General features: G+C 72.4%; 52 protein-coding genes and 1 riboswitch (2 of these 53 cut by a window edge). Of the genes, 14 read left to right on the top strand and 38 right to left on the bottom strand.

The genetic code is table 11. The features are described 5' to 3' along the window. Both ACFYM2_RS14325 and ACFYM2_RS14320 read right to left on the bottom strand, forming a co-directional pair. Positions 1-292: the beginning of an amidohydrolase gene (locus ACFYM2_RS14325; protein ID WP_388460187.1), read on the bottom strand. It extends 1355 nt beyond the left edge of the window; the window shows 292 of its 1647 coding nt (coding positions 1-292); it begins with the start codon at positions 290-292; its stop codon lies beyond the left edge, outside the window. 10 nt (positions 293-302) lie between these two features. After that, positions 303-743: an Lrp/AsnC family transcriptional regulator gene (locus ACFYM2_RS14320; protein WP_350229264.1), complete on the bottom strand. Its 441-nt coding sequence runs from the start codon at positions 741-743 to the stop codon at positions 303-305. 203 nt (positions 744-946) lie between these two features. Here ACFYM2_RS14320 and ACFYM2_RS14315 point away from each other — a divergent pair, with 203 nt between their 5' ends. After that, the gene (locus tag ACFYM2_RS14315) at positions 947-1369 is read left to right on the top strand and encodes a hypothetical protein (RefSeq protein WP_358996702.1); all 423 of its coding nucleotides are present in this window, start codon (positions 947-949) and stop codon (positions 1367-1369) included. A gap of 79 nt (positions 1370-1448) precedes the next feature. On the opposite strand, the gene ACFYM2_RS14310 is transcribed toward ACFYM2_RS14315, so the two are convergent. From ACFYM2_RS14310 to ACFYM2_RS14295, 4 genes are all read right to left on the bottom strand, one after another. Continuing rightward, positions 1449-2543 carry a phosphotransferase family protein gene (locus tag ACFYM2_RS14310; RefSeq protein WP_388836167.1) on the bottom strand — a complete coding sequence of 365 codons (1095 nt, stop codon included), beginning with the start codon at positions 2541-2543 and terminating at the stop codon, positions 1449-1451. A 56-nt stretch (positions 2544-2599) separates the two neighbouring features. Then, positions 2600-3721, bottom strand: a complete 1122-nt coding sequence (locus ACFYM2_RS14305) for a hypothetical protein (RefSeq protein ID WP_388836164.1) — start codon at positions 3719-3721, stop codon at positions 2600-2602. 421 nt (positions 3722-4142) lie between these two features. Next, positions 4143-5315, bottom strand: a complete 1173-nt coding sequence (locus tag ACFYM2_RS14300; RefSeq protein WP_388460195.1) for an acyl-CoA dehydrogenase family protein — start codon at positions 5313-5315, stop codon at positions 4143-4145. Between the two features lie 248 nt (positions 5316-5563). Beyond that, on the bottom strand, positions 5564-6190 hold the full coding sequence (locus tag ACFYM2_RS14295; RefSeq protein ID WP_388460196.1) for a TetR/AcrR family transcriptional regulator: 627 nt from the start codon (positions 6188-6190) through the stop codon (positions 5564-5566). 120 nt (positions 6191-6310) lie between these two features. Here ACFYM2_RS14295 and ACFYM2_RS14290 point away from each other — a divergent pair, with 120 nt between their 5' ends. Together ACFYM2_RS14290 and ACFYM2_RS14285 are read left to right on the top strand one after the other, a co-directional pair. After that, complete coding sequence (locus ACFYM2_RS14290) at positions 6311-6925, top strand: DUF6230 family protein (protein ID WP_358996691.1); 615 nt, start codon at positions 6311-6313, stop codon at positions 6923-6925. Between the two features lie 128 nt (positions 6926-7053). Next, positions 7054-8145 carry a DUF6114 domain-containing protein gene (locus tag ACFYM2_RS14285; RefSeq protein ID WP_388836256.1) on the top strand — a complete coding sequence of 364 codons (1092 nt, stop codon included), beginning with the start codon at positions 7054-7056 and terminating at the stop codon, positions 8143-8145. Between the two features lie 16 nt (positions 8146-8161). Here the strand turns inward: ACFYM2_RS14285 and ACFYM2_RS14280 are convergent, their stop codons facing one another. Both ACFYM2_RS14280 and ACFYM2_RS14275 read right to left on the bottom strand, forming a co-directional pair. After that, positions 8162-8326, bottom strand: coding sequence for an SCO1431 family membrane protein (locus ACFYM2_RS14280; protein ID WP_267054282.1), 165 nt, complete (start codon positions 8324-8326; stop codon positions 8162-8164). Between the two features lie 118 nt (positions 8327-8444). Then, positions 8445-9830 (bottom strand): C39 family peptidase, encoded by a 1386-nt coding sequence (locus tag ACFYM2_RS14275; RefSeq protein WP_388836162.1) that lies wholly within the window; start codon positions 9828-9830, stop codon positions 8445-8447. A gap of 291 nt (positions 9831-10121) precedes the next feature. Between ACFYM2_RS14275 and ACFYM2_RS14270 the strand changes: the two genes are divergently transcribed. Together ACFYM2_RS14270 and ACFYM2_RS14265 are read left to right on the top strand one after the other, a co-directional pair. Further along, positions 10122-10772, top strand: coding sequence for a uridine kinase (locus tag ACFYM2_RS14270; protein WP_388836159.1), 651 nt, complete (start codon positions 10122-10124; stop codon positions 10770-10772). Positions 10773-11104: 332 nt separating this feature from the next. Beyond that, entirely contained in the window at positions 11105-12988 is a 1884-nt protein-coding gene (locus ACFYM2_RS14265) for an AAA family ATPase (RefSeq protein WP_358996682.1), read from the top strand. A gap of 29 nt (positions 12989-13017) precedes the next feature. Here the strand turns inward: ACFYM2_RS14265 and ACFYM2_RS14260 are convergent, their stop codons facing one another. The 10 genes from ACFYM2_RS14260 to ribD all read right to left on the bottom strand — a co-directional run bounded on the left by ACFYM2_RS14260 (position 13018) and on the right by ribD (position 21571). Beyond that, a complete protein-coding gene (locus tag ACFYM2_RS14260) occupies positions 13018-14112 on the bottom strand; it encodes a hemolysin family protein (protein WP_388836156.1) in 1095 nt (364 codons plus the stop codon). Then, a complete protein-coding gene (locus tag ACFYM2_RS14255; protein ID WP_358996677.1) occupies positions 14109-15446 on the bottom strand; it encodes a hemolysin family protein in 1338 nt (445 codons plus the stop codon). The genes ACFYM2_RS14260 and ACFYM2_RS14255 overlap by 4 nt, the downstream gene beginning before the upstream one ends. Positions 15447-15629: 183 nt before the next feature. Next, positions 15630-16109 carry a PH domain-containing protein gene (locus tag ACFYM2_RS14250; RefSeq protein ID WP_388836153.1) on the bottom strand — a complete coding sequence of 160 codons (480 nt, stop codon included), beginning with the start codon at positions 16107-16109 and terminating at the stop codon, positions 15630-15632. Between the two features lie 46 nt (positions 16110-16155). Next, on the bottom strand, positions 16156-17013 hold the full coding sequence (gene hisG, locus ACFYM2_RS14245) for an ATP phosphoribosyltransferase (RefSeq protein ID WP_350229278.1): 858 nt from the start codon (positions 17011-17013) through the stop codon (positions 16156-16158). A gap of 61 nt (positions 17014-17074) precedes the next feature. After that, positions 17075-17356, bottom strand: coding sequence for a phosphoribosyl-ATP diphosphatase (locus ACFYM2_RS14240; RefSeq protein WP_358996671.1), 282 nt, complete (start codon positions 17354-17356; stop codon positions 17075-17077). A 35-nt stretch (positions 17357-17391) separates the two neighbouring features. Further along, positions 17392-17877, bottom strand: coding sequence for a 6,7-dimethyl-8-ribityllumazine synthase (gene ribH, locus ACFYM2_RS14235; protein WP_350229280.1), 486 nt, complete (start codon positions 17875-17877; stop codon positions 17392-17394). Between the two features lie 49 nt (positions 17878-17926). Next, positions 17927-19225, bottom strand: a complete 1299-nt coding sequence (locus ACFYM2_RS14230; RefSeq protein ID WP_358996668.1) for a bifunctional 3,4-dihydroxy-2-butanone-4-phosphate synthase/GTP cyclohydrolase II — start codon at positions 19223-19225, stop codon at positions 17927-17929. Then, positions 19222-19866, bottom strand: a complete 645-nt coding sequence (locus ACFYM2_RS14225; RefSeq protein WP_358996791.1) for a nicotinamide mononucleotide transporter family protein — start codon at positions 19864-19866, stop codon at positions 19222-19224. Before ACFYM2_RS14225 ends, ACFYM2_RS14230 begins: the two co-directional genes overlap by 4 nt. A gap of 5 nt (positions 19867-19871) precedes the next feature. Further along, positions 19872-20480, bottom strand: coding sequence for a riboflavin synthase (locus ACFYM2_RS14220; RefSeq protein ID WP_358996665.1), 609 nt, complete (start codon positions 20478-20480; stop codon positions 19872-19874). 2 nt (positions 20481-20482) lie between these two features. Beyond that, a complete protein-coding gene (ribD, locus tag ACFYM2_RS14215; protein WP_388836149.1) occupies positions 20483-21571 on the bottom strand; it encodes a bifunctional diaminohydroxyphosphoribosylaminopyrimidine deaminase/5-amino-6-(5-phosphoribosylamino)uracil reductase RibD in 1089 nt (362 codons plus the stop codon). Positions 21572-21735: 164 nt separating this feature from the next. Beyond that, positions 21736-21866: riboswitch (FMN riboswitch) on the bottom strand. Between the two features lie 267 nt (positions 21867-22133). Here ribD and ACFYM2_RS14210 point away from each other — a divergent pair. Continuing rightward, positions 22134-24521 (top strand): chitinase C-terminal domain-containing protein, encoded by a 2388-nt coding sequence (locus ACFYM2_RS14210; RefSeq protein WP_388836253.1) that lies wholly within the window; start codon positions 22134-22136, stop codon positions 24519-24521. A gap of 94 nt (positions 24522-24615) precedes the next feature. Here ACFYM2_RS14210 and ACFYM2_RS14205 read toward each other — a convergent pair whose 3' ends face one another. After that, complete coding sequence (locus ACFYM2_RS14205) at positions 24616-25755, bottom strand: ROK family transcriptional regulator (protein ID WP_388460213.1); 1140 nt, start codon at positions 25753-25755, stop codon at positions 24616-24618. 124 nt (positions 25756-25879) lie between these two features. Here ACFYM2_RS14205 and ACFYM2_RS14200 point away from each other — a divergent pair, with 124 nt between their 5' ends. From ACFYM2_RS14200 to ACFYM2_RS14190, 3 genes are all read left to right on the top strand, one after another. Then, positions 25880-27082 carry an MFS transporter gene (locus tag ACFYM2_RS14200; protein WP_388836146.1) on the top strand — a complete coding sequence of 401 codons (1203 nt, stop codon included), beginning with the start codon at positions 25880-25882 and terminating at the stop codon, positions 27080-27082. A gap of 188 nt (positions 27083-27270) precedes the next feature. Beyond that, positions 27271-28659 carry a uracil-xanthine permease family protein gene (locus ACFYM2_RS14195; RefSeq protein WP_388836143.1) on the top strand — a complete coding sequence of 463 codons (1389 nt, stop codon included), beginning with the start codon at positions 27271-27273 and terminating at the stop codon, positions 28657-28659. A 249-nt stretch (positions 28660-28908) separates the two neighbouring features. Next, positions 28909-29550, top strand: coding sequence for a DUF5995 family protein (locus ACFYM2_RS14190; RefSeq protein ID WP_388836250.1), 642 nt, complete (start codon positions 28909-28911; stop codon positions 29548-29550). 6 nt (positions 29551-29556) lie between these two features. On the opposite strand, the gene ACFYM2_RS14185 is transcribed toward ACFYM2_RS14190, so the two are convergent. From ACFYM2_RS14185 to ACFYM2_RS14170, 4 genes are all read right to left on the bottom strand, one after another. Continuing rightward, entirely contained in the window at positions 29557-31248 is a 1692-nt protein-coding gene (locus ACFYM2_RS14185) for an NAD(P)/FAD-dependent oxidoreductase (RefSeq protein WP_350229287.1), read from the bottom strand. 69 nt (positions 31249-31317) lie between these two features. Further along, on the bottom strand, positions 31318-32115 hold the full coding sequence (locus ACFYM2_RS14180; RefSeq protein ID WP_388836140.1) for a carbon-nitrogen hydrolase family protein: 798 nt from the start codon (positions 32113-32115) through the stop codon (positions 31318-31320). 596 nt (positions 32116-32711) lie between these two features. Next, positions 32712-33167 carry an Lrp/AsnC family transcriptional regulator gene (locus ACFYM2_RS14175; RefSeq protein WP_261714895.1) on the bottom strand — a complete coding sequence of 152 codons (456 nt, stop codon included), beginning with the start codon at positions 33165-33167 and terminating at the stop codon, positions 32712-32714. Further along, a complete protein-coding gene (locus tag ACFYM2_RS14170; protein WP_358996648.1) occupies positions 33154-34647 on the bottom strand; it encodes an amino acid permease in 1494 nt (497 codons plus the stop codon). Before ACFYM2_RS14170 ends, ACFYM2_RS14175 begins: the two co-directional genes overlap by 14 nt. A 362-nt stretch (positions 34648-35009) precedes the next feature. Between ACFYM2_RS14170 and ACFYM2_RS14165 the strand changes: the two genes are divergently transcribed. After that, positions 35010-36050 (top strand): GDSL-type esterase/lipase family protein, encoded by a 1041-nt coding sequence (locus tag ACFYM2_RS14165; RefSeq protein WP_388460225.1) that lies wholly within the window; start codon positions 35010-35012, stop codon positions 36048-36050. A 59-nt stretch (positions 36051-36109) separates the two neighbouring features. On the opposite strand, the gene ACFYM2_RS14160 is transcribed toward ACFYM2_RS14165, so the two are convergent. The 3 genes from ACFYM2_RS14160 to ACFYM2_RS14150 all read right to left on the bottom strand — a co-directional run bounded on the left by ACFYM2_RS14160 (position 36110) and on the right by ACFYM2_RS14150 (position 38465). Then, a complete protein-coding gene (locus ACFYM2_RS14160) occupies positions 36110-37591 on the bottom strand; it encodes a GuaB1 family IMP dehydrogenase-related protein (RefSeq protein ID WP_358996642.1) in 1482 nt (493 codons plus the stop codon). A gap of 65 nt (positions 37592-37656) precedes the next feature. After that, entirely contained in the window at positions 37657-38034 is a 378-nt protein-coding gene (locus ACFYM2_RS14155) for a barstar family protein (RefSeq protein WP_358996639.1), read from the bottom strand. Next, positions 38031-38465, bottom strand: a complete 435-nt coding sequence (locus ACFYM2_RS14150; RefSeq protein WP_388836136.1) for a ribonuclease domain-containing protein — start codon at positions 38463-38465, stop codon at positions 38031-38033. The genes ACFYM2_RS14155 and ACFYM2_RS14150 overlap by 4 nt, the downstream gene beginning before the upstream one ends. Positions 38466-38536: 71 nt before the next feature. On the opposite strand from ACFYM2_RS14150, the gene ACFYM2_RS14145 reads away from it, so the two are divergent. Genes ACFYM2_RS14145 through ACFYM2_RS14135 form a run of 3 tightly spaced genes read left to right on the top strand, consistent with a single transcriptional unit; the run spans position 38537 to position 42563 of the window. Further along, the gene (locus ACFYM2_RS14145) at positions 38537-40120 is read left to right on the top strand and encodes an ATP-dependent DNA ligase (RefSeq protein WP_388836133.1); all 1584 of its coding nucleotides are present in this window, start codon (positions 38537-38539) and stop codon (positions 40118-40120) included. A gap of 4 nt (positions 40121-40124) precedes the next feature. Beyond that, the gene (locus ACFYM2_RS14140; protein WP_388836130.1) at positions 40125-41474 is read left to right on the top strand and encodes a glutamine synthetase; all 1350 of its coding nucleotides are present in this window, start codon (positions 40125-40127) and stop codon (positions 41472-41474) included. After that, positions 41475-42563: an amidohydrolase family protein gene (locus tag ACFYM2_RS14135; RefSeq protein ID WP_388836127.1), complete on the top strand. Its 1089-nt coding sequence runs from the start codon at positions 41475-41477 to the stop codon at positions 42561-42563. A 67-nt stretch (positions 42564-42630) separates the two neighbouring features. On the opposite strand, the gene ACFYM2_RS14130 is transcribed toward ACFYM2_RS14135, so the two are convergent. From ACFYM2_RS14130 to fmt, 4 genes are all read right to left on the bottom strand, one after another. Further along, positions 42631-43680 carry a sugar-binding transcriptional regulator gene (locus tag ACFYM2_RS14130; RefSeq protein WP_261714903.1) on the bottom strand — a complete coding sequence of 350 codons (1050 nt, stop codon included), beginning with the start codon at positions 43678-43680 and terminating at the stop codon, positions 42631-42633. A gap of 92 nt (positions 43681-43772) precedes the next feature. Further along, positions 43773-44456, bottom strand: a complete 684-nt coding sequence (gene rpe, locus ACFYM2_RS14125; RefSeq protein ID WP_358996624.1) for a ribulose-phosphate 3-epimerase — start codon at positions 44454-44456, stop codon at positions 43773-43775. Between the two features lie 135 nt (positions 44457-44591). After that, positions 44592-46058, bottom strand: a complete 1467-nt coding sequence (locus ACFYM2_RS14120; RefSeq protein ID WP_388460233.1) for an RsmB/NOP family class I SAM-dependent RNA methyltransferase — start codon at positions 46056-46058, stop codon at positions 44592-44594. Positions 46059-46096: 38 nt separating this feature from the next. Beyond that, positions 46097-47041, bottom strand: a complete 945-nt coding sequence (gene fmt, locus ACFYM2_RS14115; RefSeq protein ID WP_358996618.1) for a methionyl-tRNA formyltransferase — start codon at positions 47039-47041, stop codon at positions 46097-46099. A 402-nt stretch (positions 47042-47443) separates the two neighbouring features. Here fmt and ACFYM2_RS14110 point away from each other — a divergent pair, with 402 nt between their 5' ends. After that, positions 47444-47992: a hypothetical protein gene (locus tag ACFYM2_RS14110; protein ID WP_358996615.1), complete on the top strand. Its 549-nt coding sequence runs from the start codon at positions 47444-47446 to the stop codon at positions 47990-47992. A 190-nt stretch (positions 47993-48182) separates the two neighbouring features. Here the strand turns inward: ACFYM2_RS14110 and ACFYM2_RS14105 are convergent, their stop codons facing one another. The 8 genes from ACFYM2_RS14105 to ACFYM2_RS14070 form a co-directional block, all read right to left on the bottom strand. Then, complete coding sequence (locus ACFYM2_RS14105; protein WP_388836124.1) at positions 48183-50330, bottom strand: primosomal protein N'; 2148 nt, start codon at positions 50328-50330, stop codon at positions 48183-48185. Between the two features lie 174 nt (positions 50331-50504). Beyond that, positions 50505-51713, bottom strand: a complete 1209-nt coding sequence (gene metK / locus ACFYM2_RS14100) for a methionine adenosyltransferase (RefSeq protein ID WP_350229303.1) — start codon at positions 51711-51713, stop codon at positions 50505-50507. A gap of 232 nt (positions 51714-51945) precedes the next feature. Next, a complete protein-coding gene (coaBC, locus tag ACFYM2_RS14095) occupies positions 51946-53178 on the bottom strand; it encodes a bifunctional phosphopantothenoylcysteine decarboxylase/phosphopantothenate--cysteine ligase CoaBC (RefSeq protein ID WP_388836121.1) in 1233 nt (410 codons plus the stop codon). A 123-nt stretch (positions 53179-53301) separates the two neighbouring features. Beyond that, positions 53302-53574: a DNA-directed RNA polymerase subunit omega gene (gene rpoZ, locus ACFYM2_RS14090; RefSeq protein WP_005319902.1), complete on the bottom strand. Its 273-nt coding sequence runs from the start codon at positions 53572-53574 to the stop codon at positions 53302-53304. An 82-nt stretch (positions 53575-53656) separates the two neighbouring features. After that, a complete protein-coding gene (gene gmk, locus ACFYM2_RS14085; protein WP_350229304.1) occupies positions 53657-54250 on the bottom strand; it encodes a guanylate kinase in 594 nt (197 codons plus the stop codon). A 38-nt stretch (positions 54251-54288) separates the two neighbouring features. After that, positions 54289-54612, bottom strand: coding sequence for an integration host factor (locus ACFYM2_RS14080; RefSeq protein WP_053724505.1), 324 nt, complete (start codon positions 54610-54612; stop codon positions 54289-54291). A gap of 367 nt (positions 54613-54979) precedes the next feature. Next, positions 54980-55813 carry an orotidine-5'-phosphate decarboxylase gene (gene pyrF / locus ACFYM2_RS14075; protein ID WP_388460241.1) on the bottom strand — a complete coding sequence of 278 codons (834 nt, stop codon included), beginning with the start codon at positions 55811-55813 and terminating at the stop codon, positions 54980-54982. Further along, positions 55810-56672, bottom strand: partial view of a quinone-dependent dihydroorotate dehydrogenase gene (locus ACFYM2_RS14070; RefSeq protein WP_388460243.1) — the 3' portion only. The gene runs 250 nt beyond the window's last position; the window shows 863 of its 1113 coding nt (coding positions 251-1113); its start codon lies beyond the right edge, outside the window; the stop codon is at positions 55810-55812. The genes pyrF and ACFYM2_RS14070 overlap by 4 nt, the downstream gene beginning before the upstream one ends.

The following is a 56672-nucleotide window of genomic DNA, read 5'->3' as shown; positions in this document are numbered from 1 at the left end:
CGAGCGTACGGGCCGAGGAGAGGTCGAGCCCGGTCAGGGCGAGACCGGTGGCGGTGGTGTGCACATGCGCGTCGGTGAACGCGGGGGTGACGAGAGCGCCTTCGAGGTCCACGACCTCGTCCACCCCGCCGGCGAACGCGTCGGCGGCGCCTTCCGAACCGACCCAGGCGACGTGCCCGCGTTCGACGACCATCGCGGTGGCGAAGGGGTCGGCGGGACTGTGCACGTCGCCACCGCGCAGCAGGACGGTGCGGTGGGCGGTTGCTTCGGGGGCGGAACTCGCGGAACTCATGGAGGACAGCCTAGATATGCGGCGGCCGTGCCTCGTACGGGGTGGACAGGACGACGGTCGTACGCGTCGAGACGCCCGCCTGGGTGCGGATGCGGGTCAGCAGGTGCTCAAGGGCCAGCGGGGTGGCCACCCGGACCTTGAGGATGTAGTTCTCGTCCCCGGCCACGCTGTGGCAGGCCTCCAGCTCCGGCACGTCCGCGAGGCGCTCCGCGATGTCGTCGGGGGCGCTGGGGTCGAAGGGCTTGACCGAGATGAACGCGGTCAGCGGCAGGCCTACCGCCTCGGGGTCCACGACGGCGGCGTATCCACGGATGACCCCGCGCTGTTCGAGACGGCGTACCCGCTGGTGCACCGCCGATGTGGACAGGCCGGTGGCCTTGCCCAGGTCGGTGTAGCTCATCCGCCCGTCCTTGACGAGCAGATCCACGATCTGACGGTCCAGCTCCTCCATGCCGCTCAACCTATGGCCCCGGGCCGGGTCCGGCACAGCCGGGCGGGGTCCGAAAGGGCATCTGCGGGCGGCATGTGACCAATACCACAGGTTTGCCGGCGGCTCGTCGGGGGGTGCGCGGTTATCGCCGCGGCACGGCGGGAAGTGCTTGTTTTGGTCGCGGCCGCGGCGCAATGCCGGCCCACCCGAGGGGGAGTGTCCCAATGCAGAATCCCAAGCGCACCGGACGTGCGGAACGTGAACGTGGCGAACCGGAGCCCGTCGATATCGCCGAATTCCTCGACGAGGACGACTCGCTCGACGCCTACGACACCTTCGAGATGTACCGGGTGCTCTGCCCGGACTGCGCGCAGCCGATCGCGCTGCTCGCCGACGAGGACGTCCTGCCCGAGCACGCGCTGTGCCCGAGCCCGTGGAACCCGTTCGTGCTGACCGTGTGCGCGGGGACCGGGCGCCCGGCCGGGCAGGCGCAGGCGGCCGACGCCTCGCTCGACGTCCAGGAACAGGACACCGCGCTGCTGCTCACCCTGCCGAGCGAGCTGGACTGGCGCACCCAGCCGTTCTCGCACGTCGGCGGCCCGGGCTCGCGTCCGGTGCGGGTGCCGCAGATGCGCCGCGCCGCCTGAGCGCACGCGGGATCCGCGCGGACACACCGCGCCGCGCCGAGGGCCGGACGCCACTGGGGGGCGCCCGGCCGACGGCCGCTCACGTCCAGTACGCCCCCGCCACCATGGCCGCGAGGCTGTCCCGGTGCAGGATCAGCGCGTCCGGGTCGTCGGGCGGCTCGGCCTCGCCGAAGCGCAGCTGCCGGTGCGCGATGCGCAGCATGACCACCGCGTGCCGCAGGGCGGCGTAGAGGGTGTGGAACTCCATGGCACGCGGGATGTGGCCGGTCAGTTCGGCGTACCGCCGCTCGATGTCGTCGCGCCGCAGGAAGTCCGGCAGGCCCGGTTGGCCGAAACTCACCGTGAGGTCCTGGAAGAAGCGGTGGAGGTAGACGAGCCAGCCGAGGTCGAGTTCGCGCGGTCCGCAGGCGGCCATCTCCCAGTCGAGGACGGCCGCCGGCGTGAACCCGTCGTAGATGATGTTGCCGATGCGGGCGTCGCCCCAGGTGAGGACCGAGGGTCCCTCGTCCTTCGGCCAGTGCACGTCGAGCCAGTCGAACGCCGCCTCGATGAGCGGTGAGCGCGGCAGACCGTCAACCACCCAGGCGTAGTACTTCCGTTGGGCTTCCACATGGCGGCGCAGCGGCGAGCCCTCGCCCTCCGCCCGCAGGAACTCGGCTTCGCGAGCCGGGAATTGACCGTGCAGGCGCGCGAGCACGGACAGGGTGCCCTCCTGGAGGCGGGCCCGTTCGCCGTCGGTGGCCGCGTGCAGCCAATTGCCCTCGTACGTATAGGGCATGACGTCCGGCGGCACCCTTCCCGCCACGCGGTCCATCACGAAGAACGGCGCGCCGAGCGGCGCCGGGTCCTCCTCCAGCCAGCGCGCACGGGGCACCGGTATGTCGGTGTGCTCGGCAACCAGACGCATGACGCGGTACTGGCGGGCCATGTCGTACACGGGGAAGACGGTGTACGCGTCCGGGTCAGCGGCGAGCCGCAGGGCGCAGGCGCGCACGGGGGTGTCGGGGTGCTCGATGTCGAAGAGCAGGGTCTCGCTCGACATGCCGTTGGAGGACGGCACCCGGATGCCGGTGACCCGGGCGCCGGGCAGCCAGGCACCGAGCCAGGCGGCGAGGCGGCGTCCCACGTCCTCGGGGTCGCGCGTGGAGGTGCGGGGGCGGGGCGTGGTGGCCATGGCGGTGCTCCCTTCACGGGTGGGCGCGTCACGGGCGCTCGGGGGGCGCCGGGGGCTCAGGGGGCGACTGAGGTGTGGTCGGCGAAGCCGCTGGGGTCGTGGCGGCCGAAGCTGCCGTGCTCGAAGATGCCGTGTCCGGTCCGGCCTTCGAGGGTGAAGCGGGCGGCGTGGTCGCTCACGCCGTACGTGGCCATCGGGTGGGCGGCCGGGTCGCTGAGGTCGTAGACCTGGCGGTCCTCCCAGCCGCGCCCCTGCCAGGTGCCGTGCTGCCAGCCGTCGGCGGGCGGGTAGCCGGCGCCGACGGCGAGGGGCGATGAGGCAAGGATCTCCACGCCGAGTTCGAGGGGCTTGCCGGACGGGTCGGTGAGGTGGACGACCGCGCGCTCGGGGTGGCGGGTGCCGGGCCGGTAGGTGATGTCGGCCCGGGGCCAGCCGAGTTGGGTGTCGGGGTGACCCTCGCGCACGAGCACGGCGTCGTTGAGGGTGCGGTAGCCCTCGGCGTCCTCCTGGACGACGACCATGACGAACCGGTCGTCGAAGCGGACCGGCGCCCAGAGCCAGTGGAACCCCTCGGGCCGGTACTCGTCGCCCCGTCCGGCCTCCTCGCCGGGGATCGGCCGCACCCCCCAGCTGCGGTCGCGGGTCCCGGTCCACCCCCGCGCCGTGACGGGTATCTCCTGGCCGCCGACGCGGATCACGCCGGCGCAGTGGCCCGCCTGCACGAACCGCCGCCCTTCGAGGGTGAGGCGGCCGCCCTTGCGCTGCACGTGGTGGGGCTCCCACAGCGCGGGGAAGTCCGCGGTCCAGGCGATGTCGTAGGCGAGTGAGTCCGGGTCGCCGGGATCGGGTGCGCAGTGCAGGGCGAGACGGCGCAACGGGGTGTCCACGGTGATCCGCAGCGGGCCGACGCTCAGGTTCATGCGGTCGTCGGTCAGGGCGTCGGACGCCCTGACCGCGTGCAGCCGGTCCCCCACGCGCAAGGTGGCGTAGGCGTCGATGACCCCGGTGTTGGGGTAGACCCCGAGCCCCACGATGAGCAAGGCGCGGCCCTGGTGGTCGAAGACGTGGAAGATGCAACGGTCATAGGCGTTGCGATCACCGGTGACGACGTGCGCCATCGAGAGCGGGGCCTGATGAACGGGGTACTCGTCAAGAGGGATGGGCCGATCCTGAACCATCAGCAACCTCCGTACAGCAGAAGGATTCTGACGGTACGTCAGCCCACTGCCACCCCGCCATACCCCCACCCCTCAAGGGGCGCGAGGAACTGCGCACCCAGCCACCCACAGCCGGCACATCCCCACGCACGCAACCACCCCACCCCCCAAGGGGCGCGAGGAACTGCGCGCCCAACCACCCACAGCCGGCACATCCCCACGCACGCAACCACCCCACCCCCGGAGGGTTTAGGGAAGGGGCGGGGAGGGGCCAAAAAAAGGGACCTGGCCCCCGGACGACCCCGGCGGCGACCGAACCACGCCGCCCCGAAGACGGACCGGGACGACCGGGACGGGCCGAGCGGGGCAGGCCGAGCGGGGCAGGCCGACCGGGACGGGCCGAGCGGGGCAGGCCGGACCGGGGCCGCTTCGCGGGGACGGGTCAGCGGGTCTCCGGACCCGCGAGGTGGCGCGCGACAACCATGCGCTGAATCTGATTCGTGCCCTCCACGATCTGCAACACCTTCGCCTCCCGCATGAACCGCTCGACCGGAAAGTCGGCCGTGTACCCATACCCGCCCAGGACCTGAACCGCGTCCGTCGTGACCTTCATCGCCGCATCCGTACAGAACAGCTTGGCCATCGCGGCCTGCCGCGAGAAGGGCCGCCCGGCATCCCGCAACCGCGCCGCCGCGAGGTAGAGCGCGCGGCCCGCCTCGATCTGGGTCGCCATGTCCGCGAGCATGAACCGCAGACCCTGGAAGTCGGCGATGGGCCGCCCGAACTGCCGGCGCCCGGTGGCATAGGCGAGCGCTTCGTCGAGCGCGGCCTGGGCGATACCGATCGCGCAGGCCGCGATGCCGAGCCGCCCGGAGTCCAGCGCGGAGAGTGCGATCGCGAAACCCTGGCCCTCCTCGCCGATGCGGCGCGCGTCGGTGACCCGTACGCCGTCGAAGTGGAGCTGGGCGGTGGGCGAGCCCTTCATGCCCATCTTCTTCTCGGGGGCGGCGGGCGAGAGCCCCTGTGCGTCGCCGGGGACCAGGAACGCCGTGATGCCACGGGCGCCGTCGCCGCCGGTGCGGGCGAGGACGGTGTAGAAGTCGGCGATCCCGCCGTGGGTGATCCAGGCCTTGGTGCCGGTGATGACCCAGTCGGAGCCCTCCCGTACCGCCTTGGTGCGCAGCGAGGCGGCGTCCGAGCCCGAGGCCGGCTCGGAGAGGCAGTACGCGCCGAGCAGGCCGCCGCCGAGCATCGCGGGCAGGTGCTCGGACTGCTGCTCCTTCGTGCCGTAGTTGGCCAGCGCGTGGCAGGCGAGCGAGTGGACGCTCACGCCGAGGCCGACGGTGAGCCGGGCCGAGGCGAGCTCTTCCAGCACCTGGAGGTAGACCTCGTAGGGCTGGTCTCCGCCGCCGAACTCGGAGTCGTACGGAAGGCCGAGCAGTCCTGACTCGGAGAGCAGGGTGAAGATCTCGCGCGGGAAGCGGCCGGCGTCCTCCTGCTCGGCGGCCCCCGGCGCGATCTCCCGCTGGACGATGTCGCGCACGAGCGTGACGAGGTCCCGGGCCTCTTCGGTGGGCAGCTGTCGTTCCACCGGCTGCGGGGCACGGTCGGGCATGGCGCGCTCTCCTCCCTGTCGGGCGCTGCGGCGGACGCGCGCGCAGGGTGAGGCGGCGCCGCCGGTGACTCTGCTCTACGGCCCCTACCTTCCCTTCCGGGTCTCGGAAGTAGCGGGCGGGCGGCCGTGGCGCTGTGAGTATGCCCGATCGGACGCGTCCCGTCACTGGCTCCAAGATCACGATTTCCACCGGTCCGCACGCGCCGTCGGCCCCCCGAAACCGTGCGCTCCCACCCCCGGCTCCGTCCTCAGGACGGATCGGGCGCAGGACAGGACGGTTCGAACTCCTCGATGGTGTCCAGGGTGCGCCGCAGCAGGCGTACCAGGAGCTCGCGCACGGTGTCGCGGGGCGGGTCGAGGGCGGTGAGCCAGTCCAGGGTGACGCTCTCCACGCTGCCGAGCCAGCCGAGCAGCGCGAGCCGGGCGAGCGCCGGTGTCTGCCGGGTGCCGTAGGCGCCCTCGGCGATGGTGGCGATCAGCTCCTCGCGCACCGCGTCGCGGATCGCCTGCACCTGGGTGTCGAAGCCGACGCCACCGGTGACGATGGTCCGGTACGCCGCCTGGTGGTGCTCGGCGTAGCGCAGATAGCCGTCGACGGTGCGGTGCGCGCGTTCGGCGGGGGCCAGGTCGGTGTCGCTGCCCGCGCGCGCCACCAGGTCGGCGACGGAGTCCTCGACGATGGCCAGGTAGTAGCCCCGTTTGGACTTGAAGTAGTAGTAGATCAAGCCTTTGGCGACGCCCGCATGTTTGGCGATGTCGTCCATCGACAGCGCGTCGTAGGAGGTGTCGGCGAACAACTTCCGCCCCGTCGCGATGAGTTCGGAGCGGCGCGCCTGGGATCGCTCGGTCGTTCCGCCCTGTTGACTATTATTCAAATTCGGCCCTAGTCTCCAACTGCCGCAGGATGCCCGCAGTATGGCAGACCTGCGCGCGCACTCCCCCTGCACCGCCTTTTCGGGCTTTCGAGCGTCAGCCGGATCGTACGGGAGGACCAAGTGAGCGCAGCCACAAGGCCGTTGGCCGAGGGCAGGACCGCGTGGAAGAAGACCGCCGTCGTCGCCCTGCCCGCGGTCCTCGCGGTCGGGATCATGGCGGGGGCGATGGCCGAGGGCGCGCTGGCCGCGTCGTTCGCGGTCTCCGGGACCAGCTTCCAGGTCACGTCGGGGAAGCTGACCAGTTCGGGGCTCTCCTCGTTCGTGGGGACCGACAAGTCCGTCGACGGCAAGGGCCACCCGGTGGCGCTGCTCGGCATCGGCGACGCGAAGCTCAGCGACATCTGCCAGTCCGCCGAGGTGGGCACTCCGCTCGGCACGGTGGTCTTCAAACTGACGGCGGGCGGCGACGCGGGCGAGGTGACGGCCAGCAATCTCGTCATCGACGGCGAGGACCTGGTGGGGGACGCCCGGTTCGGCACCGCCGAGATCGGACGCGACGCCTCAACTCTGGACGCGGTCAAGGGAGTTCAGGGCGAGGCAGGCAAGTTCGGCCTTCAGGCCGGCGACATCGAGGTGGACGGCGTGAGGTCGCATGCCTGGTCGGCGACCGGCGGCAACTTCCGCCTGAAGGGGATGAAGGTCGATGTGAGCCTCGGCGGCAAGAAGTGCTTCTGAGGCGCCGGGGCCTGGCTCGGGGCCTGACTTGGTGCCTGCCCCGGGGCCGGCCCCGGTTTCGCCGCTCCGGCGGGCAGCCGGGCCGGACCCCGCACGACGAGCAGGCGTACGCGCCGGTGGGCGGCCGGGTGCGCCGGCGGTGGCTCGACGAGCGGCTGCCCCTCGTCGAGGCGCGCGCGGCACTGCGGGCCTGGCGGCGGACGCGGCCGTTCTGGGCGGGGCTCCTGCTCGTACTCGGCGGCCTCGAACTGCTGCTGGTGCCGCTGGCACCGCTGACCATCCTGGTCAGCCTCGGACTCGGCGGCATCGCCGCCATCGGCATCGGGATCGCGCTCGTCGTCGCCGGTCTCTTCCTGTGGCTGCTGCCGCACACCCGCCACTACGTGTCGATCAACGCCCTGATCCTGTCGGTGCTCTCCTTCGCGGCCACCAACCTCGGCGGATTCCTGGCCGGGATGGCGCTCGGCGTCGCGGGCAGCGCGATGGGGTTCGGCTGGACGCTGAACAAGGAGACGGACCCGACGCGGCGCGGGACGCATCCGCGCGCCCGGCACACCCCCCAGCGCACCCAGCGCACGCTCGCCGCCGCCCTGCCGGTGGCCCTGCTCCTGACGCTCGGCGGCCACCCCGTCGAGCAGCCCCGGCGGGGCGGCGCCATGGGGCAGCCCGGGCAGGGCAGCTCCGCACGGGACGCCGTCGCGCAGGAGGGCGCCGTACGGAAAACCGCCGCGCAGGACAGCGCCGCACAGGACACCGCCGTACGGCAACTCCGGCGGGAGCGGTCCCTACGGCAACCCGGGCAGGACGGGTCCGTCACCGCGCCCGCCGTGCCGCCCACGGTCACCACGGCGCGGTTCTCACCGCACGGGTTCCTGCTCGCCGGGGTGACGACCGTGCCCACCGCGCGCGGCCCGCTGAAGGTCATGGTCCTCAAGATGACATCGGCCTCGCTCACCGACTACCGCCTCACCACCCACGACGGGCACGGCGAACTCGCCCTGGGAGCAAGCTCGTTGGACCTCAGCGGCCGGGTGACGCTCTACCTCAGCAAGTTCAGCGGCTGTCTGGAGGGCCTGCTCTGCCTCACGTTCGACCCCAGCACCCTTCCGGTGCCGCCGGTCGTCCCGCCGTTCGTCTTCATGACCCGGGTGAGCGCCGAGCAGGCGCTGGTCACCTCGGACTCGATCGTCGCGGACGGCCTGACCCTGGGGGCGTCGTAAGAGGGCGGGCCCGTGACTACAGCAGCCCCGCCTGCGTGACGAGCATCGCGATGACGACCACGAGGGTCCAGCCGAGGACGTGCTCAAGGATCTTGGGCCCGGTGTCCTTGGGGCCGCCGGTGCGGGCCCGGAGCTCGGCCAGGGCGCGGGGGTCGTCGAGCGTGGTGGCAGGCAGGGTCATGAGAACTCACTCGGTCCTGTGGTGGTGCGCGGTCCCCCCGGTGACCGTTCCACAGTGCCAGCGGACCGGGCCCCGGGGGTAGAGACGTTCATCACGGCCCCGGGGCGCCGGGCCCGGCTCAGCGGATGCCGGCGGACGCAAGAGCCGTGCGCTGTCCGGGCGTGGGGTCCGTCGGCCAGTACAGGTAGCAGACGCCGCCTGTGCCGGACGCCACGTTCCCACTGGCGTTGTGGCGCTTGGTGCGCAGCCATACGTTCTCGAATTCGCGCCGCCGGTAGACGCGGCGCACGGCGGCGTCGTCGGGCGCGGCCGGATCGTGCGCGATCACGTCGCCGTCCTCGGTGAAGCCGGTCACCGCCATCAGGTGCCCCGAGGTGCCGTAGCCCGCTCCGGTCAGCTCGCCGGCCAGGAAGGACTGGGACGTTATGGCGGGGATGCCCGCGCGGACCAGCCGCTCCACGTCGTTCAGGGAGCCCAGCCGGGTCACCACCGCGTTCAGGTCGCGGTAGGTGGCGGCGTAGGCGGCGTTGAAGGGCCAGTTGCCGCAGCCCTGGTACTGGTAGTCGTACGTGCCCCGGGCGGCCTGGGGGACCTGGGGGTCGGCGTAGGAGGGATCGACCCAGGCGAGGTCGGCCGGGCTCGGCCGGCGACCCCAGTACTCGATGATCATCTGCGACGAGGTGGGGCTGCACCAGGCCTCGCCGCCGTTGTCGTACTGCGGGTACTGGCCCTTGTGGATCTCCTGCGAGTAGCCGGGCACCTCCAGCTCGCCCGCGTAGGTGGGCGTCGAGGCGTCCACCGTGAACCGGTCGGGGACATCGGATGCCATCGCGCCGAGCCGCCACACGGTCGGCGTGAGCCGGCTGCCGGGCGGGCGGTAGAGGGTGACCCGCAGCCGGTAGGCGGCCAGGCGCAGGCCGGTGGCCGGGGTGTCGATCGCGAAGGTGTCCGTGGAGATGGAGCTCCTGCCGTCGCCCTGGCCGTCGAGGGAGGTGCGCCGGATGTCCGCCTCGCCGTCGCCCGCCGTCCAGCGGCCCATGACGTACGCGGGGGTCGCGCTCCCGTCGTTGTAGGTGCCGAGCAGTTCGACCTGGAGCCAGGTGCCGGCGGGGGTGTGCGCGTTCCAGTGCGCGACGGCTTCGGTGGCTGGGACGGTGGAGCGGTGCAGCGGGGAGGTCCAGACGGCGTACTCCCAGGTGGCGCTCCTGTGGGTGTGCGGGTCGGTGTAGTCGGCGGTTCCGGCGGGGCGGCCGATGACGATGCCGGGGCGGCGGCCCTCCTCGACGCGCACGCCGTGCGCGGCGCCCGAGCGCCACTGGGCGGGCGAGGTCCAGGCCTGGTTGTCCACGAGGTGCGGGCCCTGTCTCGGTCGGGGTGCCGCGCCGGGGGCGGCTTCGGGGCCGCCGGAAGCGGCAGCGGGGCCGCCGGACGCGGTGACGACCGCCCCGGCCGCGAGGGCGACGGCGGCGGCGAGGACGGTTCTGCGCGGGGTTGAGCCGGTCATGATGAGGACCCCCGGTCGGTTACGGAAGGGGTGGCGAACGCACGACAGCGGGGCCACTATCCCGGGTCGAGGCGGTTTTCTGCCAGCGATTCGGCACGCGTCCCGCGTCCAATATGGGTCTCGACCACTGGCACGACCTGGACGGGCCCCGCCACCCCCGCGCGGACCCCGCCACCCCCGCGCGGCCCCGGGCGACACCGCCCGCCCGCGCTCCCCCGCGTGACGCACCCGGTACGGTCGACAACGCCGCCGGGACCCTCCCCGTGCCCCGACCCCCCGCAGGCAGGACACATGAACAGCGCATCGCACTCCCCCACCCCACTGCCCGAACTGGCCGCCCGCGTCAGCCGGTTGGCGCCCTCCTGCGGGCCCGTGCGGCTGGTCGCGGTGGACGGGCACGCGGGCTCGGGCAAGTCCACCTTCGCGGGACTGCTCGCCCAGGAGCTGGGCGGGGCGCCGGTGCTGCGCCTGGACGACCTGGCCACCCATGAGGAGTTCTTCGGCTGGACCGGACGGCTGCAGGAACAGGTCCTGGCCCCCTTCGCGCGGGGCGAGAGCGCCCGGTACGAGCCGTACGACTGGCATCTGCGGCGCTTCACGCACGCGCGCACCCTGGAGGCCGCGCCCGTGGTCCTGATCGAGGGCGTGGGAGTCGGCCGGCGCGCGCTGCGGCCCTCGCTCGCCCTGCTGGTGTGGATGGACCTCGACCCGGAGGCCTCCTGGGCGCGGGGCCGGCGCCGCGACGGGGCGGCGCTCTCCACCTTCTGGGACGCCTGGACGCGGGCGGAGACCCGCCACTTCGCGGACGACCCTTCGCGCCCCTTCGCGGACGCGTTGGTACGTCAGGTGCCCGAGGGGTACGAGTGGCTCACGGGGCCCGATGCGACACGACACACACCTCATTCGCTCACCCAGCGTGACGGCCTCACCCCACCTTGCTGAACAGGCGCAAAACAGCCCACTCAGTACCTCAACTCTGCTTGACCCAGGGGCCATACAGGTCTTACGTTCTCATTGTGCGGCTTTTCGAAGTCGCCGCGGACACGAAGCCCCCGGTTGTTCCCCCGTGATCGGGGGCTTCGTTCTGTCCCTTTGGCCCCTTCCGCGCCGTGCGACAGCACGTTTCGCTCACCCTGGGTCACCGTCAATGCCCCCTCCGCGCCCTCTACGGCAGCGGGCCTCCTCGCGGGTACGATGCCATCGGTGCGGTCAACTCCCGCCAATTCCCTTGGGCGAATTGGCGGTTCAGCACGGGGCACGGTGTGGGGGACGTGATGGACTTCGGCACTACGGGCGCGCACGCCCCGGCCGATCTCGCCTGGCTGCGCGGTGTGGACGCGTACACCATGGGCGCGTATCCGCAGGCCGAGGAGGAGTTCCGCACGGCGGTGCGGCTCGACCCCTCGATGGCGGACGGCTGGCTCGGGCTGCACGCGCTGCGCGTGGACACGACCACCGCGCTGCTGCGGATGTATCGCCACCGCGAACGTTTCGGCGAACAGCGCACGGGACACCGCAGGACCCTCAACTCCTGGTACTGGCTGGGCTGGTGGGTCCAGCCGGTCCTGGAGAGCCCGCGCGATCTGCTGCTCGCGCACGCCTCGCACTGGCTCGACGGACGCCATGTCCCCGAGCTCGACCGGGCGCTGGCCGGCCTGCCGCCCGTGGACACCGATCCCCAGGTCCGCTTCCTGCACGCCTGCCGCGCCTATCTGGTCAAGGACTGGGAACAACTGGTGCGCCACACCGAGCCGTTGGTGGACGATCCGCTGCTCGGCATCGAAGCGGGCCTGTTCGGCGGCATGGCCCGGGTGCGCCTGGACATGTTCGGTCAGGCCGAACCGCTGCTCTCGGCGGCCCTGATGCGCTGCCGCAGCGAACAGCCCCAGCGCAAGGAGCTGCGCTACTGGCTGGCCCGTGCCCACGAGGGCACCGGCCGCTCCGCCGCCGCCCTGCCTCTGTACCGGGCGGTCCACCGGGTGGACCCGGCGTTCATGGACACCGCTGCCCGGCTCACCGCGATCACCGAGAACGACGGGTTCGACGGCTCCGACGACTCCCCCGACCTCGCCGCCGTCGCCCTGTCCGGTTTCGGCGACACCGTGGAGGCGGAGGCGGAGTCCGCCGTCGGGTTCGACCCGCCGCCCGAGGGGCGCGAGCTGAGACTGGCCGGGGAGCCGCCGCCGGCCGGCGCGGCCCTCGACGGCGTACGGGACAAGCCGGGCGTCCCCGCGCAGCCCGGACCCCCGCGCTTCCCGGCCGGGCCGACCGACGCCGTGCTGCTCGCCGAGGCGCTGGCGGAGCTGGAGCGCATGGTCGGACTCGAACCGGTCAAGCGCCAGGTCAAAGCGCTCTCCGCGCAGCTCAACATGGCTCGGCTCCGGGCCAGTCAGGGCTTACCTGTCCAGCCGCCCAAACGTCACTTCGTCTTCTCGGGCCCCTCCGGCACCGGCAAGACCACCGTGGCCCGCATCCTGGGCCGGGTCTTCTACGCGCTCGGGCTGCTCGGCGGCGATCATCTCGTGGAGGCCCAACGCGCCGATCTGGTGGGCGAGTTCCTGGGTCAGACGGCCGTCAAGGCGAACGATCTCATCGACTCGGCGCTCGGCGGCGTGCTCTTCGTCGACGAGGCGTACTCGCTCTCCAACTCCGGCTACAGCAAGGGCGACGCCTACGGCGACGAGGCCCTTCAGGTGCTCCTCAAGCGCGCCGAGGACAACCGGGACCACCTGGTGGTCATCCTGGCCGGCTACCCCGAGGGCATGGACCGGCTGCTGGCCGCCAACCCGGGCCTGTCCTCCCGCTTCACCACCCGCGTCGACTTCCCCTCCTACCGGCCCCTCGAACTGACCTCGATCGGTGAAGTGCTGGCCGGCGAGAACGGCGACGCGTGGGACGAGGAGGCCCTTGAGGAGTTGCGCTCCATCAGCGGGCACGTCGTCGACCAGGGCTGGATCGACGAGCTCGGCAACGGCCGCTTCCTGCGCACCCTGTACGAGAAGAGCTGCGCCTACCGGGACTTGCGGCTTTCGATGTATCCCTCGACGCCGACCAGGGACGATCTGTCCACGCTGCGGCTGCCCGACCTGATGCAGGCCTACGGAGAGGTCCTGTCGGGCCGCGGCCCCGTCCGCCGCGACCCGCAGGATCCCCTTTAACCGTCAGCCCGTCAGAGCCCGCCGGCCCGTCAGCCCGCCAGCGCCTGCTGCGCCTGTTCGCCACGCGGCTCGGCGAGCCGGGTCAGCGGAGCGGGCTCCTCGCGGTGCGCGGGGTCACGGACCTCACCCACCAGCATTTCCAGCATGTCCTCCAGGGCGACGAGGCCGAGCATCCGTCCGGATCCGTCGGTGACCTGGGCGAGGTGGGCCGCCGCGCGCCGCATCACGGTGAGCGCGTCGTCCAGGGGCAGTTCCGCCCGCAGCGTGGCGAGCGGGCGCCACAGCTGCTGGGGCACCGCGCGCTCCCGCTCCTCGACGTCGAGTACGTCCTTGACGTGCAGGAACCCCATGAAGGCGCCGCCTTCGGCGCACACCGGGAAGCGGGAGAACCCGGTGCGCACCGTCAGCTCCTCCAGTTCCCTCGGCGTCACCGCGCAGCCGACCGTGACCAGCGACGACCGGTCGAGCATGACGTCCGTCACCGGGCGGCTGCCCAGCTCCAGGGCGTCCTCCAGGCGTTCCTGCGCCTCGGGCTCCAGGAGGCCGGCCTGGCCGGAGTCCTCCACGAGGCGGCCGAGCTGGACGCTGGTGTAGACGGCCTCCACCTCGTCCTTGGGCTCGACCCGGAACAGGCGCAGGATCAGGCGCGCGCAGGCGCCAAGCGCCACGGTCACCGGCCTGCACATCCGGGCGAAGGCCACCAGGCCCGGGCTGAACCAGAGCGCGGTCCGCTCGGGCGCCGCCATCGCCAGGTTCTTCGGCACCATCTCGCCGATGACCAGGTGCAGCGAGACCACCAGCGCGAGCGCGATGACGTAGCCGAGCGGATGGACCAGGCCGTCGGGGAGCCCGATCGCGTGGAAGACGGGCTCCAGGAGCCGGGCCACGGTCGGCTCGGCGACCGCGCCGAGCGTCAACGAGCAGACGGTGATGCCGAATTGGGCGGCGGCCATCATCTGCGGCAGGTTCTCCAGGCCGTGCAGCACCTGGCGGGCCCGCGCGGATGAGGCGGCGAGCGGTTCGATCTGGCTGCGGCGTACGGAGACGAGGGCGAACTCGGCGCCGACGAAGAAGCCGTTGGCCAGCACGAGGAGCAGCGCGAACAGAAGCTGGAGCACGCTCATCGGGCCGCCTCCGCCACGGGCGCCTCTGCGGCGCGCACGAAGCGCACCCGCTCGGCGCGGTAGCGCTCGACCTGGCGGACCTGGATCCGCCAGCCCGGCAGTTCGACCCGGTCGCCGGGGACCGGGATGCGGCCGAGCAGATCGGCGACGAGCCCCGCGACGGTCTCGTACGGTCCCTCGGGCGCGTCCAGGCCGATCCGGCCCAGGTGCAGGACGCGGCAGCTGCCGTCGGCCTCCCAGGCGGGCCTGCCGTCCTCGCCCGCCACCATGGCGAGTTCGGGCCGGCCGGCGTCCACGCCGTCGTGCTCGTCACGGACCTCGCCGACGAGCTCTTCGACGATGTCCTCCAGGGTGACGACGCCGGCCGTGCCGCCGTACTCGTCGACGACGACGGCTATCGGCTGCTCGCTGCGCAGACGCCCAAGGAGCTGCTGCACGGGCAGTGTCCCCGGGACGAGCAGCGGCGCCACCGCGATCAGGCCGACCGCGGTGCGCAGCCGCTCCTGCGGCCGCACCGCGAGCGCGTCCTTGAGGTGCACCATGCCGACGACCTCGTCGATCCGCTCCCGGTAGACGGGAAAGCGGGAGAGGCCGGTGGCGCGGGTGAGGTTCAGGACGTCGGCGGCGGTCGCGGTGGTCTGAAGGGCGCTGACCTTGACGCGCGGGGTCATCACGTTCTCGGCGGTGAGGTGGCCGAGCGAGAGGGTCCGTACGAAGAGGTCGGCGGTGTCCTGTTCCAGGGCGCCGGCCTGGGCCGAGTGCTTGACAAGGGAGACCAGTTCGCCGGGGGTGCGGGCCGAGGCCAGCTCGTCGGCGGGCTCCACCCCGAGCGCCCGCACCAGCCGGTTGGCGACGGTGTTGAGCAGCGCGATGACCGGCCGGAACAGGCGCGAGAAGCGGTCCTGCGGCCCGGCCACGAAGCGGGCCACCTGGAGCGGCTTGGAGACCGCCCAGTTCTTCGGTACGAGCTCGCCGATCACCATTTGCACGGCGGCGGCCAGCAGCATGCCGAGCACGACGCTGATGCCGGACGCGGCGCCCTCGGGCAGGCCGGTGGCGCCGATCGGCCCGTCGAGCAGTCCGGCGAGCGCTGGCTCGGCGAGCATGCCGACGACGAGCGAGGTGATCGTGATGCCGAGCTGGGTGCCCGAGAGCTGGAAGGACAGCTCGCGCAGGGCGCGCACCACGGCGGCCGCCCTGCGGTCGCCCTCGGCGGCGGCGCGTTCGGCGTCCGGCCGGTCGACGGTGATCAGACCGAATTCGGCCGCGACGAAGAAGCCGTTGGCGAGGATGAGAAGGAATGCCGCGCTGAGCAGCACGAGTGAGATGGTCATGCCGCCGCCTCCTGGGAGGGGGCGGCGCAGGTACTACCGGACGATCCGTCCATTGCTGGAGGGAGTCACTCCTCGGGTCGCAGGTGCCCCGCGGCCGGTGGTGCGGGCCTGTGTGCGGGGCGGGGCGCGCTCGGCGCCACCGACATCAGGGTAATCAAGAGGGAGCCGGGTGGGGCAGCGGGCTCAGCCGTTGTCGTGAGCCGTACCGGGTGAATCGGAGGGGATGCCGTGGCGCTCGGCGAGCGCGCGCAGCGCCCTGGCGTCGCGGATGGCCCGCGCCCGGCCGCTCGCGGGCTGGATGCCGAGGGCGGGCAGGCTGGTGCCGTCGCTGAGGTCGAGGAAGACCCAGGGGTCGCCCTGGCGGAGGTTCACGCGCAGGATCTCGGGCCAGGCCAGGCGGCGGGTGCCGGTGAGATTGACCACGGTGACGCCGTGGTCGTCGGCGACGACCTTGGGGCGGCTGAGCAGCACGAGCACCCCGGCGAACAGGGCGGCCATCAGGATGAAGCTGCCGCGTTCGCCCCCGCTCAGGGTCTCGAGGAGCAGCGACATCACCGTCATGGCGATGAACATCGCGGCCGCGCTGGTGAGGAGGACCGCCCGGGTGACGGTCGGCCTGAACGTGACCGGCAGGGCGGGCGGTTGGGGCGCGGGGGCGGACACGGTGTCGTTCGCTTTCGTCGCTGTGGTCGTCGCCTTCGGCGCCGGGTCAGAGGCGGCAGGCGTGGATGGCGGTGGTGAGGATCGCGCGGGCGCCCAGCTGGTACAGGTCGTCCATGACCCGCTGGGAGTCCTTGGCCGGGACCATCGAGCGGACGGCGACCCAGCCCTCGTTGTGCAGCGGGGAGATCGTGGGCGATTCCAGGCCCGGGGTGAGCGCCACGGCGCGCTCCAGGTGCTCGGCGCGGCAGTCGTAGTCCATCATCACGTAGCTGCGGGCCACCAGGACGCCCTGGAGGCGGCGCAGGAACTGCTCGACCTTCAGCTGCGTGGCGCCGTCCGCGCCCGCGCCCGTGCGGCGGATGACGGCCGCCTCGGACTTCATGATCGGCTCGCCGAAGACCTCGAGGCCCGCGTTGCGCAGCGAGGTGCCGGTCTCCACGACGTCGGCGATGGCCTGGGCGACGCCCAGCTCGATCGCCGTCTCCACGGCGCCGTCGAGGTGCACCACGGAGGCGTCGACGCCGGCTTCGGCCAGGTGCTTGGCGACGATGCCCTCGTAGGAGGTGGCGATCGTCCTGCCCGCGAGGTCCTGGAGGGAGGTGACGGTGCCGGGCTTGGCGGCGAAGCGGAAGGTGGAGCGGGCGAAGCCGAGCGGCAGGATGACCTCGGCGTCGGCGCCGGAGTCGATCAGCAGGTCCTCGCCGGTGATGCCGATGTCGAGCTTGCCGGCGGACACGTAGATCGCGATGTCCTTGGGGCGCAGGTAGAAGAACTCGACCTCGTTGACGGGGTCGACGGTGACGAGTTCCTTGGACTCCTTGCGCATCCGGTAGCCGGCCTCATGGAGCATCGCCGACGCAGGTCCGGACAGTGAACCCTTGTTGGGGACGGCGATGCGCAGCATGAGGTCAGCTTCCTTGTGTGTGCGGAGGTGTGGTGCGGGCGGTGTGCCGGGCTCGGGGTGCTCAGAGGTGGGCGTAGACGTCGTCGAGGGAGATCCCGCGCGCGACCATCATCACCTGGACGTGGTAGAGCAGCTGCGAGATCTCCTCGGCGGCGGCTTCCTTGCCCTCGTACTCGGCGGCCATCCAGACTTCGGCGGCCTCCTCGACGACCTTCTTGCCGATGGCATGCACGCCCTTGTCCACCAGCTCGGCGGTGCGGGAGGTGGCCGGGTCGCCGGTGGCGGCCTTGAGCTGGAGCTCGGTGAAGAGCTCTTCGAAGGTCTTGGAGGGTTTGTTCGCCATGATGCTTCTTAGGGTAAGGGGTGGGTTCCGGTCGCTCAGCGCCAGGGTTCGCTGACCGTGCGCAGCGTGGTCGCGGTGGCGACGGCGGCGGTGACCGCTTCGTGCCCCTTGTCCTCGTTCGACCCTTCGAGGCCCGCCCGGTCCAGGGCCTGCTCCTCGGTGTCGCAGGTCAGCACGCCGAATCCGACGGGTACGCCGGTGTCCACGGTGACCTGGGTGAGGCCGTTGGTGACACCCTGGCACACGTACTCGAAGTGCGGGGTGCCGCCCCTGATGACGACACCGAGCGCGACGATGGCATCGTAGCCGCGCCCCGCGAGGACCTTCGCCACGACCGGGAGTTCGAAGCTGCCCGGGACGCGCAGCAGGGTCGGCTCGTCGATGCCGAGCTCGTGCAGCGCGCGCAGGGCGCCGTCGACGAGTCCGTCCATCACCTTCTCGTGCCACTGCGCCGCGATTACGGCGACACGGAGGTCCCCGCAGTTGCGTACGGACAGTTCGGGTGCGCCCTTGCCACTCACGTGCTCTCCTTGAGGTGTTTCGGTGTGCTGGTGCTGTCTTGGGTCCTGGCTACTGGTTGCCGCAGGCCGACATCGGCGCCGGGGCGCCGTCAAGCCAGGGCAGGTCGTGGCCCATGCGGTCCCGCTTGGTGCGCAGATAGCGCAGGTTGTGCTCGCCGGCCGTGACGGGCATGGCCTCCCGGCCCGACACCGTCAGACCGTGCCGCGTCAACGCGGTGATCTTGTCAGGGTTGTTGGTCATGAGCCGCAGGCTGCGTACGCCGAGGTCGGTGAGGATCTGGGCGCCCGCGGCGTAGTCGCGGGCGTCGGCGGGCAGGCCGAGCTCCAGGTTGGCGTCCAGGGTGTCGCGGCCGCGCTCTTGCAGTTCGTAGGCCCGCAGCTTGGAGAGCAGGCCGATGCCGCGCCCCTCGTGGCCGCGCAGATAGACCACGACGCCCCGGCCTGCCTCGGTGACGCGCTCCATGGACGTCTGGAGCTGGGGGCCGCAGTCGCAGCGCAGCGAGTGGAAGATGTCGCCGGTCAGGCACTCGGAGTGGACCCGCACCAGGACGTCCTGGCCGTCGCCGATGTCGCCGTGCACCAGGGCCACGTGCTCGACGCCGTCAACGGTGGAGCGGTAGCCGTACGCGGTGAACTCGCCGGTGGCGGTGGGCAGATGGACCTCGGCCTCGCGCCGCACGGTGGGCTCGGCGGAGCGCCGGTAGGCGATCAGGTCCTCGATCGAGATGATCGTCAGGCCGTGCTTGCGGGCGAAGGGGATGAGTTCGGGCAGCCGCAGCATGACGCCGTCCTCGCCCGCGATCTCGACGATGGCGCCGGCGGGGGCGAGCCCCGCGAGCCGGGCGAGGTCGACCGCGGCCTCGGTGTGGCCGTTGCGCGCGAGCACACCGCCGGGCCTGGCGCGCAGCGGGAAGACGTGCCCCGGGCGGACGAAGTCGTTGGTCGCGGAGCGGCCGTCGGCGAGCAGGCGCAGGGTGGTGGCGCGGTCGGCGGCGGAGATGCCGGTGCTCACGCCGTGCGCCGCGCTCGCGTCGACGGACACGGTGAAGGCGGTCCTCATCGACTCGGTGTTCTGCTCGACCATCTGCGGCAGGCCGAGCCGGTCGAGGTCGTCGCCCTCCATGGGCGCGCAGATCAGGCCCCGGCATTCGCTCATCATGAACGCGACGATCTCGGGGGTCGCCTTCTCGGCGGCGACCACGAGGTCGCCCTCGTTCTCGCGGTCCTCGTCGTCCACGACGACCACGGGCCGGCCCGCCGCGATGTCGCGGATGGCCTGCTCGACGGGGTCGAGGGAGAACTCCTCGCGGTGCTCGCCCGGGTGCAAGGTGGGTGCGTGCGTGGTCATGCCGTCGCTCCTTCCAGGGCGGGCTCGACGCTCGTGCGCGAGCGCAGCCACCAGTCGCGCATGCCCCACAGGACGAGCGCGCCGTAAATGACGTAGACGAAGCCGGAGAAGGCGTATCCGTTGGCGAAGTTGAGGGGGACCCCGACCAGGTCGACCAGGAGCCAGGCGAACCAGAACTCGACCATGCCGCGGGCCTGGGCGTACATGGCGGCGATCGTGCCGACGAAGACGTAGGCGTCGGGCCACGGGTCCCAGGAGAGAGCGGGGTAGGCGGTGAACAGGCCCGCGACGGCGACCGTGCCGAGCGCGGCGCCGCCCAGCAGGACAGCCCGCTCGCGCCAGGTGGCGAACCGTACGGCGATGGAGCCGTCCTGCGCTTGCCGCTTGCCCCGGGTCCAGGCGAGCCAGCCGCCGGCCGCCACGACCATCACCACGACCTGCTTGCCCGCGCTGCCGGACAGGTGCCCGGCGGCGAACGCCACGAACAGGATCAGACCCGAGACGAACTGCGCCGGCCAGGTCCAGATCGAGCGGCGCCAGCCGAGCGCGAGCGCGATGAGACCGATCGTGTTGCCGGTCATGTCCGACCACTTGATGTGCTGCCCGAAGAGGGTGAAGGCCTCGCCGTTCAGCCAGTTCACTGCGCTCACTTGCGGTTCCCCCCGTGGCCCGCGCCGAGCAGCCGCTCGACGTACTTGGCGATGACGTCGACCTCCAGGTTGACCGGGTCGCCGGGCTGCTTGATGCCGAGCGTGGTCAGGGCGAGGGTGGTCGGGATGAGGCTGATGGTGAAGTAGTCGGCGGCGGCCTCCACGACCGTGAGGCTGACGCCGTCCACGGTGATGGAGCCCTTCTCCACGACGTACCGGGACAGGTCGTCGGGCAGGGCGATCTTGACGATCTCCCAGTTCTCCGAGGGGGTGCGGGCGAGCACCGTGCCGGTGCCGTCCACGTGGCCCTGCACGATGTGCCCGCCGAGCCGGCCGCCGACGGCCATGGGCCGCTCCAGGTTGACCCGGGAGCCCACCTGGAGGGCGCCGAGGCTGGAGCGCTTCAGCGTCTCGTCCATCACATCGGCGGTGAACTCGCCGTCGCCGAACTCCACGACCGTCAGACACACGCCGTTGACGGCGATCGAGTCGCCGTGCTTCGCGCCCTCGGTGACCAGGGGGCCGCGCAGGCGGAAGCGGGAGGCGTCGCCCAGCGTCTCGATGGCGGCGACCTCGCCCAGCTCTTCGACGATTCCGGTGAACACGTTCAGCGCTCCTTGGCGAGTGGGGTGGCGGTGACGCGCAGGTCCGGGCCGAGGCGCACGGCCTCGGTGACGGTGAGCCGCAACGCCTCGGTGATGGTGGTGATGCCCGCTCCCGCGAGCGCGGTGGGACCGGCTCCCAGCAGGGCGGGGGCGAGATAGCCGATGACGCGGTCGACGGCGCCCGCGGCGACGAAGGCGCCGGCCAGGGTGGGCCCGCCCTCCAGCAGCACGGAGCGCACGCCCCGGCCGTGGAGGTCCCCCAGCAGCGCCGGGATGTCGAGGCCGGCGACGGCGCGCGGCAGGCGGACGAGCGCGCCCTGGGGCAGGTGGGCGGCGTCGGCGTCCCGCGCGACCGCGATCAGCGTGGGCGCCGCGTCGTCGAGGACGCGGGCGCCGGGCTTGACGGCGGTGGCGTTGGTGTCGACCACCACGCGCAGGGGCTGGGTCGCTCCCGCCGCGCCCCGGACGGCGAGGTGCGGGTCGTCGGTACGGGCGGTGCCCGAGCCGACCAGGACCGCGTCGCACTCGGCGCGCAGCCGGTGGACGTCGGCGCGGGCCTCGGCGGAGGTGATCCAGCGGCTGGTGCCGTCGGCAGCGGCGATCCGGCCGTCGAGCGTGGCCGCGTACTTCCAGGTGACATACGGACGGCCGAGGCGTACGGAGGTGAGCCAGGCGGCGTTGCCCGCCTCGGCCTCCGCGCTCAGCAGCCCCTGCTCGGCCTCGATGCCGGCCGCGCGCAGGGTGTCCGCTCCCCCGGTGGCCTGCGGGGTGGGGTCGGCGACGGCGTAGTGGACGCGGGCGACGCCGGCGGCGCGCAGCGCCTGGGCGCAGGGGCCGGTGCGGCCGGTGTGGTTGCAGGGTTCCAGGGTGACGTACGCGGTGCCGCCACGGGCCCGCTCGCCCGCGTCCCGCAGGGCGTGGACCTCGGCGTGCGGGCCGCCGGCGCGCTGGTGGTAGCCCTCGCCCACGATGGCGCCCGACGCGTCGGTGATGACGCACCCGACGACCGGGTTGGGGCTGGTGGAGCCGAGTCCGCGCGCTGCGAGCTCAATGGCTCGGCGCATGGCGTCTGCGTCGGCTGCGGTGGCCACCGGGTCCTCCTGCCTGTGGGGGCACGGACTCCGGGGCCTGTCGATGACGACAGAGAGCGGGAAAGAGCCGTCGCGCACAGCTCACGCCACGGCCGAATGGAGACCGGTGCCGTGAACGGCGACCGGTAACAGACGGCCGGCGTGACCGTGGAACGGTCCGCCCGCCGCGCACTGCCTCCCATCCGGACTTTCACCGTCGGTCCAGGAATTTCACCTGGTCAACCGGCCGCTGGATGCGGACGGGTCGCGGACTATAACCGCCGGTTCGGAATTACACCGACCCCGGAGTGCGCTGCTGCTGGTACAGGGCCAGTGTGCCACGACCTCCCGGAGGCCATGCGGGTGAGGCGATGTGGCCTGGCTCACAGATCGCCGGGCGCCGGGGCCCTCGCCCGCCGGGGGCCACCCCGCCTTTGGTCCATACCTATTGACGCACTGGTCTAGTCCTTTTAATCTCTGCGTCACCTCCGAGGAGAGGGCCGCCGGTGTGCGCACGCCGGGGCCACGCACGACCACCGCCCTGTTCGCCGTGTTCCGCCCCACCTCCCAGGAGGAACCGCTCGTGCTCTCCCCCACCCGCAGACGGGCCGCGCTGCTCACGACCGCCACCGTGGTCGCGGGGCTGCTGTTCGGCTCGCTGTCCACCGGCGTCTCGCAGGCCGCCGTCGACAACGAGGCCTGTCGTCCCGACGGCCTGTACAAGACCCCGGGCGTCGACGTCCCGTACTGCTCGGTGTACGACACCGCCGGCCGCGAGAAGATGGGCGCCGACCACCAGCGCCGCGTCATCGGCTACTTCACCGGCTGGCGCACCGGCCAGGACGGGACGCCCGCCTATCTCGCGTCCGACATCCCGTGGGACAAGGTGACCCACATCAACTACGCCTTCGCGCACGTCGGCGCGGACAACAAGATCTCCGTCGGGAGCGACAGCGAGAAGAACGCCGCGACCGGTATGACCTGGCCAGGCGTCGCGGGCGCGGAGATGGACCCCTCGCTCCCCTACAAGGGCCATTTCAACCTGCTCAACAAGTTCAAGAAGCAGCACCCCGACGTCAAAACCCTGATCTCCGTGGGTGGTTGGGCCGAGACCGGCGGCTACTTCGGTGACGACGGCAAGCGCGTGGACTCCGGCGGCTTCTACGCCATGGCCACCAACGCGGACGGCTCCGTCAACCAGGCCGGCGTCGACACCTTCGCCGACTCGGCGGTCGCCTTCATCAAGAAGTACGGCTTCAACGGCGTCGACATCGACTACGAGTACCCCACCACGATGAAGGACGCGGGCAACCCGCTGGACCTGACCCTCTCCAACGCCCGCAGGGCGGGGCTGGTCAAGGGCTACGCGGCCCTGATGAAGTCGCTGCGCGAAAAGCTCGACCGCGCGGGGGCGGCCGACGGCAGGCACTACCTGCTCTCGGTGGCCGCGCCGTCCTCGGGCTATCTGCTGCGCGGCATGGAGACGTTCCAGGTCCAGCGGTACCTGGACTACGTCAACATCATGTCCTACGACCTGCACGGCGCCTGGAACCAGTACGTCGGCCCCAACGCCTCCCTCTTCGACGACGGCAAGGACGCGGAACTCGCGGCCGCCGGGGTGTATTCGACCTCCCAGTACGGCGGGATCGGCTACCTCAACGCCGACTGGGCCTACCACTACTTCCGCGGCTCGATGCCGGCCGGACGCATCAACATGGGTCTGCCGTACTACACCCGCGGCTTCGAGAACGTACAGGGCGGCACCAACGGCCTGTGGGGCAAGGCGCCCTCGACCACCTGCCCGGCCGGCGCGGGCCTGACCACCTGCGGTGACGGCGCGGTCGGCATCGACAACCTCTGGCACGACCTGGACGCGAACGGCAAGGAGGCGCCGGCCGGGTCCAACCCGATGTGGCACGCCAAGAACCTGGAGAAGGGGATCGTCGGCGACTACGTCGGCAAGTACGGCCTCTCCGCCACCACCAAGCTGACCGGCAGCTACGTCCGCAACTACGACTCGACGCTGGTGGCGCCCTGGCTGTGGAACGACCAGAAGAAGGTGTTCCTTTCCACCGAGGACGAGCAGTCGGTGGGCGCCAAGGCCGACTACGTGGTGGACAAGGGCATCGGCGGCACCATGGTGTGGGAGCTGGCGGGCGACTACGGATGGAACGCGGCGAAGGGCCAGTACGAGCAGGGCTCCACACTGACGAGCGAGATGTACGACAAGTTCAAGTCGGCCACCCCGTACGGCAACAAGCGCTCCGCGGTCGACCTGCCCGCACAGGCGCTGGACATCGGCGTGGACTTCGGGCAGTTCCCGCTCGGCGACTCCAACTACCCCATCAGCCCCAAGGTGACGATCACCAACAACACCACGGCGGCGCTGCCGGGCGGCACGGAGTTCCAGTTCGACTACGGCACCTCCGCCCCGGCCAACGCCAAGGACCAGTCCGGGTTCGGCACGACGATCGTGCGGGCCGGCCACACGGCCGCGAACAACATCGGCGGACTCAAGGGCGACTTCAACCGCGTCTCGCTGAAGCTGCCGAGCTGGCAGACGCTGGCGCCGGGCGCGTCGGTCACGCTGGACTTCGTGTACTACCTGCCGGTCTCCACGCCCTCGAACTGGACGGTGACCTACGGCGGCAGGACCTACGCGCTGACCGGCGACCGCACCCGGGGGGCGGTCGTGACCGACCCGGGCCCGGCGTCCCCCTCCCCGACGGCGACGCCCACGCAGACGCCGACACCGACACCGACCGCCTCCGGCTCGACGAGCCCTTCACCGACGCCGACGGCCCCCGGTGGCACCTGCGCCGCGCCCCTGTGGACGGCGGGATCCTCCTACGGCGGGGGCACGACGGTGGCGTACAAGTCGCACACGTGGAAGTCCAAGTGGTGGACCAAGGGCGAAGAACCGGGTACTACCGGTGACTGGGGGGTCTGGCAGGATCTCGGCGCCTGCTGATCCGGCCCCTCCCGAAGACGCCCGGCGGCGGTCTCCCGGCCCTTGGCCGCCGCCGGGTCCCACTGTCTGACGCATCATCAGGCGGCTTACGGTGTCAGGCCTTTGGGGCGAAGAGCTCGTCCTGGGCGGCGTCCCGCGCGGTCAGGAGGGCTCCGCCGAGGACCGCGCCGTCGCCGAGTTCGCTCGGCCGGACCTCGGTGGCCAGCGGGGTGAGGGCGGCGAGCGCGCGCTGGACGCGGGCGGCGAGCAACTGGCCGCCCGCGTGGCCCAGTTCGCCGCCGAGCACGATCAATCCGGGGTCGAGGATGGCGACGACGCTCGCCCCGCCGATCGCGATCCGCTCGGCCAGCGCGTCGAGGAAGGGCCCGTCCGCGTCGCGCACCGCCTCCTGAACACCAAGGGTCCTGCCGTGCCGGGCGGCGAGGCGCGCCACCGCCCCCGTGTGCACCAGGTCGTGGAAGCCGCCGTCGCAGCTCGTCGCGGACGGCAGGCCGCCGGTGCCGGGCACCGGCAGGAAGCCGATCTCGCCCGCGCCGCCCGACGCGCCCCTGCGCAGCTTCCCGTCCAGGACGAGGGACGCGCCGATGCCCTGCCCGAGCCACAGCAGGACGAAGGTGTCCCGCCCCCGCGCCGCGCCGAGCCGCTGCTCGGCCACCGCGGCCAGGTTGGTCTCGTTCTCGACGAGCACGGCGGCGGGCAGCCGCTCGGCCAGCGCGCGGACGAGTTCGCGGTGCCAGGCGGGCAGTCCCGTGGTGTCGCGCAGTTCACCGGCGGCCGGGTCGATGAGGCCGGGGGCGCCGACGACGACGCTGTGCAGCCGCTCCGCGCCGGCCTCCTTGGCGGTGCGCTCCAGGAGGGCCACGACCTGCTCGACGGCCGGCCCGGTCCCCGTCCCCGGCTCGACCGGCAGCCTCGCCTCCGCGAGCGCGGCGCCGAGCAGGTCGGCGACCACGAGCGAGACGCCGTCGGTGCGCACGTCCAGGGCCGCGAGGTGGGCCCGGTCGGCGACGATCGCGTAAAGGCGCGCGTTGGGGCCGCGCCGCTCGGCGCCCGACTCCCCCACGACATGGACCAGGCCTGATCCCTGGAGCCGTTCGACGAGGTCGGCGACGGTGGGCCGGGACAGTCCGGTGAGGTTCTTCAGCTGGCCTGCCGTCAACGGGCCCTCGTCCTGGAGGAGACGCAGGGCGAGCCGGTCGTTGATGGCCCGGGCGGTGCTCGGGGATGCGGGCATGCCGGGAATCCTTCCAGATCGACGGTGGCGGGATCGCACCCGTCCTATTTATCAGGCAGGGTTCCTGATAGCTTACGCCCGGGCGGTCGCGGAAGCCGCCCCGGAGGGAAGGGGAACCCGGCCGATGGATTACCAACCAGCTCTGGATGAGCGGCAGTTGAAGCGGGCGAGGATCGCGGTCGCCGCAGTGTTCTGCGTCCATGGCGCGGTGACCGGCAATTTCGCCACCCGCGTCCCCTGGATCCAGGAGCACGCGGGGGTCTCAGCGGGACAGCTCGGGCTCGCCCTCGCCTTCCCGGCGATCGGCTCGTCGCTGCTCATGCCGCTGTCCGCCGCGATCACCCACCGCTTCGGGGCGCGTGCCGCGCTGCGCGGGCTGCTCGCCCTGTGGACGCTGGCGCTCGTCCTGCCCGCGCTCGCGCCCAACATCTACACCCTGTGCGGCGCCCTGTTCGTCTACGGGGCGAGCTCGGGGATGGCGGACGTGGCGATGAACGCCCTGGGGGTGGAGACGGAGAACAGGCTCGGCCACTCGATCATGTCCTCGCTGCACGGCATGTGGAGCGCGGGCGCCCTGATCGGTTCGGCAGCCGGCACCCTCGCCGCGCACCTGGGCGCCGACGCGCGAGTGCACCACGCGGTGGCGGCGGGCGTGCTGACCCTGCTCGGACTCGTCGCCTGCCAGGGCGTCCTGGACCTGCGCAGCGCGCCGGGCGAGGCCGCGCCGCCCCGGTTCGCGGCGCCGCCCAAGTCGGCGCTGATCATCGGCATGGTGGCGTTCTGCGCGGTGTTCGCCGAGGGCGCGAGCCTGGACTGGTCGGCGGTCTATCTGCGCGACGTACTGGACACCTCGGCCGGTACGGCGGCGGCCTGCACCACCGCTTTCACGCTGACCATGGCCGTGGCCAGGCTCGCGGGCGACAAGGGCGTGGACCGCTTCGGGGCGATGCGCACGGTGCGCGGCGGCGGCGTCCTGGCCACCCTGGGCGGCGTGCTGGTGGTGACGGCGCCGGGGCCCGCGGTGGCCATGGCGGGATTCGGCCTCATCGGTCTGGGCGTCGCGGTGGTGGTGCCGCTCGCCTTCGCGGCCGCCGCCCGCAGCGGCCCCAACCCCAGCCAGGCCATCGCGGGCGTCGCGACGATCACGTACACCTCGGGCCTCGTGGCGCCGTCCGCGATCGGGGGCATCGCCGACCTGACCTCCCTGGTGGTCTCCTTCGGCCTGGTGACCGTGCTCGCGCTCGGCCTGGTGGCGGGGGCGCGGGTGCTGCGGGCCGGGGCGCGGCCCGAGAAGGCGGCGGGCGCGGCGCGGGTCACCCAGGCCTGAGGCGCGCGGCGCGGGTCACCATGAGGCGGCGCGGCGCGGGGGCGCCGAGGCCCGCGGCGAGGCGGGGGCCGGGGGCGGCATTAACATTTGGCCGGGACTTTTCGATCGGGCGGGCCGCGTCCCGGCAGCCGATCGGCCCGCATCCGCACCCGGAACACCCCCTCCCCTACGGACGAACTGGAGCGACCATGCGCCTCGGCGTGCGCTGGACCTTGCACGGCGACGGGCGGACCCCCGCTCCCGGAGCCGTCGTACGCCCCGACGAACGGCTCTCCTGGCCGCGCACGATCGGACTCGGCGCCCAGCACGTGGTGGCCATGTTCGGGGCGTCCTTCGTCTCACCGGTCCTCATGGGCCTCGACCCCAACCTCGCGATCATGATGTCCGGCATCGCGACGGTCATCTTCCTGCTCGCCACCGCGGGCCGGGTGCCCAGCTACCTGGGCTGCTCGCTCTCCTTCGTCGGCGTCGCGGCCGCGATCCGGGCCACCGGGGGCACCAGCGCCACCGTCACGGGCGCGGTCTTCGTGGTGGGCGTGGTGCTCTTCCTGGCGGGACTCGCGGTGCGGCGGTTCGGCGCGCGGATCATCCACGCCGCGATGCCGCCGGTCGTCACGGGCGCCGTCGTCATGTTGATCGGCTTCAACCTGGCGCCGGTGACCGCCTCGACGTACTGGCCCCAGGACCAGTGGACGGCTCTGATGGTGATGCTGTTCACCGGGCTCGCCGTGGTGTGTCTGCGCGGCTTCTGGTCGCGCATCGCGATCTTCCTCGGGCTGCTCTTCGGGTACGGCATGTCGTGGCTGCTCGACCGCGTCTTCGGCAAGATCCACTCGGTGCACGGCGGCCCGGGCGCCGTCGACCACTGGCGCCTTGACCTCTCCGGCGTCGGCAAGGCCGACTGGATCGGGCTTCCCGGCCTGCACGCGCCGAGCTTCCAGTGGTCGGCGATCCTGGTCGCGCTGCCCGTCGTCATCGCCCTGATCGCGGAGAACGCCGGGCATGTGAAGGCGGTCGGCGAGATGACCGGCACCGACCTCGACGACAAGCTCGGCACCGCGATCGCCGCCGACGGCGCCGCCTCCATGCTGTCGACCGCCGTGGGCGGCCCGCCGAACACCACGTACTCCGAGAACATCGGCGTCATGGCCGCCACCCGCGTCTACTCCACCGCCGCCTACTGGGCCGCCGCCGGATTCGCGCTGCTCTTCGGCGTGTGCCCCAAGTTCGGCGCGGTCGTCGCGGCCATCCCGGGCGGTGTGCTCGGCGGCATCACCGTCATCCTGTACGGCATGATCGGGCTGCTCGGCGCGCAGATCTGGATCAACGCCAAGGTCGACCTGCGCAATCCGCTGAACCTGGTGCCGGCCGCCGCGGGCATCATCATCGGCATCGGCAACGTCACGCTGAAGTTCACCGACAACTTCCAGCTCAGCGGCATCGCCCTGGGCACGATCGTCGTCATCACCGGCTACCACGTGCTGCGCGCACTGGCCCCGGCCCACCTCAAGCAGCAGGAGCCGCTGCTCGATTCGGGTACGTCGTCCTATGAGCCGGGTCGGGAGCGGCGGGGCTAGGGGGTGTCTGCCCTTACAACGTGGGCCGCTGTTCGCGCAGTTCCCCGCGCCCCTCAGGAAGGCATCCTCTGACTCGGGGGGTTCATCACTTTCGGGTGGGGGCTCGGTCGGCGGTGCTTTTTGTGGGGGGCGGGCTGGGACGCTGGCTCCATGACGCAGACCGAATGGACGCCGACGGGATGGACACCGGCCGGACCCGTCGAGCAGACCCGCCGCTTCGGCGGGCCGCTCGATCCCGTGGTCCGGCGGATGCGGGCGCTGCGGGCCGATCTGCCGGCCCGGGACGGCATCGCGGTCTTCAACCGCGTCTACCTGACGGTGACCGAGGAGATCTCCCGGCTCATCGCCCACGGCGGCTTCGCCGATCCGCACGCGGCGGCCACCTTGGACGTGCTGTTCGCCGGGCGCTACCTCGCGGCCGTGGAGGCGGCCGCGCGGGGCCGGCGCCCCCCGGACTGCTGGCGCCCGCTCTTCCAGTTCCGCCGCCACCCCGGTGTGCGCCCGCTCCAGTTCGCGCTGGCCGGGATCAACGCGCACATCGGGCACGATCTGACGCTCGCCCTGGTCGACAGCTGCCGGATCCTGGACTGCGAACCGGAGGTCCTGGAACGGGACTTCGACCGGGTGGGCGACGCGCTGATTCTGCTGGAGGAGCGGATCAGGGAGGAGCTGATGCCCGGACCCGACCTGTTCCAGGTGGCCGACCCCATGACGCATCTGCTGGCGTCCTGGAGTCTGGATCGGGCCAGGGACGCGTCCTGGTCGGCGGCGAAGGTGCTGTGGCAGCTGCGTGAACTCCCCTTGCTGGCCGAGGAGTTCACGGAGCGCCTGGACGCGGGGGTGGGCCTGGTGACCCGGTGTCTGCTGACCCCGCTCGCCGCCGCGCGCTGAGCGGCCTCAGTCCTCGGGCAGCTCGACCGGGGCGATCGAGTCGTAGAGGTCACCCGGGCCGGGGTTGCTCGCGTCGCTCGCGCCGCCGAAGTGGTGCATGACGCCCCACACCGCGTTCAGGGCGGTCTGCACGGCGCCCTCGGCCCATCCGGCCGTCCAGGAGATGTCGTCGCCCGCGAGGAAGATGCCCCGCTTGTCCTCGGGCAGCGAGTCCTGCATGAAGTGGGTGAACAGGCGGCGCTGGTAGCGGTAGTGCCCGGGCAGGTTCGCCTTGAACGCGCCCATGAAGTACGGCTCGTTCTCCCAGGACACGGTCACCGGGTTGCCGATGATGTGCTTCCTGATGTCGACCTTCGGGTAGATCTCGCCGAGCGACTTGAGCATGACCTCCATGCGCTCGCTCGCCGACAGCGGGAGCCACTTGAGGCTGTCGTCGCACCACGTGTAGGACAGGCAGATGACGGCGGGCTTGTCCGGACCGTTGTCCAGCAGGTAGGTGCCGCGCGTCATGCGGTCGGTGAGCGTCATCGACATGACGTCACGGCCGGTCTCCTCGTCCTTGTCCAGCCAGAACGGCCGGTCGACCGGCACGAACAGCTTCGAGGACTCCATGTAGTGGGTGCGCTCGATCGCGGTCCAGTGGTCGATCGGGAAGAGCGAGTCGTCGCAGGCGATCTTGGAGAGCAGCATCCAGGACTGCGCGGTGAAGATCGCGGCGCGGAAGGTGCGGATGTCGCCGTCGGCGTCCGTCACCGTGATGCGGTTGCCCGCGGTGCGGTGCAGCCGGGTGACGGCGGGCCGGGGCGCGCCGTCGTGCAGCGAGGAGAGCGAGGTGCCCTGCGCCCAGTGGATGATCTTCTGCGGTTCACGCTCCCACAGGCGCAGCGGCAGCTGCTGGGAGCCGCCGACGATGCCGCGGTGGAGGTCGTCGGCCTCGGTGTAGACGACGCGCAGGATCTCCAGGATGGAGTTGGGGAAGTCGGTGTCCCAGCCGCCGGTGCCGAAGCCGACCTGGCCGAAGATCTCGCGGTGCCGGAAGGACTTGAAGGCCTCCGAGTCGCACAGGAAGCCGTAGAAGGTCTGGTTGTCGAACTTCTCGACGAGCTTGGCCCAGATCTCGCGGATGCGCGGGATGTCGCGTTCGCGGATGGCCTGGTTCATGTCGGAGAAGTCGGCGCCCTCTTCCAGGCAGGCGTTCCACGCGTCCATGACCTCGCGGTACACCGCCGGCAGCTCGTCGACGGAGGTCGCGTAGTGCGACTCGCCCTTGAGGTCGACGACGGTGGAGGGGGTGTCGGGCGCGAGCGGGTTGGGGAACGGCTTGGTCTCAAGGCCCACCAGGTCGATGTAGTGCTGGAGCGCCGTGGAGCACGGGGGGAAGCGCATGGCGCCCATCTCGGCGCTGAGCTCGGGATCGCAGCCCGGGAAGCCGACGGTGCGCAGCCGGCCGCCGATCTGGTCGGCCTCGTACACGACGGGCTTGAGGCCCATCTTCATCAGCTCGTACGCGGCGACGATGCCGGACAGGCCGCCGCCGATGACCGCGACCTCCGTGCCGTGCTCGGTCGCGGGTATCTGGCCGAGCCCGGCCGGGTGCGCGAGGAAGTCGTCGTACGCGTAGGGGAAGTCCGGCCCGAACATCGTGACGGGCGGCTGCTCGTCGATGTGCTGGACGGCGGTGGGCACCGTGGACGTCATGGGGTACGGACTCCTTGCGCAGTACGGAAGTTGAGGGGGGAGGAGCGGCGGGGCCCGGCGGCCCGGGGCTCAGATGAGGGAGGCGTAGAGGCCGGGGCGGCGGTCGCGCAGGTAGGGGTTGTTCGCGCGCGAGGCGGCCAGGAACTCGGGGTCGACGTCACCGACGACCAGCTCGGTGCCGCGCCCGGCGCGGGCCCGGGCGGCGCCGTCGGGGCCGGCCAGGCAGCTGAGCCCGACGAACTCGAACTCGCCCTCGGGTCCGGTGCGGTTCACGTACGCGACGTACAGCTGGTTCTCGAAGGCGCGCACCGGCACGACGGACTCGGCGACGAACTGGAAGGGGTGCATCTGGGCGGTGGGGACCAGGAGGAGGTCGGTGCCGGCCAGGGCGTGGGCCCGTACGTTCTCCGGGAACTCCACGTCGTAGCAGATCATCATGCCGACGCGGAGGCCGTTCAGGTCGGCCTGGACGACGGCCTGGTCGCCCGGGGTGAAGGCCTCCTGCTCGAAGCAGCCGAAGAGGTGGGTCTTGCGGTAGTTCGCGAGGCGGGTGCCGTCGGGGCCGATGAGCTGGGCGGCGTTGTACACGGCGTCGCCCTCGCGCTCGGGGTAGCCGTAGACGACGGCCAGGCCGTGGCGTACGGCGATGTCCGCGATGGCCCGCGCGGAGGGGCCGTCGGCGGGTTCGGCGAGCTTGGCGATGTCGTCGCCGATGGCGTACCCGGTGAGGAACAGCTCGGGGCAGACGATGAGCCCGGCACCGGTCCCGGCCGCCCGGCCCGCCGCTTCGTCCAGCGCCTTCAGGTTCGCGGCGACGTCCGAGAGACTGCCGGAACTCTGGAGCAGGGCGGTGCGCAACGCGGGCATGGGCGGTCCTCGGGTGGGGCGGGAGTGCGGGGTGGGGTCACTAGACGGTACGTTCCGCTGTTCGCGGGGGACAAGGCGGCAGCGTTGCGTGTGGCTGCGTGAATCGTTGCGGAAGATTGCGCCCGCGCGGCGATTCGTTGCGCGAAGCGCCGTGCGGCGGGCGGGGCGGGGGTGCAGGCGTTTGCGCAGTTCCCCGCGCCCCTGGCGGCGCTGGTGCCGGCCCGCATGTGCTCGGTCAGCCCGTCCGGCGTTTGAGGACGAGGCCCCTCAGGCCGAACGGGGTCTGGGGCCGAGCCCCAGGGACCTCGCCTGCGGACCGTGCGTGGCTGGGCGCGCAGTTCCCCGCGCCCCTAACAGGGCTCATGCCCAGGCATACCCAGCCCGTCCGGCGATTGAGGACGAGGCCGTTCAGGCCGAACGGGGTCTGGGGCGGAGCCCCAGGGACCTCGGCTGCGGACCGTGCGTGGCTGGTCGCGCAGTTCCCCGCGCCCCTGGCGGGGTTGGTGCTAGCCCGCATGGGCATACCCAGCCCGTCCGGCGTTTGAGGACGAGCGCCCTTTAGGCGCGAACGGGGTCTGGGGCGGAGCCCCAGGGGGTCAGGCTGGGCTGCCTGAGGTGTAGCGGCGTAGGAGGGGGGAGAGGACCAGCACGGACTTCGTGCGCTCCACATACGGCTCGCCCGCAATCCGCTCAAGCACCCGCTCAAAGTGCCGCATGTCGGAAGCGAAGACCTGCACGATCGCATCCGCCTCCCCGGTCACGGTGGACGCGGAGGCAACCTCGGGATACCGCTCGAGCCCCCGCCTGATCGCATCGGGCGAGGTGTTGCGCCGGCAGTAGATCTCGATGAACCCCTCGGTCTCCCAGCCCAGCGCCGCCGGGTCCACCCGCACGGTGAACCCGGTGATCGCGCCCTCGGCCCGCAGCCGGTCCACGCGCCGCTTGACGGCGGGCGCGGACAGGCCGATCAGCGAGCCGATGTCCGCGTAGGAGCGGCGGGCGTCTTCGGCGAGCGCGTGGACGATGCGTTCATCGAGGTCATTGAGTCGCACTGCGGGTGGATCGCTTCTGTGAGGCGGGGGCCAGCCGGGAACGGCGGCGGCCGTATCCGAAGTAGATCACGAGACCGGCGGCCATCCAGCCTCCGAAGTACTCCCACGTGACCCCGTCGAGGTTCCACATGAGGTAGGCACAGGTGAGGAAGCCGAGGACGGGGATGAGCCAGCCGAGTGGCACGCGGAAGGTGCGCGGCATGTCGGGCCGGGTGCGGCGCAGGATGACGACGGCCACATTGACCAGCGCGAAGGCGAAGAGCGTGCCGATGCTGGTGGCGTCGGCGAGGCTGCCGAGCGGCACGGCGGCGGCGAGGACGCCGCAGAAGAGCGACACCGCGATGGTGTTGACGACCGGCGTCCCGCTGCGCGGACCGACCTTGGCGAACACCTTGGGGACCAGGCCGTCGCGGGACATCGCGAACAGGATGCGGGTCTGGCCGTACAGCACGGTCAGGACGACGCTCGCGATGGCGATCACGGCGCAGGCCGCGAGCAGGGTGGCCCAGAAGGAGTGCCCGGTGACGTCCTTCATGATCCCGGCGAGCGCCGCCTCCGAGCCCTCGAACTTCTTCCAGGGGCGGGCGCCGACGGCGACGAACGCGACGAGCACGTAAAGCGCCGTGACGATGAACAGGGACAGCATGATCGCGCGGGGCAGGTCCTTCTTGGGGTCCTTCGCCTCCTCGCCGGCGGTGGAGGCCGCGTCGAAGCCGATGTAGGAGAAGAACAGCGAGGAGGCCGCCCCGCTGACCCCGGCCGTGCCCAGCGGCATGAAGGGGGCGTAGTTGCCGGACTTGAAGCCCATGAAGCCGATCACGCAGAAGAGCACGAGCGCGGCGATCTTCACGCCGACCATGATCGTGTTGATGCGGGCGGACTCACGGGCGCCGCCCAGCAGCAGACCCATGGCGAGGATCACCACGATCAGCGCGGGCAGGTTGAATATCCCGCCCGTGCCGGGCGGCGCGGACAGCGCGTCGGGGATGGTCACGCCGATCGTGCCGTCGAGGAATTCGTTGAGGTACTGCCCCCAGCCGACGGCGACCGCCGCCACGGAGACCCCGTACTCAAGGATCAGGCACCAGCCGCAGATCCACGCGACGAGTTCGCCGAGCGTTGCGTATGCGTAGGAGTACGAGGAGCCCGCGACGGGGATGGAGCCCGCCAGCTCGGCGTAGGAAAGGGCGGAGAAGAGCGCCGTGATGCCGGCGAGCACGAAGGAGATCGTGACGGCGGGCCCGGCCTTGGGGACGGCCTCGCCCAGCACCACGAAGATGCCGGTGCCGAGCGTCGCACCGATGCTGATCATGGTCAGCTGCCACATGCCGAGCGAGCGCTTGAGGGACCCGCCCTCACCCTGGCCACCCTCCGCGACCAGCTCTTCCACCGGCTTGCGCCGCATCAGGCCATGCCCGGGGCGCGGGCCCCGGGCGGCGGGGGCATCGGTCGAGGGTGGCGCTGCGCCTTGATCCAGCACTGAGGTGGCTCCTTATCGCTGCCATCGGACGACGGGCGACCGCGACGGACCGGCCTTCCCGCACGAGGGGACATTCCGGGCAGCGTGAAGCCATCCCGTGGCCGGTTCCGCCGAGCAGGCGGTCCCCGCCACTCCACGTACGGCGAGAACCTTATGGGGTTCTTCTTCCCGGTCGTAATGCAGCAACCTTGCGCATCGATGGCCGATCATTGCGCGCGAGTGCGACAGGTGGACATTTGTTGCACATCAACGTTCGATCCGTGCGTACGCCCTGCTCAGGGCCCTGCCGACGGGCCCGTTCAGTGGCTCTGGTCACGGGGCCGCCTTGACACCTCCTCAGCCCTGTTGCAGGGTCGCGCCCCATGACGGCGCACATACCGCACACGACCGCCGGGCAGCCGGCCACGGGCTGGCTCGACCCCGCCCCCTTCCTGCGCGGGGTGGCCTGGCTGGACCCCGAGGGACGGCCGGTGCGGGCGGACCCGGACGACGTGATGCGGCTGCCGTGGGACACCGGGGAGCGGGCCGCGCTGCCCATCGGGACGCGGATCGAGTTCGTCGCGCGCGGGGCCACCTCGGTGGAGCTGCGCTACCGCGCCAGGGTGCCGGGCAGGGGTGAGGCGCTGCGCGAACTGGCCCACACCTTCGCGCTCTGGCAGGGCGAGCACTGCGTGGCCGAGACCACGGTGGCGCCGCACGAGGAGGGGCGCGTACGGATCCAACTGCCGCGCTCCCCCGGGCCGTTCACCATCCATCCGCCCGAATCGCAGGCGCCGGTGGTCGTCGGGGTGCGGGGCGTGGGCGGCGCCATCGCGCCGGCGTGCGCCCGGCCGCGCTGGCTGGTGCACGGGGACTCCATCACGGAGGGCTGGTGGTCGACCCGGCCCGCGCACGCCTGGCCGCTCGTCGCGGGCCGCAAGCTGGGCCTGGACACGGTGAATCTCGGCTACGCGGGCGGCGGCCGGGGCGAACTGCCCATCGCGGAACAGCTCGCGCGCCTGCGCGCCGATGTGCTCACGCTCGCCTTCGGCACCAACTGCTGGTCGGCGCCGTTCTCGGCCCCGCTGATGTACGAGACGCTGCTCGCCTTCGTGCGGCTCGTACGGCGCGGGCATCCCAGCACCCCGCTGCTCCTGGTCTCTCCGCTGCTCCACCCGGAGGCGGAGGAGACCCCGAACGCGCTCGGCGCGACGCTCGCCCAGCTGCGCGGCGCCATGGAGGACGCGGCCCGCGAGCTGATGGCCCAGGGCGACGGCCATCTCCAACTCCTGCCCGGGCAGGGCCTGTTGACTCCGGACCACCTCGCGGACGGGCTGCACCCCACCGACGAGGGCCACGCCCTGCTCGGGGCGGCGGTGGCACGCGCGCTCGCCCCGCACATGCCGGAGCCCCCGCGACCCTGAAACGTAAAAGGGCTCGCGGGGGCTCGGTGCGGCACCGCGCGATGCGGCGCGGCGGGAGGCTAGCTCCAGCTGGCGTGCAGCGGCTTGCCCTCGGCGTAACCGGCGGCGGACTGGATGCCGACGACGGCCTTCTCCTCGAACTCGGCGAGCGAGGAGGCACCGGCGTAGGTGCAGGAGGAGCGGACGCCCGCGATGATCGAGTCGATCAGGTCCTCGACGCCCGGGCGGGCCGGGTCGAGGAACATGCGGGAGGTGGAGATGCCCTCCTCGAACAGGGCCTTGCGGGCCCGGTCGTAGGCTGACTCCTCGCTCGTACGGTTCTTGACCGCGCGGGCGGAGGCCATGCCGAAGGACTCCTTGTACAGGTTGCCCTCGGCCGACATGTGCAGGTCGCCGGGGGACTCGTACGTACCGGCGAACCAGGAGCCGATCATGACATTGGAGGCGCCGGCGGCCAGCGCCATGGCGACGTCGCGCGGGTGGCGCACGCCCCCGTCGGCCCAGACGTGCTTGCCGAACTTCCTGGCCTCGGCGGCGCACTCCAGGACGGCGGAGAACTGCGGGCGGCCGACGCCCGTCATCATGCGGGTGGTGCACATGGCGCCGGGGCCCACACCGACCTTGATGATGTCCGCGCCGGCCTCGATCAGGTCGCGCACGCCCTCGGCGGCGACGATGTTGCCCGCGACGATCGGCACCTGGGGGTCGAGGCCGCGCACGGCCTTGACCGCGGCGATCATCGACTCCTGGTGGCCGTGCGCGGTGTCCACCACGATGGTGTCGGCGCCGGCGTCCAGGAGCTGCTTGGCCTTGCCCGCCACGTCGCCGTTGATGCCGACGGCGGCCGCGATGCGCAGCTTGCCCCGAGCGTCGGTGGCGGGGGTGTAGAGCGTCGCGCGCAGGGCGCCCTTGCGGGTCAGGATGCCGGCCAGGCGGCCGTCCTTGTCCACGGCGGGGGCGTAGCGGCGGTTGGCGCCGTCGAGCCTGTTGAAGGCCTCGCGCGGGTCGATGTCGGCGTCCAGGAGCAGCAGGTCCTTGGCCATGACCTCGGACAGCTGGGTGAAGCGGTCCACGCCCGTCAGGTCGGTGTCGGTGACGACACCGACCGGCCGGTGGTCGGCGTCGACCACGACGCCAGCGTTGTGGGCGCGCTTGGGCAGCAGGGCCAGCGCGTCGGCGACGGTCTGGGCCGGGGAGAGGACGATCGGGGTGTCGAGCACCAGGTGGCGCGTCTTGACCCAGGAGATCACCTCGGTGACGACCTCGATCGGGATGTCCTGGGGGATCACGACGATGCCGCCGCGGCGCGCCACGGTCTCGGCCATGCGGCGCCCGGCGATCGCGGTCATGTTGGCGACGACCAGCGGGATGGTGGTGCCCGTGCCGTCGGGAGAGGCGAGGTCGACGCCCTGGCGGGAGCCCACCGCGGAGCGGCTCGGCACCATGAACACATCGTCGTACGTCAGGTCGTACGGCGGCTTGATGTCGTTGAGGAAACGCACGTGCTGAACATCCCAGTCGTTCGAGGTGGCCCCAGGCATTTCAGCCAGGGGAAAAGCACGTAGTTCATTGTCCCATGTTCATACGATTGCGCCGCCCGGGCCGATCATCCAGGACCGGGGCGCGGGGCCTGGTGCGATCCTCCGAGCGCGAGGTGCACTGCCAGGGTTCCGTGCGGGCCCGTTCCGGCCGCCTCGCCCAGCACGTCCAGGGCGATGGCCCACTCGTCCGGCCGCTCGGCCGCGTACGGGCGCCAGTGGGTCAGGACCAGGAGGCGGCCGGGGTCGGCCGGGCCCCAGTCCGGATCGCCCAGGCAGTCGGCGAGGGCGTCCCAGTTCCGTCCGAACCACTCGGGAAGCACCAGCGCGGTGGCCACGCGGTCCATGAACGCGGCCTTGCTCAGCACCCCGTCGAGGTCGACGACGTCGACCAGCCAGCCCGTGGCCCGCAGGGAGTCGGAAAAGCCGTACGGTTCGGCCGTCATCGCAGCACCGCCTTGAACGTCTTGTAGTGGTCCCCGGTGTAGTAGAACTCCCCGCCCTGCCCGGTGATGAGCCGGCGGGCGCCCCGGTCACGGGAGCCCGGGGTGTCGACGGTGTACTCGTGGTAGTAGCCGCGCCCGCGCTGCGGCAGCGCCTTCTCGTAGTTGCCGAACACCACGCCGTCCTTGCTGTACGGGAAGGGGCCGCCCTTGTCGATGAGCCCGAGCGTCCGGCGCGCCTCGGGCGGCAGCGAGGCCGCCGCGACCGTGGCCATGCCCTTGGCCCAGCCGGGCGCCGACGCGGAGGCGGATGCGGATGCGGGGTGCGTGGAGCTTGACGATGTGGCCGTGTCCTTGCCCGCGCACCCGGCCAGGAGCACCGCCAGACACACCAGGAGCGGGGCGAGGACGAACCGGGCCAACCTGTTGATCATGTGGTGATGCTCCCATCCGAAGGCGCCGCGAGCGAATGCGTGGAGTGATGTTTCCGGGTCACGATGGAGTCATGCTCCTCGCCGACGTGGCCACGGCCTCCGCCGACATCGCCGCCACCGCCTCGCGTTCGAAGAAGTCCGCGCTGCTCGCCCGGCTCTTCTCGGCCACCGCGCCGGACGAGGCGCCCCTGGTGGTGACCTACCTCGCCGGCCGGCTCCCGCAGCGGCGCACCGGGCTCGGCTGGAGCGCCCTGAAGGACCGCCCGCCACCCGCCGCTTCGCCCTCGCTGACCGTGCGGGAGGTGGACGAGCGGCTTGACGCGATCTCGGCGGTGGCCGGCAAGGGCGCCCAGGGCGAACGCAGGCGGCTGGCCGGGGAGTTGATGGCGGCGGCCACCGCCGTGGAGCAGGACTTCCTGGTCGCGCTGATCGTCGGTGAGGTGCGCCAGGGCGCACTCGACGCGGCCGCCGTGGAAGGGCTCGCGGCGGCCTCCGGCGCGGCTCCGGCCGATGTGCGGCGCGCGGTGATGCTGGGCGGCTCGCTCGGCACGGTGGCCCGGGCCCTGCTGGCCGAGGGGCCCGCCGCGCTCGCCGCGTTCCGCCTCGATGTGGGGCGGCCCGTGCTGCCGATGCTCGCGCACAGCGCGAAGGACGTCGCCGAAGGGCTCGACCGGCTCGGCCCGTGCGTCGTGGAGGAGAAGCTCGACGGCATCCGCGCCCAGGTGCACAAGGACGGGGACACGGTGCGGGTGTTCACCCGCACCCTCGACGAGATCGGCGTCCGGCTGCCCGAAGTGGTGCAGGCGGCAAGGGAGTTGGCGGCCGACCGTGCCGTACTGGACGGCGAGGTGATCGCGCTGGGGCCCGACGGACGCCCGCGCTCCTTCCAGGACATCGCAGGACGCGTCGGGTCGCGGCTCGATGTCTCGGGCGCCCAGGACCGGCTGCCGCTCGTCCCCGTCTTCTTCGACCTCCTGTCGGTGGACGGGCGGGACCTGCTGGATCTGTCCGTGCGCGAGCGGCACGCCGAGCTGGTCCGCGTCGCACCCGAGCCCCGCCGGGTGCGGCGGTACGTGGTGGAGGATGCGGCCGATCCCGGACAGCGGCGCGCGGCCGAGGAGTTCGCCGCCCGGACGCTGGAGCGGGGGCACGAGGGCGTGGTCCTCAAGGCGCTGGACTCGGCGTACGCGGCGGGGCGGCGCGGCGCGTCCTGGCTGAAGGTCAAACCCGTGTACACGCTGGACCTGGTGGTCCTGGCGGCGGAGTGGGGCCACGGCAGGCGCACCGGCCTGCTCTCCAATCTCCATCTGGGGGCGCGCCGCGAGGACGGCACGTTCGCCATGCTCGGCAAGACGTTCAAGGGGCTCACCGACGCGCTGCTCGCCTGGCAGACCGGACGGCTGCGGGAACTGGCGGTGGCCGAGGAGCCCTGGGGGGTGCGGGTGCGGCCGGAACTCGTCGTCGAGGTGGCCTTCGACGGCGTACAGAGATCATCGCGCTACCCGGAAGGGGTGACACTGCGGTTCGCACGGGTAGTGCGCTATCGCGAGGACAAAGACGCCTCGCACGCGGACACGGTCGCGACGGTGACCGCTCTTTCCGGTTCCCGGCTCGGCCCGGACAGGGAGGAGCCCCCTCGCGACGGAAGGGAATGAAGCGGTGGAGCAGGGTCACGGCGCTGGACAGCGGGAGCAGGCACAACGGCGGGCACAGGAGGCCGGGCTCGCGGCTGCCAGGCTGACCGCGGAGGGGGTCCGGGCGGTCGCGCTGACCTGGGTGGACGTGGCGGGCCTCACCCGCGTCAAGGTGGTGCCGACCACGCGGCTCGCGCAGGTCGCGGCGCACGGCGTGGGCATGTCCCCCGTCTTCGACGTGTATCTGGTGGACGACTCGGTCACCACGAGCCCCCACATCGGCGGTCCCGACGGCGATCTGCGCCTGATCCCCGACCTCGACCGGCTCACCGTGCTCGCCGCGCAGCCGGGCTGGGCGTGGGCGCCGGCCGACCGGTTCGAGCAGTCGGGACGGCCCCACACCGCCTGCCAGCGCCAGTTCGCCCGCCGCATGACCGAGCGGGCCGCCGAGCACGGCATCGGGCTGCGGATGGGCTTCGAGACGGAGTGGGTGGTCGACCCGCCGCTCGCGGGGCCCGCCTACGGGATGGCGCGGATCGTCGAACGTTCGCAGTACGTGGGTGATGTGCTGGGCGCGCTGGAGGCGCAGGGCGTCGAGGTGTTGCAGATCCACCCGGAGTACACGCCCGGCCAGTTCGAGGTGTCGGTCGCCCCGGCCGATCCGGTGGGCGCGGCGGACCTCGCGGTGCTGGTGCGCGAGACGATCCGGGCGGTCTCCCTCCAGCACGGCCTGACCCCGTGGTTCGGTCCCATCATCGACCCCGAGGGCGTCGGCAACGGTGCCCATCTGCACCTCAGCCTGTGGCAGGACGGCCGCAACCTGTGCCGGGGCGGCGACGGCCCGTCCGGGATGACCGCGACCAGCGAGTCCTTCCTCGCCGGCGTCCTGGACGCGCTGCCCGCGCTGCTCGCCATCGGCGCCCCGAGCCCGGCGAGCTATCTGCGCCTCGCACCCTCGCGCTGGGCGGGTGCCTTCCAGTGCTGGGGGCCCGAGAACCGGGAGGCGGCGCTGCGTTTCGTGCCCGGCCCGCCCGGCGCCGAGGACGCCGCGAACGCGGAGGTCAAGTCGTTCGACCCGGCCGCCAACCCCTATCTGGTGACGGGCGCGGTGATCGCGGCGGGCCTGGCGGGAGTGGACGCGGGGCTGCGGCTGCCCGACCCGGTCGCCGGTGACCCCGTCAACGCCGAAGGCGCCAGGCGGCTGCCCGGCTCACTGCCCGAGGCCGTCGACCACTTCATGGAGTCGGCGACCCTGCGCGAGGCCCTGGGCGACGCGCTCTTCGAGGCGATCGTCGCGGTACGCCAGGGCGACACCAAGCTCTTCGACGGCCGCACACCGCGCGAGATCGCCGAAGCCACGCGCGGGAGGTACTGAGTGCTGCCGCTCGTGGACCACCACTGTCACGGCGTGCTGCGCTCCGACCCCGACGACGCCGCCTTCGAGGCGTTCCTGACCGAATCCGACGCCCCGGCGGCGAACGGCACCAGCTTCTTCGACACCCAGCTCGGCTTCGCGGTGCGCCGCTGGTGCCCGCCGCTGCTCGGGCTCGAACCGCACTGCCCGCCGGGGCGCTATCTGGCCCGCCGCCGCGAGCTCGGTGCCGAGGAGGCCAACCGCCTGCTGCTCTCCTCCACCGGGATCGGCACCTATCTGGTGGACACCGGCCTGCCCGGCGATCTGACCACCCCGGACGAGCTGGCCCGGCTCGGCGGGGCGGACGCGCGCGAGATCGTACGCCTGGAACACCTCGCGGAACGCACCGGTGACAAGGAGCGTGATCCGGACAAGTTTCTGGCGGTGCTGGACGACGCGATCGCTACGGCGGCGGGCACGACCGCCGGGTTCAAATCGGTGGTCGGATACCGGTACGGCCTGGACTTCGCGCCCGAACCGCCGGGCGGCGCCGAGCTCCGGGCGGCCACCGCCGCGTGGCTGTCCGGCGGGGCCGGGCGGATCACCGACTCCGTGCTGCTGCGCCATCTGCTCTGGTCGGCGGCCGGGACCGGGCTGCCGCTCCAGATCCACACCGGGTTCGGCGACCCGGACCTCAGGCTGCACCGCTGCGATCCGCTGCTGCTCACCGACTTCATCCGCGCGGTGCGCCCCACGGGCTGCCGGCTGATCCTGCTGCACGGCTACCCCTACCACCGGGCCGCAGGTTATCTGGCCCATGTCTACCCGCATGTGTACGCGGACGTGGGGCTCTCGCTCGGCCACACCGGGACGCGGGCCACAGCGGTCCTCGCCGAGTTCCTTGAGCTGGCCCCGTTCGGCAAGCTGCTGTTCTCGACGGACGCGTACGGCCTCGCCGAGCTGTACGTGGTGGGGGCCCGGCTCTACCGGGACGCCCTTGACCAACTCCTGAACGGCTGGACGGGGTCGGGGGCGTGGTCGGAGGCGGACGCCGACCGGGTGGCCGCCCTGGTGTCGGCGGGCAACGCCGAGCGCGTCTACGGCGGCTGAGGCTCCGGGGGCCGCGGCTCCGGGGGCCGCGGCGTGAGCACACCGGGGGCGCGGCGCCCCCGGTGGCTCAGACGCCGTCCGGGTCCGCGCGGTTCAGGGCGGGCCGGGGCTTGGGACCGGTCTCGTTGAGGAGGAAGTCGGCGGCGGCGGTGTCGGTGACGAGGCTGGTGACCAGGCCCGAGCGCAGCACCGCGTCGATCGCGGCCGCCTTGCGCTGGCCCCCGGCGATGGCGACGACCTCGGGAATGCGGCGCAGCCGGTCGGCCTCGACGGTGATGCAGCGCTCCCCCAGGTCACGGCCGACCCGGCGGCCCTGGGCGTCGAAGAGGTGCGCGGACATCTCGGCGGCGACACCGAGCGAGGCGTAGTGCGCCCGCTCCTCGTCGCTGAGCATGTCGTGCACGGTGGAGATGCCGGGCTCCCAGGAGCCGATGGACACCGCCGCGACCGTGACCTTGTCGAAGTACTCGAAGGCGCGGGCGATCCCGGTCTGGTTGCGCAGCGCGGCGGCGGTCGCCGGGTCGGGAAGCAGCATCGGGGCGTAAATGGGGTGGGCCTCGCCGCCGGAGACCTGGGCGGCCCTGCGCACCGCCTCGACGGAGCCGCGCTCGGCGGTGCCCGCGTCGTAGACCCCGGTCAGCTGGACCACCGTGCAGGGCGGAAGCCGGTCGAGGGCGGCGGCCATGTGGATGGTGGAGCGGCCCCAGGCCAGGCCCAGCACATCGCCCTCGCTGACCAGCTCACCGAGCAGATCGGCGGCGACCTCCCCCAGGTTCTCCGGGTCGGGCGAGGTCTCCTCGCCCTCGGCCGGGGACTCCACGACGACCGCGTGCCGCAGCCCGTACCGGGCGCGCAGGGCGTCGGAGCGCTCCGCGTCCAGTTCGGCGGGGACGCGGATCTCGATCCGGACGAGATCGCGTTCCAGGGCGGTCTCCAGGACCCGGGCCACCTTGAAGCGGCTCACGCCGAACTCCTCGGCGATCTGGATCTTGGACTTCCCCTCCAGGTAGAAGCGGCGGGCCATGGCCGCCGCCTGCACCAGCTCCGCGGGTCCCATCCGCAGGGCTGACCGACCCGCCGACATTGCAGACACCGCGATCTCCTCACTGCTGTTCACAACTGCTGTTCACGCACCGGACTCGCTGTTCATCCTGTCAGATACAGCGGTCCTTGATCAGCCCCGGAGGGTTCCGTTCATTCAGTGGCGGTTCAGTGTGCGCACGCCCAGGGTGCGCCCGCCGTCGTCCGTTCAGCCATGGAGCGCAGCGACCGCACCGCTTCGGCGGGGTCGTCGGCGCCGTAGACGGCCGATCCCGCGACGAAGACGTCGGCCCCGGCCTCGGCGCAGCGCTCGATCGTGGCGGCCGAGACGCCGCCGTCGACCTGGAGCCACAGTTCAAGTCCGTGTTTGACGATCAGCTCACGGGTCCGGCGGATCTTGGGCAGCATGATGTCGAGGAAGGCCTGGCCGCCGAAGCCGGGCTCGACCGTCATGATCAGCAGCATGTCCAGCTCGGGGAGCAGGTCCTCGTACGGCTCGATGGGCGTCGCGGGCTTCAGGGCCATCGAGGCGCGGGCCCCCTTGGCGCGGATCTCACGGGCCAGGCGTACGGGGGCGGCCGCGGCCTCCGCGTGGAAGGTGACCGAACCGGCACCGGCCTCCACGTACTGCGGGGCCCAGCGGTCGGGATCCTCGATCATCAGGTGGCAGTCGAGCGGCGTGCTGGTGGCCCTGCTCAGGGATTCCACGATGGGCACCCCCAGCGTGAGGTTGGGCACGAAGTGGTTGTCCATCACGTCGACATGGAGCCAGTCGGCGCCTTCGACCGCCCGGGCCTCGTCGGCAAGCCTGGCGAAGTCCGCGGAGAGGATGCTGGGGTTGATCTGAGCCATGCCCCAAGCCTGCCATGCCCTGGGCGACTTGCCTGCCACGGTGCGGGCCCCAGCCGATGCGGATCGGGGCGGGGGGAGGGAAACGGGTCTCCCTCCCCCCGCTCTCCCTCCCCCACGGGCCGCGCGCGGCACGGCTCAGGCCGTGCGCCTCAGCAGCGCCAGGTACATCGCGTCCGTGCCGTGCAGATGCGGCCACAGCTGGACGTCGGGGCCCTCGCCCAGGCCCGCGACCCCGGGCATCAAGGGGCGTACGTCGATCCACTCGGCCTCGACGGGCTCGGCGCCGCCGCGCCCCTTGAGGACGTCCTCGACGACGATCCGGGTCTCGGCCAGGTGCGGCGAGCAGGTGGCGTACCCGACGACGCCGCCGACGCGGACCGCCGAAAGGGCCTCGCGCAGCAGCCCGCGCTGGAGCGGGGCGAAGCCGTCCAGGTCCTCGGGGCGCCGGCGCCAGCGGGCTTCGGGGCGGCGGCGCAGGGCGCCGAGGCCGGAGCAGGGGACGTCCATCAGGACCCGGTCGAAGGAACCGGGCAGCCACGGCGGGCGGGTGCCGTCGGCCGCGACGACCTGGTACGGGCCCGGGTTGCCTGCCAGCGCGCGCTCGACCAGGCGGGCCCGGTGCGGCTGCTTCTCGGAGGCGAGCAGGGCCGCGCCGCGCCCGGCGGCGAGCGCCGCCAGCAGAGCGGCCTTGCCGCCGGGACCCGCGCAGCCGTCGAGCCAGAGCTCGTCGCGGCCCTCAATCGGTGCGGCCGCGAGGGCGGCGGCGACCAGCTGGCTGCCCTCGTCCTGAACGCCGGCCCGGCCCTCCCGTACGGCGTCGAGCGCCCCCGGCTCGCCGCCCTCCGCCATGCGCACCGCGTACGGCGACCAGCGGCCCGGCAGCGCGGATTCCTCGCCGAGCGCTTCGAGGAGTTCGGCGGTGGTGGAGCGGCCCGGGCGGGCGACCAGGGTCACCTCGGGGCGCTCGTTGTCGGCCTCAAGCAGGTCCTCGATGCCGGCCCGGCCGCCGCCGAGCGCGTCCCACAGCGCCGAGACGACCCAGCGGGGGTGCGAGTGGACGACCGCGAGATGGTCCTCGGCGTCGTCCTCGTAGGAGGGCGCGACCTTCTCCAGCCAGCCGTCGAGGTCGTTCGCCGCGACCTTGCGCAGCACCGCGTTGACGAACTTGGCGCGGCCGTCGCCGAGGACCACCCGGGCCAGCTCCACGCTCGCGGAGACCGCGGCGTGCGTGGGGATCCGGGTGCCGAGCAACTGGTGCGCGCCGAGCGCGAGTACGTCGAGCACCGGCGGGTCGACCTCGCGCAGCGGCCGGTCCACGCAGGCCGCGATGATCGCGTCGTAGGTGCCCTGGCGGCGCAGCGTCCCGTAGACCAGCTCCGTGGCGAGCGCCGCGTCCCGGCTGTCGAAGTTGTTGCCGTCCCCACCCTCGCGCGCCTTGCGGAGCAGCGGGGGCAGGACCAGGTTGGCGTAGGCGTCGCGCTCGTCCACGGCGCGCAGCGCCTCGAACGCGAGGATGCGGACCGGGTCCTTCTTCGGCCGGCGGTAGGGCTTGCCGGCCTTGGCCGTCCGGGGCCGGGCGCTGCTACGTGGCGAATCGTTCACGTGAAAGGTGCTCCGCTGATCAGATGGGGCGAACCCCCTCAGCGTACGTCCGCCGCCCCCACGCGCTCACCCGGGGCGATGCGCACCCCCCGCGCCCAGTCGGCGCCGCGCATCGGCTTCTTGCCCTGCGGCTGGACCCAGAGCAGTTCCACGGCGTGCGAGCCGGTGCCGACGTACACGTTGTTCTTGGCGGCGGACAGCTCGCCGGGGGCGAGGTCGGTGCGGTCGGTGACCAGGGCGGCCTGGATCAGCTTGAGGCGTTCGCCGCGGAAGACGGTCCAGGCGCCGGGCGCGGGGGTGCAGCCGCGCACCACGCGGTCCACGCGCAGCGCGGGCGCCGCCCAGTCGACGTGCGCCATCTCCACGGTGATCTTCGGGGCGAGCGAGATGCCGTCGGCGGGCTGGGGCACGGCCTTCAGGGAGCCGTCCTCGATGCCGTCCATGGTGGCGGCGAGCAGGCCCGCGCCCGCGAACGCGAGCCGGGTGAGCAGGTCGCCGCTGGTGTCGGTGGGCCGCACCTCCTCGGTGACCGTGCCGTACACCGGCCCCGAGTCGAGCCCTTCCTCGATGAGGAAGGTGGCCGCGCCGGTGATCTCGTCACCGGCCATGACGGCGTGCTGCACGGGCGCCGCGCCGCGCCAGGCGGGCAGCAGCGAGAAGTGCAGGTTGACCCAGCCGTGCGCCGGGATGTCCAGGGCGACCCGGGGAAGGAGCGCGCCGTAGGCCACGACCGGGCAGCAGTCCGGCGCGATCTCCCGCAGCCGCGCCAGGAACTCCTCGTCCCGTGGCTTCGCGGGCTTCAGCACCTCGATGCCGGCCTCCTCGGCCCGCTCGGCGACCGGGCTCGCCACCAGACGGCGGCCGCGGCCGGCGGGAGCGTCGGGCCGGGTGACGACCGCGGCGACCTCGTGCCGGCCGGATGCGATCAGGGCGTCCAGGGCGGGGACGGCGACCTCGGGGGTGCCTGCGAAGACGAGCTTCACTGGGGGTTACCTCGCTTTGTCGAGAGCAGCGTCTCAGTCTATGGGCCGGTGGCGTGGGGGCGGACGCGCAGGTGCCGGCCGGGGCCCGGGCGGACGCGCGGGTACCACGCGGGTGCCGGCCGGGGCGGCCGACGGGCGGGGTCGTTCCGCCGGGCAGGGGCGCATGAGTACGCGTGCGCCCTGTGCATATGCCCATACGCCCCCGCAGCGTGACCACAACAGCGGGTAGCGCGTTGGTCAAGAGAGATTGACCCCGACCGGGCCACTTGTGCGGCCCGGCGACCGTTCAGCACCCGCTCCACGTCAACACGGCACAACTCCGCATCACGCGGTATCAGTACGTTCGCACCGTTTACACCATTTCCATCCTCCCTTTTCATCGCCGGTTCGAGAGGCTTGCTCATGGCCGACCACGCAACCCACGACGCCCAAGCGCGGGCCAGCCTGCACCTGTTGGTGCGGGACATCGAGCGGGTCCGCCGGCAGGTGGACGCACTGCGCACCCTCACCGCGCAGCTGGGCAACGTCTACCGCCCGCGCCGCTCCGGCCCCTCCACGGGCTTCGTCGTGTACGGACGCGCCCCCGCGCCGACCGTACGGCTCGCCCAGGAGCTGCGGGACAGCGTCGAGACGCTGGTGACCGCCGCCGTCGACTTCGACCGCTCCCTCGGCTTCTCCTGGGACGCGGTGGGCTCCGCGCTAGGCGTCACCAAGCAGGCGGTGCACCGCCGTTACGGGTCCCGCCGGGCGACCGCCCCCGCGGCGGCCCAGGCCGAGGCGGAACGCCCGGCCGAGACCTCGGCGACCCGCACCCTGCCGCCGCTGTCCCCGATGTCCCCCATGCCCGCGGTCCCCGCCGCCCGTTCGATGCCGCCGCAGCCCACGGCGGGCAGCCAGGCCCTTCGCGAGGAGGTCCGCACCAGCGCGTTCCCCGGCCCCCGCAACGGCTGATCCGCTCCTTACCCCCTGCCCCCTTCGCCCTGCGCCTTCCGCCCCTTCGTGCCCTCGCGTCCGTACGCATCTTCGCGAGGGCACAGCCATGTGCGGTGGCGTGGCTGGGGCCTGGCGGGGCGCGCGGGCCCGGCAGCGGTCCGGCGGGGCCCGGACGGCGGCGACGGCTCGCGGGGGCCCGCGCTCAGCCTCAGCCGATGTCCGGCGGGTCGATCCTGATGCGGACCGGGTCGCCGCCGCCCCGGGCGAGCCGGGCGGCCTGGGCGGCCTTGAGGGCGGCGGCCAGGGCCGCGCCGCTGCCCGGCGGCACCCGCAGCAGCACCCGCTCCCACCGCTCCCCCACCGGCGGATCGCCGGGCCTGCGCGGTCGGCCGGGATCGGTGAGCGGCAGCGGAACCGGGCCCAACACCTGCGCTTCGGGCGGCAGTTGGGCCGACCGCACGAACGCCTCGACCGCTTCGGGGCGGCCGATGGCCTCGGCCATCCGCGAGACCGGCGGGAACCCGAGCTCGGCCCGCTCGGCCAGTTCGCGCAGGGCGTGGCCCACCGGGTCCCAGCGGACCAGCGCCTGCACGGGGCGCAGCGTGGGCTCGGCCACCACGACCACCGTGCCGCCCTCGTCCTGGCCGCGCACAAGGGAGGCCGCCGTGATCCAGCGTCGCAGGGCGTCCTCGCCGGCCCTGAGGTCGGGCCGGCCCAGCATCGCCCAGCCGTCCAGGAGCAGCGCCGCCGCGTAGCCGCCCTCGGCGACCGGCTCGGCGCCGGGGGTGGACACCACGAGCGCGGGCTGTGCGGGCACCGCGTCCAGGACGTGGTCGCGCCCCGAGGTGCGTACCGGTACGGCGGGGAAGGCGCGGCCCAGCTCCTCGGCGGTGCGCCGGGCGCCGACGATCTGGGCCCGCAGCCGGGTCGCGCCGCATTCCGCGCAGTGCCAGTCGGCCTCCGCCGTGCCGCACCAGGCGCACCGCAGCGCGTGCTCGTCCGGCGCCTCCAGGGGGCCCGCGCACCGGCCGCACCGGGCCTGCGTCCGGCAGCGGGCGCAGGCCAGCCGAGGCGCGTATCCCCTTCTCGGCACCTGCACGAGAACGGGCCCGCTCTTCAGGCCCTCCCTGACGGCCTGCCAGGCGAGGCTCGGCAGCCGGGCCGCGCGCGCCGCCTCGTCGCGGGCCAGTTCCCCGTCGCCGACGGTGCGTACGAGGGGGGCCGCCGCCCGCGCCACCGTCCGGTCGGCGGCCAGGGGCGCGGCCCATCCGCTCTGCACCAGCTGCGCGGCCTCGACCGTGCAGCTCGTACTGCCCAGCAGGAAGGCGCACTTGTCCTGGGTGGCCCGCAGTTCAAGGACCTCCCGTACGTGTGGGAAGGGCGCGTTGTCGTCGCTGTGGCTGGCGTCGCCGTCCTCCCAGACCACGACGAGGCCCAGCTTCTGGACGGGCGCGAACATCGCGGCCCTGGTGCCGACCACGGCCCGCACCGCGCCCCGGCGCACCGCGAGCCACTGCCGGTAGCGCCGCTCGGGGCCGGACTCGGCGGTGAGCAGCGCGTGCCGGCCCTCGCCGAGCAGCGCGGTCAGCGCCGCGTCCACGCGGCTCGCGCTCCGGCCGTCCGGTACGACGACGAGTGCGCCTCGGCCCGAGGCGAGCGTGGCGGCGACGGCCCGCGCGATCTCGTGCGCCCAGTGCGGCCCGGGCAGCGCCGTCCACACCGCGCGGGGCGCCGCTCCGCTCGCCAGCGCGCTCAGGAACGCGGGCCCCTGCTGGTACCGCTCCCAGGTCCCGGCCGCCGGCTCGGCGGGCGGCGGGGCAGGGTCGGGTGACGGCTTGGCCTCCGCCCGCGCGTTCCTCGGCGGCACGGCGAGCTGGAGCACGTCGGCGAGGCTGCCCGCGTACCGGTCGGCCACGGCCCGGGCCAGGGACAGGGTGTCCGGGCTGAGCACGCGCTCGGGCGAGACGACGCCGGCCAGCGCGGCCAGCGGGCCCGTGTACTCCGTCTCGGCGCGCCGCTCGACGAGGAACCCGTCGATCAGACCACCGCCCTCGCGGCGCCCGCCCCGCACGTTGCGCGCCCCGGCCCCGAACCGCACCCGCACCCGCACGCCGGGCTGCGCGTCGGCGTCCAGCTCCTCGGGCACGGCGTAGTCGAAGAACTGATCGAGGTGCAGCACCCCCTTGTTCACCACGACCCGGGCGATGGGCAGCTCCTTGGCGAGCGCGGCCCCCCGCCAGGTGCGCGGCTTGGCCTTGGGCACCTTGGCCCTGCGCACGCTCTCCCGAATGAGCGCAAGCTGCTCCGGCCCCGCGCCCTCGCCGTCCCCGCCCCGCCGTTCGTCCTCGCCGCTCACAGCCAAATTCCTACCAGACAGGACTGACAGCGCCATGCCCGCCGACCCCGCCGGGATCTTTCCGCCCGGGGCCGGCGCCGGTCATGACCGCGCCCCGTTGCGGGGCACAAACCCGAAGGCCCCGGACCAGTTCGACGCTCGAACGGTCCGGGGCCCTGCTTCGGGTGCTGTGTACTACAGCCCCGCGGCCGTCCTCAGCGCCTCCACCCGGTCCGTGCGCTCCCACGTGAAGTCGGGGAGTTCGCGGCCGAAGTGGCCGTACGCGGCGGTCTGGGCGTAGATCGGGCGGAGCAGGTCGAGGTCGCGGATGATCGCGGCCGGGCGCAGGTCGAAGACCTGGGTGATGGCCGTCTCGATCTTCTCGTTCTCGATCGTGTTCGTGCCGAACGTCTCGATGAACAGGCCCACCGGCTCGGCCTTGCCGATCGCGTACGCGACCTGGACCTCGCAGCGCGCGGCGAGGCCCGCGGCCACGACGTTCTTGGCGACCCAGCGCATCGCGTAGGCGGCCGAGCGGTCCACCTTGGACGGGTCCTTGCCGGAGAAGGCGCCGCCGCCGTGGCGGGCCATGCCGCCGTACGTGTCGATGATGATCTTGCGGCCGGTCAGGCCGGCGTCGCCCATCGGGCCGCCGATCTCGAAGCGGCCGGTGGGGTTCACCAGGAGGCGGTAGGCGTCGGTGTCCAGCTTGATGCCGTCCTCGACGAGCTGCTTGAGGACGTGCTCGACGACGAACTCGCGGATGTCCGGAGCGAGCAGCGACTCCAGGTCGATGTCGCTGGCGTGCTGCGTGGAGACGACCACCGTGTCGAGCCGGACGGCCTTGTCGCCGTCGTACTCGATGGTGACCTGGGTCTTGCCGTCGGGGCGCAGGTAGGGGATGGTGCCGTTCTTGCGGACCTCGGTCAGGCGGCGCGAGAGCCGGTGCGCCACGTGGATCGGCAGCGGCATCAGCTCGGGCGTCTCGTCGCAGGCGTACCCGAACATCAGGCCCTGGTCGCCCGCGCCCTGCTTGTCCAGCTCGTCCTCGTCGCCCTCGACCCGCTTCTCGTACGCGGTGTCGACACCCTGGGCGATGTCGGGGGACTGGGCGCCGATGGATACCGACACGCCGCAGGAGGCGCCGTCGAAGCCCTTCTTCGAGGAGTCGTAGCCGATTTCCAGGATCTTGTCGCGGACCAGCTGGGCGATCGGCGCGTAGGCCTTGGTGGTGACCTCTCCGGCCACGTGTACCTGGCCCGTGGTGATCAGGGTCTCCACGGCCACGCGCGAGGCCGGGTCCTCGCGCAGGAGCGCGTCGAGGATCGTGTCGCTGATCTGGTCAGCGATCTTGTCGGGGTGACCTTCGGTCACTGACTCCGAGGTGAAGAGACGACGGGACACAACGCTCCCTGGGGTTGCAGCGGCTGCTGGCTGATCATGGTAGGTCGCGCCGGGAGCTGCGCCCGGCGGCGTTCCGGGACCAGTTTATCGGTCGGTTCTGTCCGTTGGACCACGTGTCTCGCTCTGTGGAGTCCGGCAATCTCCGAATCTGGTCGTCCCGGGAGCTCGCGCGGACGCGGTCCGGCGCCCCATAAGGGCCGGGAGGCCCGGCCCGACACCGGGTCGCGAGGGGCTAGAGACAATCCTGGGACGTGTCCCCGGATTGTCCGAAACGCGGGCCCACCGCATCCCACACCAGGTCCGAAAGCGCCTCTTTCGGACCGTACGGCACCGGCGTCTCCGATCCGTCGGCACCCAGGATGACGGCCTCGTTCTCCTCGGAGCCGAACGTCTTGCGCTCGCCGACCTCATTGACGACGAGCAGGTCACAGCCCTTGCGCCGGAGCTTGAGGCGGCCGTTGGCCAGGACGTCGTCGGTCTCGGCGGCGAAACCGACGATCACCTGGTCCGGGCGGGCCCGGTGGGCGGAGATCTCGGCCAGGATGTCCGGATTGCGCACCAGCGTGAGCGGGGCGGGCTCCTCGCCGTCCTTCTTCTTGATCTTTCCGGCGGCGTACGACTCGGGCCGGAAGTCCGCGACCGCGGCCGCCATCACGACGGCGTCGGCGTCCGCCGCCGCCGTCAGGACCGCCTCGCGCAGCTCCACGGCGGTGCCGACGCGGACCACGTCGGCCCCCGCCGGGTCGGGAAGCTGGGTGTTCGCCTCGATCAGGGTGACCCGGGCCCCCCGGGCGACGGCGGTCCGCGCGAGGGCGTACCCCTGCTTGCCGGAGGAGCGGTTGCCGAGGTAGCGGACGGGGTCCAGCGGCTCGCGCGTGCCGCCCGCGCTGATCACCACGTGCCGGCCGGCCAGGTCGCGCTCGGCGCTCCCCCGGGCCAGCACCCGGCGGCACACCTCGAAGAGCTCGCCCGGGTCGGGCAGCCGGCCCTTGCCGGTGTCGACGCCGGTCAGGCGCCCCACGGCGGGCTCCACGACGACCGCGCCCCGGCGGCGCAGCGTGGCCACGTTCTCCTGGGTGGCGGGGTGCTCCCACATCTCGGTGTGCATCGCGGGCGCGAAGACGACGGGGCAGCGCGCGGTGAGCAGCGTGTTGGTGAGCAGGTCGTCGGCGAGGCCGTGGGCGGCCTTGGCGAGCATGTCGGCGGTGGCCGGCGCGACGATCACGAGGTCGGCGCCCTGTCCGATGCGCACGTGCGGCACCTCGTGGACGTCCGACCACACCTCGGTGGAGACGGGGTGGCCCGAGAGCGCGGACCAGGTGGCCGCCCCGACGAAGTGGAGCGCCGACGCGGTCGGCACCACCCGTACGTCGTGGCCCGACTCGGTCAGCCTGCGCAGCAGTTCGCACGCCTTGTAGGCGGCGATGCCGCCGCTGACCCCCAGAACGACCTTCGGCTTGGCCATCGCAAAACTCGCCTCTCCCCGCGCGCTGTCACCTTGACCGCGTGTGTGTACCCATGACACACCACAGGCCCGGCAGTCGCGCTGCCGGGCCTGGGGTGGAACGTTCTTTCGCTTGCGCGCTGCCTACTGGGCGGGGCCCTCGATGGCCTCGGAGGTCAGCAGACCGGCGTTGATCTCGCGCAGCGCGATCGAGAGCGGCTTCTCGTGGACGTGGGTGTCCACCAGCGGGCCGACGTACTCGAGCAGGCCCTCACCGAGCTGCGAGTAGTACGCGTTGATCTGGCGGGCACGCTTGGCCGCGTAGATCACCAGGCTGTACTTCGAGTCGGTTGCCTCAAGGAGCTCATCAATCGGAGGGTTGATGATGCCCTCGGGCGCGGTAATGGAAGAGGACACTCTCTGCCTTCCGATGGGGATCGAAGATGTGAGGCGGTGAGCGAGCCGGCCGGCGTCACGTCGGTGACGTCATACGACTCGATCAAACAACTCGCACCAAGGCTAGCAGCTCGCGGGCCACGTCCTCGACCGAGGTGTTGACGAGCGTGGTGTCGAACTCGGCCTCGGCGGCCAGCTCCACCTTCGCGGCGGCGAGCCGGCGCTCGATGACGTCGGGCGCCTCGGTGCCCCGGCCGGTGAGCCGGCGCACCAGTTCGTCCCAGCTCGGCGGCGCGAGGAAGACGAGCTGGGCCTCGGGCATCGACTCGCGGACGAGCCGGGCGCCCTGGAGATCGATCTCCAGGAGGACCGGCTCACCCGCTTCGAGGCGTTCCAGGACGGCCGCGCGCGGGGTGCCGTAGCGGTTGCCCGCGAACTCCGCCCACTCCAGGAGCTCACCGTTGGCGACGAGCTTGTCGAACTCCTCGTCGTCCACGAAGAAGTACTGCACGCCGTGGCGCTCGCCGGGGCGCGGCTTGCGGGTCGTCGCCGACACCGAGAGCCAGACCTCGGGGTGGACCTTGCGCATATGAGCGACGACCGTGCTCTTGCCGACCCCGGAGGGGCCGGAGAGCACGGTCAGCCGCGGACGTGCGTCCGGGGGTACGGGGGTGGTCCCCCGGAGTGTTGCTGCCATGCGGCGATTATTCCAGCTTCTCGGGTATGCCCGAGACGTCAGGCCCCGGAGCCGCCGAACTCGCGCTCAAGGGACGCGATCTGGTTGGAGCCGAGCCCCCGCACGCGGCGGCTCTCGGAGATGCCGAGCCGCTCCATGATCTGCTTGGCACGGACCTTGCCCACGCCGGGCAGGGACTCAAGGAGGGCGGAGACCTTCATCTTCCCGATGACGTCGTTCTCCTGGCCCGACTTGATGACCTCGTGGAGCGAGGCGCCGGAGTGCTTGAGTCGATTCTTGACCTCGGCCCGCTCCCGGCGAGCCGCGGCGGCCTTTTCGAGCGCGGCTGCGCGCTGTTCAGGGGTAAGGGGCGGAAGAGCCACGCCTACGTCACCTCGGATGTCGAACTGTCGGATACGGACCGGTGAGGAACCTGATCGCTCCACACCAGGTGAGCAGCGTCCTCCGTACTCGCGCACGTGCTCGTCTGCTCTCGTCGGAGACTAGCGGCCAAGGCCGCTCCAGTCAGCGAGAACAAGCGAAAAGTCCTGGTCAGCCTCAGCTGATCAGGACTTTTCGGACAAAACACCCTGGTTTTGCGTAAGGAATTTGTCAACGTTCCGTGTGCACGCACCCCATGGCTTCCGCGCGGGGCGGTTTCCTCGTTCCCCGGGCGTCCGCGCCGGTCGGGGCGGCGGGTCACCGAGCGCGGCCCGGATGGGACGCATGTCACACCCGGGCCGTGCGGGATCAGCCCGTCAGGACGGCCGCGCGGACCTCGTCCGCGTAGCGGGCGGCCGCCTCGCGCAGGGCGGCGACGTCGGGGCCGTGGCGCAGGACGCCGCGGCTGACGCTCGGGACCACGTCGCGCACGGCGGAGCCGAAGACGTGGGGCAGATCGGCCGGGGTCGCGCCCTGGGCGCCGATGCCGGGGGCCAGCAGGGGGCCGTTGATGGCGAGGTCCACGCCCGCGTCGCCGAGCGTGGCGCCGACCACCGCGCCGACGGATCCGAGCGGGTCGGCGCCCGCGTTCTCGGCCCTCATGTGGTCCAGCATCAGCTGGGCGAGGGAGCGGCCGTCGGCGGCCGTCGAGCGCTGCACCTCCGCGCCCTCCGGGTTGGAGGTGAGAGCGAGCACGAAGACGCCCGAGCCGGACGCGGCCGCGAGGTCGAGCGCCGGGCGCAGCGAGCCGAAGCCGAGGTAGGGCGAGACGGTCACCGCGTCCGAGAACAGCGGGGAGGCGGGGTCCAGGTAGGTGGCCGCGTACGCCGCCATGGTGGAGCCGATGTCGCCGCGCTTGGCGTCCATCAGGACCAGGGCGCCCGCCGCCCGGGCGTCCTCGACCGCCTTCTCCAGGACGGCGACGCCGCGCGAGCCGAACCGCTCGAAGAACGCCGACTGCGGCTTGAGCACGGCCACCCGGTCGGCCAGCGCCTCGACGGTGATCCGGGTGAAGCGTTCGAGGCCCGCGATGTCGTCGCTCAGACCCCAGTCCGCGAGCAGGGAGGCGTGCGGGTCGATGCCGACACACAGCGGGCCACGGGTGTCCATCGCCTCGCGCAGACGGGTACCGAAGGGGATCATGCCGCTGCCTTCTTCCGGGTCTCGGCGCCGACGGCCTCGGCGAGGGTGGCGTACGGGGAGGTCGCGAGCCGGGCCGCGAGGCCCTTGTGGATCGCGCGGGCCCAGAAGGGACCCTCGTAGATGAAGGCGCTGTAGCCCTGGACCAGGGTGGCGCCCGCCAGGATGCGCTGCCAGGCGTCCTCGGCGTTCTCGATGCCGCCGACCCCGATCAGGACGAGGCGGTCGCCCACGCGGGCGTACAGCCGGCCAAGGACCTCCAGGGAGCGCTCCTTGAGCGGGGCGCCGGACAGGCCGCCGGTCTCCTTGACCAGACCGGCCGGGGACGTCAGGCCGAGACCGTCGCGGGCGATGGTGGTGTTGGTGGCGATGATGCCGTCGAGGCCGAGTTCGAGAGCGAGGTCGGCGACCGCGTCGATGTCCGCGTCGGCCAGATCGGGCGCGATCTTGACGAGCAGCGGGACGCGGCGGCCCTGGACGCTGCGGTCGGCGGCTTCGCGCACGGCGGTCAGGAGCGGGCGAAGGGACTCGGTGGCCTGGAGGTTGCGCAGGCCCGGCGTGTTCGGCGAGGAGACGTTCACCACGAGGTAGTCGGCGTGGCGGGCCAGGCGCTCGGTCGACTTCACGTAGTCGGCGGCGGCGTCGGCCTCGGGCACGACCTTGGTCTTGCCGATGTTGACGCCCACGACGGTCTTGAACACCGCTGTGCGGGCCGCCAGGCGGGCCGCCACCGCCGCCGAGCCCTCGTTGTTGAAGCCCATGCGGTTGATCAGCGCGCGGTCCGGCACGAGGCGGAACAGGCGCTTCTTCGGGTTGCCGGGCTGGGGCTCGCCGGTGACGGTGCCGATCTCGATGTGGTCGA

Origin of the sequence: Streptomyces sp. NPDC006711, assembly GCF_042869775.1 — a bacterium.
GTDB lineage: Bacteria > Actinomycetota > Actinomycetes > Streptomycetales > Streptomycetaceae > Streptomyces.
Note: the sequence above shows the minus strand (reverse complement) of the source record. Positions and strands in the feature narration are given on the sequence as shown.

Bases quoted from the DNA above. Each gene is read 5' to 3' on its own strand.
- ACFYM2_RS14320 (WP_350229264.1), bottom strand. From the start codon at position 743: ATGGAGGAGCTGGACCGTCAGATCGTGGATCTGCTCGTCAAGGACGGG.
- ACFYM2_RS14315 (WP_358996702.1), top strand. From the start codon at position 947: ATGCAGAATCCCAAGCGCACCGGACGTGCGGAACGTGAACGTGGCGAA.
- ACFYM2_RS14310 (WP_388836167.1), bottom strand. From the start codon at position 2,543: ATGGCCACCACGCCCCGCCCCCGCACCTCCACGCGCGACCCCGAGGAC.
- ACFYM2_RS14305 (WP_388836164.1), bottom strand. From the start codon at position 3,721: ATGGTTCAGGATCGGCCCATCCCTCTTGACGAGTACCCCGTTCATCAG.
- ACFYM2_RS14300 (WP_388460195.1), bottom strand. From the start codon at position 5,315: ATGCCCGACCGTGCCCCGCAGCCGGTGGAACGACAGCTGCCCACCGAA.
- ACFYM2_RS14280 (WP_267054282.1), bottom strand. From the start codon at position 8,326: ATGACCCTGCCTGCCACCACGCTCGACGACCCCCGCGCCCTGGCCGAG.
- ACFYM2_RS14275 (WP_388836162.1), bottom strand. From the start codon at position 9,830: ATGACCGGCTCAACCCCGCGCAGAACCGTCCTCGCCGCCGCCGTCGCC.
- ACFYM2_RS14270 (WP_388836159.1), top strand. From the start codon at position 10,122: ATGAACAGCGCATCGCACTCCCCCACCCCACTGCCCGAACTGGCCGCC.
- ACFYM2_RS14265 (WP_358996682.1), top strand. From the start codon at position 11,105: ATGGACTTCGGCACTACGGGCGCGCACGCCCCGGCCGATCTCGCCTGG.
- ACFYM2_RS14260 (WP_388836156.1), bottom strand. From the start codon at position 14,112: ATGAGCGTGCTCCAGCTTCTGTTCGCGCTGCTCCTCGTGCTGGCCAAC.
- ACFYM2_RS14255 (WP_358996677.1), bottom strand. From the start codon at position 15,446: ATGACCATCTCACTCGTGCTGCTCAGCGCGGCATTCCTTCTCATCCTC.
- hisG (WP_350229278.1), bottom strand. From the start codon at position 17,013: ATGCTGCGCATCGCCGTCCCCAACAAGGGTTCACTGTCCGGACCTGCG.
- ACFYM2_RS14240 (WP_358996671.1), bottom strand. From the start codon at position 17,356: ATGGCGAACAAACCCTCCAAGACCTTCGAAGAGCTCTTCACCGAGCTC.
- ACFYM2_RS14230 (WP_358996668.1), bottom strand. From the start codon at position 19,225: ATGACCACGCACGCACCCACCTTGCACCCGGGCGAGCACCGCGAGGAG.
- ACFYM2_RS14205 (WP_388460213.1), bottom strand. From the start codon at position 25,755: ATGCCCGCATCCCCGAGCACCGCCCGGGCCATCAACGACCGGCTCGCC.
- ACFYM2_RS14200 (WP_388836146.1), top strand. From the start codon at position 25,880: ATGGATTACCAACCAGCTCTGGATGAGCGGCAGTTGAAGCGGGCGAGG.
- ACFYM2_RS14195 (WP_388836143.1), top strand. From the start codon at position 27,271: ATGCGCCTCGGCGTGCGCTGGACCTTGCACGGCGACGGGCGGACCCCC.
- ACFYM2_RS14190 (WP_388836250.1), top strand. From the start codon at position 28,909: ATGCGGGCGCTGCGGGCCGATCTGCCGGCCCGGGACGGCATCGCGGTC.
- ACFYM2_RS14185 (WP_350229287.1), bottom strand. From the start codon at position 31,248: ATGACGTCCACGGTGCCCACCGCCGTCCAGCACATCGACGAGCAGCCG.
- ACFYM2_RS14180 (WP_388836140.1), bottom strand. From the start codon at position 32,115: ATGCCCGCGTTGCGCACCGCCCTGCTCCAGAGTTCCGGCAGTCTCTCG.
- ACFYM2_RS14165 (WP_388460225.1), top strand. From the start codon at position 35,010: ATGACGGCGCACATACCGCACACGACCGCCGGGCAGCCGGCCACGGGC.
- ACFYM2_RS14160 (WP_358996642.1), bottom strand. From the start codon at position 37,591: ATGCCTGGGGCCACCTCGAACGACTGGGATGTTCAGCACGTGCGTTTC.
- ACFYM2_RS14155 (WP_358996639.1), bottom strand. From the start codon at position 38,034: ATGACGGCCGAACCGTACGGCTTTTCCGACTCCCTGCGGGCCACGGGC.
- ACFYM2_RS14150 (WP_388836136.1), bottom strand. From the start codon at position 38,465: ATGATCAACAGGTTGGCCCGGTTCGTCCTCGCCCCGCTCCTGGTGTGT.
- ACFYM2_RS14145 (WP_388836133.1), top strand. From the start codon at position 38,537: ATGCTCCTCGCCGACGTGGCCACGGCCTCCGCCGACATCGCCGCCACC.
- rpe (WP_358996624.1), bottom strand. From the start codon at position 44,456: ATGGCTCAGATCAACCCCAGCATCCTCTCCGCGGACTTCGCCAGGCTT.
- ACFYM2_RS14110 (WP_358996615.1), top strand. From the start codon at position 47,444: ATGGCCGACCACGCAACCCACGACGCCCAAGCGCGGGCCAGCCTGCAC.
- coaBC (WP_388836121.1), bottom strand. From the start codon at position 53,178: ATGGCCAAGCCGAAGGTCGTTCTGGGGGTCAGCGGCGGCATCGCCGCC.
- gmk (WP_350229304.1), bottom strand. From the start codon at position 54,250: ATGGCAGCAACACTCCGGGGGACCACCCCCGTACCCCCGGACGCACGT.
- pyrF (WP_388460241.1), bottom strand. From the start codon at position 55,813: ATGATCCCCTTCGGTACCCGTCTGCGCGAGGCGATGGACACCCGTGGC.